Annotated in this window: 49 protein-coding genes and 1 pseudogene (2 of these 50 only partly in view); 15 read left to right on the top strand and 35 right to left on the bottom strand. The window is 74.0% G+C overall.

Going from position 1 to position 56,424, the window contains the following annotated elements:
* Both ACK2IS_RS04835 and ACK2IS_RS04830 read right to left on the bottom strand, forming a co-directional pair.
* On the bottom strand, positions 1-345 hold the 5' portion of the coding sequence (locus ACK2IS_RS04835; protein ID WP_409485017.1) for a prepilin peptidase. The gene continues 318 nt to the left of window position 1, outside the view; the window shows 345 of its 663 coding nt (coding positions 1-345); its start codon is at positions 343-345; its stop codon lies beyond the left edge, outside the window.
* Between the two features lie 168 nt (positions 346-513).
* The gene (locus ACK2IS_RS04830) at positions 514-1,707 is read right to left on the bottom strand and encodes a PucR family transcriptional regulator (RefSeq protein WP_409485016.1); all 1,194 of its coding nucleotides are present in this window, start codon (positions 1,705-1,707) and stop codon (positions 514-516) included.
* A gap of 93 nt (positions 1,708-1,800) precedes the next feature.
* On the opposite strand from ACK2IS_RS04830, the gene ACK2IS_RS04825 reads away from it, so the two are divergent.
* Positions 1,801-2,925, top strand: coding sequence for a ferredoxin reductase (locus ACK2IS_RS04825; protein WP_409485015.1), 1,125 nt, complete (start codon positions 1,801-1,803; stop codon positions 2,923-2,925).
* An 8-nt stretch (positions 2,926-2,933) separates the two neighbouring features.
* A complete protein-coding gene (locus tag ACK2IS_RS04820; protein ID WP_409485014.1) occupies positions 2,934-4,121 on the top strand; it encodes a fatty acid desaturase family protein in 1,188 nt (395 codons plus the stop codon).
* Positions 4,122-4,205: 84 nt separating this feature from the next.
* Here the strand turns inward: ACK2IS_RS04820 and ACK2IS_RS04815 are convergent, their stop codons facing one another.
* Both ACK2IS_RS04815 and ACK2IS_RS04810 read right to left on the bottom strand, forming a co-directional pair.
* The gene (locus ACK2IS_RS04815; protein ID WP_409485013.1) at positions 4,206-4,883 is read right to left on the bottom strand and encodes a LuxR C-terminal-related transcriptional regulator; all 678 of its coding nucleotides are present in this window, start codon (positions 4,881-4,883) and stop codon (positions 4,206-4,208) included.
* Positions 4,880-6,202, bottom strand: a complete 1,323-nt coding sequence (locus ACK2IS_RS04810) for a PspC domain-containing protein (RefSeq protein ID WP_409485012.1) — start codon at positions 6,200-6,202, stop codon at positions 4,880-4,882. Before ACK2IS_RS04810 ends, ACK2IS_RS04815 begins: the two co-directional genes overlap by 4 nt.
* Before the next feature lie 124 nt (positions 6,203-6,326).
* Between ACK2IS_RS04810 and ACK2IS_RS04805 the strand changes: the two genes are divergently transcribed.
* Together ACK2IS_RS04805 and ACK2IS_RS04800 are read left to right on the top strand one after the other, a co-directional pair.
* Complete coding sequence (locus tag ACK2IS_RS04805) at positions 6,327-7,667, top strand: PspC domain-containing protein (RefSeq protein ID WP_409485011.1); 1,341 nt, start codon at positions 6,327-6,329, stop codon at positions 7,665-7,667.
* A complete protein-coding gene (locus ACK2IS_RS04800) occupies positions 7,664-7,882 on the top strand; it encodes a hypothetical protein (RefSeq protein WP_409485010.1) in 219 nt (72 codons plus the stop codon). The genes ACK2IS_RS04805 and ACK2IS_RS04800 overlap by 4 nt, the downstream gene beginning before the upstream one ends.
* Here ACK2IS_RS04800 and ACK2IS_RS04795 read toward each other — a convergent pair.
* Together ACK2IS_RS04795 and ACK2IS_RS04790 are read right to left on the bottom strand one after the other, a co-directional pair.
* On the bottom strand, positions 7,879-8,652 hold the full coding sequence (locus ACK2IS_RS04795) for an NUDIX hydrolase (RefSeq protein ID WP_409485009.1): 774 nt from the start codon (positions 8,650-8,652) through the stop codon (positions 7,879-7,881). The two genes, ACK2IS_RS04800 and ACK2IS_RS04795, sit on opposite strands and share 4 nt — an antisense overlap.
* Positions 8,649-9,815 carry a glycosyltransferase family 4 protein gene (locus tag ACK2IS_RS04790; protein WP_409485008.1) on the bottom strand — a complete coding sequence of 389 codons (1,167 nt, stop codon included), beginning with the start codon at positions 9,813-9,815 and terminating at the stop codon, positions 8,649-8,651. The genes ACK2IS_RS04795 and ACK2IS_RS04790 overlap by 4 nt, the downstream gene beginning before the upstream one ends.
* A 33-nt stretch (positions 9,816-9,848) precedes the next feature.
* On the opposite strand from ACK2IS_RS04790, the gene ACK2IS_RS04785 reads away from it, so the two are divergent.
* Together ACK2IS_RS04785 and ACK2IS_RS04780 are read left to right on the top strand one after the other, a co-directional pair.
* Positions 9,849-10,673 carry a PIG-L deacetylase family protein gene (locus ACK2IS_RS04785; protein ID WP_409485007.1) on the top strand — a complete coding sequence of 275 codons (825 nt, stop codon included), beginning with the start codon at positions 9,849-9,851 and terminating at the stop codon, positions 10,671-10,673.
* 8 nt (positions 10,674-10,681) lie between these two features.
* A complete protein-coding gene (locus tag ACK2IS_RS04780; RefSeq protein WP_409485006.1) occupies positions 10,682-11,752 on the top strand; it encodes a lysylphosphatidylglycerol synthase domain-containing protein in 1,071 nt (356 codons plus the stop codon).
* 18 nt (positions 11,753-11,770) lie between these two features.
* Here ACK2IS_RS04780 and ACK2IS_RS04775 read toward each other — a convergent pair whose 3' ends face one another.
* Both ACK2IS_RS04775 and ACK2IS_RS04770 read right to left on the bottom strand, forming a co-directional pair.
* Entirely contained in the window at positions 11,771-12,511 is a 741-nt protein-coding gene (locus ACK2IS_RS04775) for a type 1 glutamine amidotransferase (RefSeq protein WP_409485005.1), read from the bottom strand.
* Positions 12,511-13,827 carry a MurT ligase domain-containing protein gene (locus ACK2IS_RS04770; RefSeq protein WP_409485004.1) on the bottom strand — a complete coding sequence of 439 codons (1,317 nt, stop codon included), beginning with the start codon at positions 13,825-13,827 and terminating at the stop codon, positions 12,511-12,513. The genes ACK2IS_RS04775 and ACK2IS_RS04770 overlap by 1 nt, the downstream gene beginning before the upstream one ends.
* Before the next feature lie 230 nt (positions 13,828-14,057).
* Between ACK2IS_RS04770 and ACK2IS_RS04765 the strand changes: the two genes are divergently transcribed.
* A complete protein-coding gene (locus ACK2IS_RS04765) occupies positions 14,058-16,835 on the top strand; it encodes an endonuclease/exonuclease/phosphatase family protein (protein WP_409485003.1) in 2,778 nt (925 codons plus the stop codon).
* Between the two features lie 75 nt (positions 16,836-16,910).
* Here the strand turns inward: ACK2IS_RS04765 and ACK2IS_RS04760 are convergent, their stop codons facing one another.
* Complete coding sequence (locus tag ACK2IS_RS04760; protein WP_409485002.1) at positions 16,911-17,861, bottom strand: hypothetical protein; 951 nt, start codon at positions 17,859-17,861, stop codon at positions 16,911-16,913.
* Between the two features lie 128 nt (positions 17,862-17,989).
* Here ACK2IS_RS04760 and hemG point away from each other — a divergent pair, with 128 nt between their 5' ends.
* From hemG to ACK2IS_RS04745, 3 genes are all read left to right on the top strand, one after another.
* Positions 17,990-19,393, top strand: coding sequence for a protoporphyrinogen oxidase (hemG, locus tag ACK2IS_RS04755; protein WP_409485001.1), 1,404 nt, complete (start codon positions 17,990-17,992; stop codon positions 19,391-19,393).
* A complete protein-coding gene (locus ACK2IS_RS04750; protein WP_409485000.1) occupies positions 19,390-20,604 on the top strand; it encodes a TIGR04053 family radical SAM/SPASM domain-containing protein in 1,215 nt (404 codons plus the stop codon). Before hemG ends, ACK2IS_RS04750 begins: the two co-directional genes overlap by 4 nt.
* Before the next feature lie 165 nt (positions 20,605-20,769).
* Positions 20,770-21,771, top strand: a complete 1,002-nt coding sequence (locus ACK2IS_RS04745; protein ID WP_409484999.1) for a serine hydrolase — start codon at positions 20,770-20,772, stop codon at positions 21,769-21,771.
* 92 nt (positions 21,772-21,863) lie between these two features.
* Here the strand turns inward: ACK2IS_RS04745 and guaA are convergent, their stop codons facing one another.
* The 7 genes from guaA to ACK2IS_RS04710 all read right to left on the bottom strand — a co-directional run bounded on the left by guaA (position 21,864) and on the right by ACK2IS_RS04710 (position 29,821).
* Positions 21,864-23,456 carry a glutamine-hydrolyzing GMP synthase gene (guaA, locus tag ACK2IS_RS04740; RefSeq protein ID WP_409484998.1) on the bottom strand — a complete coding sequence of 531 codons (1,593 nt, stop codon included), beginning with the start codon at positions 23,454-23,456 and terminating at the stop codon, positions 21,864-21,866.
* The gene (locus tag ACK2IS_RS04735) at positions 23,453-23,797 is read right to left on the bottom strand and encodes a DUF3817 domain-containing protein (protein WP_409484997.1); all 345 of its coding nucleotides are present in this window, start codon (positions 23,795-23,797) and stop codon (positions 23,453-23,455) included. The genes guaA and ACK2IS_RS04735 overlap by 4 nt, the downstream gene beginning before the upstream one ends.
* Complete coding sequence (locus tag ACK2IS_RS04730) at positions 23,794-24,579, bottom strand: SURF1 family protein (RefSeq protein WP_409484996.1); 786 nt, start codon at positions 24,577-24,579, stop codon at positions 23,794-23,796. Before ACK2IS_RS04730 ends, ACK2IS_RS04735 begins: the two co-directional genes overlap by 4 nt.
* A gap of 42 nt (positions 24,580-24,621) precedes the next feature.
* A complete protein-coding gene (locus tag ACK2IS_RS04725; protein ID WP_409484995.1) occupies positions 24,622-25,944 on the bottom strand; it encodes a beta-propeller fold lactonase family protein in 1,323 nt (440 codons plus the stop codon).
* A gap of 192 nt (positions 25,945-26,136) precedes the next feature.
* On the bottom strand, positions 26,137-27,159 hold the full coding sequence (locus tag ACK2IS_RS04720; RefSeq protein WP_409484994.1) for a S66 peptidase family protein: 1,023 nt from the start codon (positions 27,157-27,159) through the stop codon (positions 26,137-26,139).
* A 100-nt stretch (positions 27,160-27,259) separates the two neighbouring features.
* Positions 27,260-28,141: a DUF3626 domain-containing protein gene (locus tag ACK2IS_RS04715; RefSeq protein WP_409484993.1), complete on the bottom strand. Its 882-nt coding sequence runs from the start codon at positions 28,139-28,141 to the stop codon at positions 27,260-27,262.
* A 75-nt stretch (positions 28,142-28,216) separates the two neighbouring features.
* Positions 28,217-29,821 (bottom strand): succinic semialdehyde dehydrogenase, encoded by a 1,605-nt coding sequence (locus ACK2IS_RS04710; protein ID WP_409484992.1) that lies wholly within the window; start codon positions 29,819-29,821, stop codon positions 28,217-28,219.
* 71 nt (positions 29,822-29,892) lie between these two features.
* Between ACK2IS_RS04710 and ACK2IS_RS04705 the strand changes: the two genes are divergently transcribed.
* On the top strand, positions 29,893-31,323 hold the full coding sequence (locus ACK2IS_RS04705; protein ID WP_409484991.1) for a glycosyltransferase 87 family protein: 1,431 nt from the start codon (positions 29,893-29,895) through the stop codon (positions 31,321-31,323).
* On the opposite strand, the gene ACK2IS_RS04700 is transcribed toward ACK2IS_RS04705, so the two are convergent.
* From ACK2IS_RS04700 to ACK2IS_RS04670, 7 genes are all read right to left on the bottom strand, one after another.
* Positions 31,271-32,548, bottom strand: a complete 1,278-nt coding sequence (locus ACK2IS_RS04700; protein ID WP_409484990.1) for an aminotransferase class I/II-fold pyridoxal phosphate-dependent enzyme — start codon at positions 32,546-32,548, stop codon at positions 31,271-31,273. The two genes, ACK2IS_RS04705 and ACK2IS_RS04700, sit on opposite strands and share 53 nt — an antisense overlap.
* A gap of 297 nt (positions 32,549-32,845) precedes the next feature.
* Positions 32,846-33,967 (bottom strand): GuaB3 family IMP dehydrogenase-related protein, encoded by a 1,122-nt coding sequence (locus tag ACK2IS_RS04695; protein ID WP_409484989.1) that lies wholly within the window; start codon positions 33,965-33,967, stop codon positions 32,846-32,848.
* A gap of 28 nt (positions 33,968-33,995) precedes the next feature.
* Complete coding sequence (gene guaB, locus ACK2IS_RS04690) at positions 33,996-35,516, bottom strand: IMP dehydrogenase (protein ID WP_409484988.1); 1,521 nt, start codon at positions 35,514-35,516, stop codon at positions 33,996-33,998.
* An 81-nt stretch (positions 35,517-35,597) separates the two neighbouring features.
* On the bottom strand, positions 35,598-36,746 hold the full coding sequence (locus ACK2IS_RS04685; protein WP_409484987.1) for a hypothetical protein: 1,149 nt from the start codon (positions 36,744-36,746) through the stop codon (positions 35,598-35,600).
* A complete protein-coding gene (gene shbA, locus ACK2IS_RS04680; protein ID WP_409484986.1) occupies positions 36,746-37,336 on the bottom strand; it encodes an RNA polymerase sigma factor ShbA in 591 nt (196 codons plus the stop codon). Before shbA ends, ACK2IS_RS04685 begins: the two co-directional genes overlap by 1 nt.
* 181 nt (positions 37,337-37,517) lie before the next feature.
* A complete protein-coding gene (locus ACK2IS_RS04675) occupies positions 37,518-38,120 on the bottom strand; it encodes a response regulator (RefSeq protein ID WP_241451203.1) in 603 nt (200 codons plus the stop codon).
* A 279-nt stretch (positions 38,121-38,399) separates the two neighbouring features.
* Entirely contained in the window at positions 38,400-39,368 is a 969-nt protein-coding gene (locus ACK2IS_RS04670) for a MerR family transcriptional regulator (protein ID WP_409484985.1), read from the bottom strand.
* A gap of 413 nt (positions 39,369-39,781) precedes the next feature.
* Between ACK2IS_RS04670 and ACK2IS_RS04665 the strand changes: the two genes are divergently transcribed.
* Positions 39,782-40,072, top strand: coding sequence for a WhiB family transcriptional regulator (locus ACK2IS_RS04665; protein WP_409484984.1), 291 nt, complete (start codon positions 39,782-39,784; stop codon positions 40,070-40,072).
* Positions 40,073-40,248: 176 nt separating this feature from the next.
* Here the strand turns inward: ACK2IS_RS04665 and groL are convergent, their stop codons facing one another.
* Both groL and groES read right to left on the bottom strand, forming a co-directional pair.
* A complete protein-coding gene (gene groL, locus ACK2IS_RS04660; protein WP_409484983.1) occupies positions 40,249-41,868 on the bottom strand; it encodes a chaperonin GroEL in 1,620 nt (539 codons plus the stop codon).
* A gap of 102 nt (positions 41,869-41,970) precedes the next feature.
* The gene (gene groES, locus ACK2IS_RS04655; RefSeq protein WP_409484982.1) at positions 41,971-42,264 is read right to left on the bottom strand and encodes a co-chaperone GroES; all 294 of its coding nucleotides are present in this window, start codon (positions 42,262-42,264) and stop codon (positions 41,971-41,973) included.
* Positions 42,265-42,477: 213 nt separating this feature from the next.
* On the opposite strand from groES, the gene ACK2IS_RS04650 reads away from it, so the two are divergent.
* Positions 42,478-43,734, top strand: a complete 1,257-nt coding sequence (locus tag ACK2IS_RS04650) for a THUMP-like domain-containing protein (RefSeq protein ID WP_409484981.1) — start codon at positions 42,478-42,480, stop codon at positions 43,732-43,734.
* Positions 43,735-43,744: 10 nt separating this feature from the next.
* Here the strand turns inward: ACK2IS_RS04650 and ACK2IS_RS04645 are convergent, their stop codons facing one another.
* The 4 genes and pseudogenes from ACK2IS_RS04645 to ACK2IS_RS04630 all read right to left on the bottom strand — a co-directional run bounded on the left by ACK2IS_RS04645 (position 43,745) and on the right by ACK2IS_RS04630 (position 45,671).
* Positions 43,745-44,038 carry a DUF664 domain-containing protein gene (locus ACK2IS_RS04645; protein WP_409485633.1) on the bottom strand — a complete coding sequence of 98 codons (294 nt, stop codon included), beginning with the start codon at positions 44,036-44,038 and terminating at the stop codon, positions 43,745-43,747.
* 85 nt (positions 44,039-44,123) lie between these two features.
* Positions 44,124-44,255, bottom strand: a pseudogene (locus ACK2IS_RS04640) (hypothetical protein); the annotation flags it as partial.
* Complete coding sequence (locus ACK2IS_RS04635; protein WP_409484980.1) at positions 44,255-44,779, bottom strand: tetratricopeptide repeat protein; 525 nt, start codon at positions 44,777-44,779, stop codon at positions 44,255-44,257. The pseudogene ACK2IS_RS04640 and the gene ACK2IS_RS04635, both read right to left, overlap by 1 nt.
* Positions 44,780-44,840: 61 nt before the next feature.
* Complete coding sequence (locus ACK2IS_RS04630) at positions 44,841-45,671, bottom strand: ribokinase (RefSeq protein ID WP_409484979.1); 831 nt, start codon at positions 45,669-45,671, stop codon at positions 44,841-44,843.
* Positions 45,672-45,733: 62 nt separating this feature from the next.
* Here ACK2IS_RS04630 and ACK2IS_RS04625 point away from each other — a divergent pair, with 62 nt between their 5' ends.
* On the top strand, positions 45,734-47,008 hold the full coding sequence (locus tag ACK2IS_RS04625) for a glycoside hydrolase family 3 N-terminal domain-containing protein (RefSeq protein ID WP_409484978.1): 1,275 nt from the start codon (positions 45,734-45,736) through the stop codon (positions 47,006-47,008).
* Positions 47,009-47,097: 89 nt separating this feature from the next.
* Here ACK2IS_RS04625 and tsaD read toward each other — a convergent pair whose 3' ends face one another.
* Genes tsaD through ACK2IS_RS04605 form a run of 4 tightly spaced genes read right to left on the bottom strand, consistent with a single transcriptional unit; the run spans position 47,098 to position 50,604 of the window.
* Positions 47,098-48,147, bottom strand: a complete 1,050-nt coding sequence (tsaD, locus tag ACK2IS_RS04620; RefSeq protein WP_409484977.1) for a tRNA (adenosine(37)-N6)-threonylcarbamoyltransferase complex transferase subunit TsaD — start codon at positions 48,145-48,147, stop codon at positions 47,098-47,100.
* A 1-nt stretch (position 48,148) separates the two neighbouring features.
* On the bottom strand, positions 48,149-48,679 hold the full coding sequence (gene rimI, locus ACK2IS_RS04615; RefSeq protein WP_409484976.1) for a ribosomal protein S18-alanine N-acetyltransferase: 531 nt from the start codon (positions 48,677-48,679) through the stop codon (positions 48,149-48,151).
* Positions 48,680-49,351: a tRNA (adenosine(37)-N6)-threonylcarbamoyltransferase complex dimerization subunit type 1 TsaB gene (gene tsaB, locus ACK2IS_RS04610; RefSeq protein WP_409484975.1), complete on the bottom strand. Its 672-nt coding sequence runs from the start codon at positions 49,349-49,351 to the stop codon at positions 48,680-48,682.
* Positions 49,352-49,374: 23 nt separating this feature from the next.
* A complete protein-coding gene (locus tag ACK2IS_RS04605; RefSeq protein WP_409484974.1) occupies positions 49,375-50,604 on the bottom strand; it encodes an MFS transporter in 1,230 nt (409 codons plus the stop codon).
* Between the two features lie 306 nt (positions 50,605-50,910).
* Here ACK2IS_RS04605 and ACK2IS_RS04600 point away from each other — a divergent pair, with 306 nt between their 5' ends.
* Complete coding sequence (locus tag ACK2IS_RS04600) at positions 50,911-54,048, top strand: MFS transporter (protein WP_409484973.1); 3,138 nt, start codon at positions 50,911-50,913, stop codon at positions 54,046-54,048.
* Here the strand turns inward: ACK2IS_RS04600 and ACK2IS_RS04595 are convergent.
* Together ACK2IS_RS04595 and ACK2IS_RS04590 are read right to left on the bottom strand one after the other, a co-directional pair.
* Complete coding sequence (locus ACK2IS_RS04595) at positions 53,987-54,805, bottom strand: DUF1684 domain-containing protein (RefSeq protein ID WP_409484972.1); 819 nt, start codon at positions 54,803-54,805, stop codon at positions 53,987-53,989. The genes ACK2IS_RS04600 and ACK2IS_RS04595 overlap by 62 nt on opposite strands.
* Positions 54,806-54,936: 131 nt before the next feature.
* Positions 54,937-56,424: the 3' portion of a thioredoxin domain-containing protein gene (locus ACK2IS_RS04590; RefSeq protein WP_409484971.1), read on the bottom strand. The gene runs 36 nt beyond the window's last position; only the last 1,488 of its 1,524 coding nucleotides appear in the window; the start codon falls outside the window, past its right edge; its stop codon occupies positions 54,937-54,939.

The raw sequence follows: 56,424 nt of genomic DNA, 5'->3' as shown, positions 1-56,424 counted from the left end.
GGCCAGCGCGGCGAGCAGCAGCGCGACCAGGGGGTAGGCCGGCAGCTGGAGCCGGTCGGGGAGGCGGTGGACGTCCAGGTCCACGACGGTCAGGGCGACCATCCCCCACACGAGGGGGCCGACGGCGAGGGCCAGACCGAGGTGCCCGCGGGTCGCGAGCGCCGTCGCCACGAGGGCGGGCAGCAGCACGCAGGCGGGGGTGACCCACCGCAGCGACCCGCCGCGGCGCGGCCGGTCGCCCGGCCGCAGGTACGCCCGCCGCTCGCCCCACCTGGTCACGCGACGCCCCGCGGGCAGACCGAGCCCGGCCAGGGCGAGGGGTGCGAGCAGGAGCGGGAGAGGCACCCGTCCAGGCTAGGAGCAGGGGACGCAGCGGTGCGTCAGGTCGTCCACAGGGGCGCCGGTGGGCGCGCGGAGAGCGCCTCGCCTGCCGTGGCCGGCGGACGGTCGGCGGCGGGCGGCGCTGGCCGTGGGCGGCGGGCGTCCGGGACGACCCCGCCCGGGGCCGGACCCTCAGTGGTGTCCGGCTCGCAGGACGAGGAGCAGCTCCAGCCGCACCTTGGGGTCGTCGAGCTGGGGGCCGTAGGCCTCGCGCAGCTGGGCCAGTCGGTAGCCCACCGTCTGCGGGTGCACCGACAGCGCCTCGGCCACCGGCTGGCGCTGCCCCCAGTGGAGCAGCCAGTGGTAGAGCGTCTGGGCGAGGCGGGCCCGCGTGGCGGGGGCGAAGCGGTCCAGGGGCGCCAGGCGCACCCGGGCGAGGTCGGTCATCAGGCCGGGCTCGGACGCCAGCGCCACGTCGACGCTGTGGTCCTGGACGTAGACCGGGTCGGGGCGGCGCATCCCCTGCGCCTCGGCCTCGTCCGCGCGGGCGAGCGTCAGCCGGGTGAGCCGCAGCGACTCGGGCACCTGGGCCGGGGGTCGCGGGGGCCCCACGGCCGCGCGGCGCCCCCGCAGGGCCCGCTCCAGGTCGTTGCGCGCCCGGGAGGTCGTGACTGCGGGCACGAGGGCCAGGGCATCGTCGTCGCGGTGCAGCACCAGGCTGGTGCGCCCGAGCGCGATCCGCAGTCCCGAGGCGTGCTCGCGGGGCACCACGACGACGGCGATCTCCTCGGGCAGGGGCCACCCCGCCGCCGCGGCGGCCTGGGGCAGGTGGCCCGGCTCGACGCGGCCGCGCAGCAGCAGCCCGGCCAGCTCGCCGCGGCGGCGTTCCAGCTCCCCCGCCTGCGCGTTCTGCTCGTCCGCATAGCCCTCCACGGAGGCGGCGGACAGCTCGTCGATGTAGGCGAAGATGGACTCCCCGAGCGGCACCAGCGCCTCGGCGGACTCCCCCCGTGACACCGCGATCCGGGCGACGCAGCGGTAGGTGACGCGCGCCCCGGAGCGGTAGGCACCCAGCAACGCCCCCAGCTGCCGTCCGGAGCGGTACTCCCCACGGCCCAGCTCGGCATACACCCGCCTGGAGTCGGGCCCCAGCGCCGGCTCGGTGGTGCCCGGCAGCTCCAGGAAGCGCTGCATCGCGACGGCGACCCCACGGTGCAGGCCCATCCCGAACCTGCCCTCCATGGGCCGGGCGTACTCGGGGACGTCGCGGGGGACCATGGTGATGATCTCGGTGACGATCTCGTCCAGGTGCGGGCGCAGCAGGTCCGACACTTCAGCCTTGAGAGACAACCAGGGTGGCGGCTCGGCGGGGGTGTCGGGGGTCATGGGGCCCGATCCTATCTCCGCGTGACAGGCACGCCGACGAATACGGTTGCCGGACGACGAGTAATCGGCGGCTCCACCGGGCAAGAATCAACCATGCCTTCCCTGCCTCCCCTGGACCGTGTCGCCAAGCCCCTGGCCGGGGTCCTCGGGCGCACGCTGGGCGCGGCCCTGTCCCACCCCGCCGTCGAGCCCCTCGTCACGCCGCTCACCACACCGCTGCGCCCCGCGGACTACCTCGGCCTGGTGGACCCCCTCGCCTCCTCGCGCACCCTGCGCGGCGTCGTCACCGCCGTGGTCCCCGAGACCGCCGACACCACGACCATCCACTTCCGCCCCGGCCGAGGGTGGGACGACCACCTCGCCGGCCAGTGGGCCCGGATCGGCGTCGAGGTCGACGGGGTGCGCCACTGGCGGTCCTACTCCATCTCCAGCGGCGCCGGCCAGGACCCCGCGATCACGGTGCACGTCGAGGGTCTGGTCTCCACCGCCCTGGCCCGCGGCACCACGGTCGGGGACGTGCTGCACCTGGACGTGCCCCAGGGCGACTTCGTCCTGCCCGAGCACCCACGGCCGCTGCTCATGCTCACCGCCGGCAGCGGGCTGACTCCCGTCATGTCCATGGTGCGCACCCTCGTCGCCCGCCGCGAGGACGCCGACATGGTCCTCGTCCACTCCTCCCGCAGCCGCGACGACGCGGTCTTCGCCGACGAGCTCGACGAGCTGGTCGCCCGGCACGGCGGGCTGCGGGTGGTCCAGTGGCACACCGGGGAGCGGGGCCGGATCGACCTCACCGACACCGCCGACCTCGACGAGGTCTGCCCGGACTGGCGCACCCGCGCGGCGTACGCCTGCGGGCCCGCCGCCTTCCTCGAGGCCGCGGCGCGGCTGTGGCAGGCCGAGTCCGGGGAGCAGCTCACCATCGAGCGGTTCACCCCCGTCGTGCTCGAGGGCCAGGGCGGCGAGGGCGGCCTCGTGACCTTCCTGCGCTCGGACAAGGAGATCGAGGTCGACGGCTCGACCACGCTCCTGGAGGCCGCCGAGCAGGCCGGGGTCATGATGCCGAGCGGCTGCCGCATGGGCATCTGCCACACCTGTCTCACCCCGCTGCGCGCGGGCAAGGTGCGCGACCTGCGCACCGGCGAGGTCCACGGCGACGAGGGCCAACCCATCCAGACCTGCGTCTCCGCACCCGCGGGACCCTGCCACCTCGAGATCTGAGGAGCACCATGACCACCCTTGCCCAGCGCCCGGTCGTCAACCCCGACGACGAGCAGCGTCCGGAGGACAGCGCCGCCGACGCCGTCCAGCCCCGCGTGCCCGGTCTCGCCGCCGACGGCGGACCCCGGCGGCGGCCCGAGCACGCCGCGCACCTCAGCGACGAGGAGGTGGCCACCCTCGGAGCCGAGCTCGACGCGCTGCGCGCGCGGATCGTCGCCAGCCGCGGCGCCGCCGACGCGGCATACATCCGCCGGGCCATCCGGCTGCACCGCACCATGGAGCTCGCCGGCCGGACCACGCTGGTGCTCGCCGGCCGCCACAAGGCCGCGTGGGTGCTCGGCACCGGCCTGATGGCGACCGCCAAGATCATCGAGAACATGGAGATCGGGCACAACGTCATCCACGGCCAGTGGGACTGGATGCGCGACCCGGACATCCACTCCTCCACCTGGGAGTGGGACTTCGTGGCGCCGGCCAAGGGCTGGAAGCACACCCACAACGACCTGCACCACACCTGGACCAACGTCATTGGCAAGGACTCCGACGTGGGCTACGACCTGCTGCGGGTCAGCCCGGACCAGCCGTGGAAGCCGCACAACCTGCTGAACCCGGTCTTCAACATGGTCCTGGCGCCGTTCTTCGAGTGGGGCATCGCGCTCTACGACATCGAGACGGTCAAGATGACGACCGGGGAGAAGTCCCGCGAGGAGTGGGCCGCCGACGTGCGGGCCCTCGGGGTCAAGGCGGGTCGGCAGTTCGCGAAGGACTACGTCGCGACCCCCCTGGTCGCCTCGCTGACCGGCTCCGGCAAGTCCGCCCTGGCCGGGACCTTCGCCGCCAACTCGATCCGCAACCTGTGGGCTCACACCGTGATCTTCTGCGGGCACTTCCCCGACGGCGTCGAGTTCTTCACCGAGGAGATGATCGAGGGCGAAACGCGCGGGGACTGGTACATCCGCCAGATGATCGGCTCGTGCAACATCTCCGGCGGGCGGCTCATGCACTTCATGACCGGCAACCTGTCCCACCAGATCGAGCACCACCTGTTCCCGGACCTGCCCAGCAACCGGTACGCCGAGATCGCCGTCGTCGTACGCGACCTGTGCGAGCGCTACCGGCTGCCCTACGTGGAGGGCCCGCTGCACCGGCAGATCGGTCAGACCTGGCGGACGATCTTCCGGCTCGCGCTGCCCTGACCGACCGGCTGGTATGCCGCCGGCAGCCGGTCACCTCCGTGGTCGAGGTGACCGGCTCTCGTCGCGCCCGGCAGTCGGTCTCGCCTACAGCAGGTGGCGGTTCATCGCCCACGCCGTGAGCTCGTGCCGGCTGGACAGCTGGAGCTTGCGCAGCACGCTGGACACGTGGGTCTCCACGGTCTTGACCGAGATGAACAGCTCCTTGGCGACCTCCTTGTACTGGTAGCCCCGGGCGATCAGACGCATCACCTCACGCTCGCGCGCCGAGAGCCGGTCCAGCTCCTCGTCGACCTCGGCGATCTCCCCGGCCGCGGCCCCGAAGGCGTCCAGCACGAAACCTGCGAGGCGGGGGCTGAACACCGCGTCCCCCTCGGCCACCCGGCGGATCGCGGCGACCAGGTCGTGGCCGCTGATGGTCTTGGTGACATAGCCCCGCGCGCCGGCCCGGATCACCGAGATCACGTCCTCGGCGGCGTCGGACACCGACAGGGCGAGGAAGCGCACCGGTGCCCCCGCCGCCGTGGTCAGCCCCATGCAGCCCAGCAGCACGTCGGTGCCGCCGCGACCGTCCCCGCCCGGCAGGTGGACGTCGAGCAGCACCACGTCCGGCCGCTCGGCCGTGATGACGGCGACCGCGGACTCGACGTCACCCGCCTCCCCCACCACCGGCAAGGTGTCGTCGAGCTCGGTGCGCACCCCGGCGCGGAACATCCGGTGGTCGTCGACCAGGACGAGGCGGATCGGGGCGGTGGGCGTGGTCATCGGTCCTCCGGAGGGTGGGTGGGATCAGCAGGGACGGGCCGGCGGTCGGCGTACGGCGGCAGGACGAGCTCGACCTCGGTGCCCGGCTCGCGGCGGCGGATCCGGGCGGCGCCGCCGTGCCGCTGCATCCGGCCCACGATCGAGCGACGCACCCCGAGCCGGTCGGCGGGGACCGCGTCCGGGTCGAATCCGGCCCCGTGGTCACGGACGAAGGCCTCGACCCCCAGCGGGCCCGCCTCGACGTACGCCGACACGGGCGGGGCGCCGTGGCGGGCGGCGTTGGTCAGCGCCTCGCCCAGCGCCCGCACCAGCGCGGCGACGTCGTCGTCGAGGTCCACGTCGCCCGTGACGACCAGGTCGACGGGCACCCCGAGCCGGTCCTCCACGTCGTGGACCACGCTCCGGGCCGCGGCCGCCAGGGTGGTCGGTGCGGCCTGGCCGCCGCCGTACAGCCAGGAGCGCAGCTCACGCTCCTGGGCCCGGGCGAGCCGCTGGACGGCCACCGGGTCCTCGGCCTGCCGCTGGATCAGCGCGAGGGTCTGCAGCACCGAGTCGTGCAGGTGGGCGGCGATGTCCGCACGCTCGGTGGCGCGCACGGCCGCGGCCTGCTCGGCGCGCAGCCGCTGCCACAGGCGCATCCCCCAGGGGGCCAGGATGACGACGAGCCCGACGAGGACGGCGGCGGCGGACAGGGCGGCGTCGCCGAGGCCGCCGATCCCCTGGGCGCGGGCGGCGAGCAGGACCACCCCGGCGGTGGTCATCAGCACCCCGGTCAGGACCCGCGCCAGACCGGCCCGGGACTGCGCGGCCGGCTGCTGCAGGAAGCGCTCGCGCTCGCTGCGGTCGAGCTGGGTCCAGACCACGATGGCGCCGCCGGCGACCAGGGCCAGCGGTGCCGTCACGCCGAGCCGCAGGTCGACACCGCCCTGGTGGAGGAGCACGGCTCCCCCGCACAGGACGAGCAGCAACCCCAGGAGCAGGGCGAGGACGGCCTCGTCGTCCAGCAGCCCGCCGCGGGGCGGCCGGGGCTCGCGCGGGGCCGTCGTCACCCGGCCGCCGACGGCCGGGGCTGCACGTCGCCCCTCGGCGGGGCCGAGCCGCTGCGGGGTGAGCGCCCACACCGCGAGGTAGACCAGGATCCCCAGACCCGCGCCGCCGACCGTGAGCAGCACCATCCCCACCCGGACCAGTGCGGCTCGCACCCCCAGGTGCTCGCCCAGACCCGCGCAGACGCCCGCGACCCAGCCCTCGTCGACCGGACGCAGCAGCTGCGGCGCGGGGGTGGCGGGCGACGTCGCCGGCTCGTAGGACTGGGGCACGCCTCCATCCTCACCCATCCCCGGACCCCGCGGCGCGGGCACCGGCGGGGGTGAGGGGTGGTTCAGGGCCGGGTCAGGGGTGACCCTCATGGCTCGGGGTCCCGACGTCGGCCACGCTGGCGGTATGACGCCGCACCAGTCCCCGGGCCCTCGGCCGACGGACGGCCTGGACCGGTTCTGCGAGCGGGTGCGCGCGACCGGGATCCGCCGCCGCCTGACCGACCGCTGGGTCGCCGGGGTGTGTGCGGGCGTCGCCGACGCCGTCGGCGTGGACCCGGTGGTGGTGCGCATCGCCTGGGGCCTGACGCTGCTCCTGGGGGGCGTCGGGGTGGCGGCGTACTTCCTGGCCTTCAGCCTGCTGGCCGACACCGCGGAGCAGATCCCGTTGGAGCGGGCCGTCCGCCGTGGTGACGGGGACTCGGTGGTCCTGCTCGTCTTCACCGGTCTCCTCGTGGCGGACCTCCTCGGGGACCTGGGCCGGGGGGTGCAGGGGAATACCCGTGGCCTGGGCCTGGCGCTCACCTGGAGCGCCGTGGCCGTGGCCGGGGTGTGGTGGTGGCTGCGGCGACGCCGGGCGGGGCGGGGTCTGGCGTCCGGCTCGGCGGAGCCGTCCGGCCCGCCGGGGCCGACCGGGACGGCGCCGGACGTGATGGCGCCGGCCGTCGACCGGGCGGCCCCCGCCCGCGGCCCGCAGCCGAGCACGACGGCGACAACGTCGGCCTGGGCAAGGGCGGCCCCCGCCCGCGGCCCGCAGCCCTGGGTCGACCTCTCCCGGGCTGACGCCGAACCGGTCGGGGCAGCTGCACCGGCCCGGTTCCGACGCCCCTCGCTGGGCTGGCCCGGCGCCCTCGCCACCCTCGGCCTGGCCGGGATCGGCGCCGGCGGGGTGCTCACCGCGCAGAGCCTGGGCCGGGTCCACCTGGAGCACCCGGCGCAGGTGGCGACGGCGGCGGCCCTCGGGCTGTGCGCGGCCTTCCTCGTCGTCATCGGCCTCGCCGGGCGCCGGGGTGGACTGACGACCGCAGTCGTCGTGCTTCTCTCGCTCGGGCTGGCGGCCGGCGCCGAGACCACCCGCAGCTCGGACGGCTGGTGGACCCGGGTCCACGTGGGCTCCGCGGCCCGCGACACGAGCTGGGCTCCCACCGAGCTGCGCGGCGGGGAGACGTATCAGGTCCGTGCCGGCGACGGCCTCCTGGACCTGACCCACCTTGATCCCGAGCTGGTGTCCGGCCGCAGCATCACCACCGACGTCGGCCTGGGCGACCTCGTGGTGCGGGTCCCGCAGGGGCTGACCGTGCGGGTGCGCGGCGACGTGGGGCTCGGCGACCGGAGGGTGCGCCGCGCCGACGGCGAGGTCACCGACGTCGGCAACGGCGAGGCGGTGGTCGGCGACGGCCGCCCGGTGCTGGACCTCGTGGCCCACGTGGGCCTCGGGGACCTGACGATCGAAGAGGTCGCGCGATGAGCAGCAGCAGGTATGGCGGGCAGCGCCCCCGGGGTCCTGACGTCCCCGCCCTCGTGGTGGGCCTGCTCGGGCTGGTCCTCGCGGCCGGGGTCCTCGTGGGTGAGCTGGCCCGGGTGCCGGTGGACGTGGGACGGTGGGGCCCCTGGGCCACCGTCGGCGTGGGGGTGGTGCTGCTCCTCGTCGGGGCGGTGGGGATCGCGCGCCGGACCCGCTAGACCGACCGGTGGGGGACGGTCCCGAGGTGATCGCGCACGCCGGCCCAGGCCGGGGCCAGGGGAATCGCGGGCAGACGCGCGGGCGTCACCCACTCCGCGGCCTCGGTGGTGCCGCCGGCGTCGTGCACCACGAGGTCCTGGGCGCGCTGCAGCTCGGCGCCATAAACGAGCCGTACCGCCTGGAAGTCCTCCAGGACTCCTTTGGGAGACATCCCGATCCAGTGCTGGCTGAGCACGGCGACCAGGCGGGGGCGGTAGATGTCCTGGCCGGTCTCCTCCCAGACCTCGCGAACCACGGCGGCCTCGGGGTCCTCCCCCGGCTCGATGCCCCCGCCCGGCAGTCCGTAGGTGCCCTGGGCGTTGGTGCGCTCGGAGTTGACGGTGAGCAGCACGCCGCGGGGGCCGTGGACGACGGCGTAGGCAGCGACGCGGGTGCGCACGAGCGGCGGGCGGGCGGGGTCGAGGACGATCCCCTCGTCCACGGCGACCCTCGGCGCGGGCAGCGGGATCGGGCCGTCCTCGCGCCGGTCCAGGACGTACGTCAGGACGATCCCGTGCGGGTCGCCCAGGTCCCGCTCGGCCGCGACGGGACGCACCGGGTCCCAGCCGTGGCTGCGCAGCAGGTCGTCCGGCGAGACGCCGTGCGGCAGGTCCTCCGCGACCTGGCGGCGCCCGTCGCGGTCGTAGCCGTCCACGTGGACGGGCGCGTCGAGCACCCGCCCGTTGCGGACCACCCGCCCGTAGGCGTCGGTCTGGAGCCGGTCGGTCATGAGGTCCCCCTGAGCATGCGGTGCAGCTCGCCGGCACGGGCGAGCTGCCTCTCCACCAGATCCAGGACCGAGGGCCACGCCTGAGCGGGCGGGGTCTCGGCGTTGTGCACTCGGATGGCTTGCCGCACAACGGGATCCGCCAGGATCGTAAGCATGTGGTCGGACAGCTGCACGTCGTCCGGAGCGATCAGCCCGGACCGCCCGTGGTCGACGAAGTCGGTGACCCCGCTGCCCTCGACGGCGAGGACGGGCAGCCCCGCGGTGCGGGCCTCCAGGGCCGCGATCCCGAAGGCCTCCAGCCGCGTGGGCGAGACGTAGGCTGCCGCCGAGCGATAGGCCGTGAGCAGCTCCTGACGGGAGACCCGGCCGCACAGCCGCACCCGGTGCGAGAGCCCCTCCCGGCGAACGTAGGCCTCGAGGAGCCGCCGCTGCGGGCCCTCGCCGTAGACGTCGAGCCGCCAGTCGACCACCGCCGACCGGCCCGCGCCGTCGTGCAGCCGCCGCTCGACCTCGCGCGCGGCACGCAGCAGCGGCAGGGGTCGCTTGCGGCGGGTCAGGCGCATCGCGGTGACCAGGGTGAGCGGCGTCCCCTCGGGCGTGGCCCGGCCCCCGGGCGGGGACCAGCGGGACACGTCGATCCCGTTGGGCAGCACCGCCACCGGCGCCCCGGCCGCGGCCCGGACGACCTGGGCGGCCGCCGTCCGGCTCACGGCCGACAGCGCCGCACCCTGGTCGGACCAGCGCCGCACCGTCCCGACACGCCGCAGCAGCGGGACCACGCCGTCGAGCAGGCAGTGCCAGGTGATAGCCGTGGGCAGCCCCACCGCGAGCGCCGCGTCGACCGCGGCCCGCCCGAAGGGGCTCACCACGCCCAGGTGGGCGTGGGCCACGTCGAAGCCGCCGTCGCGCAGCCGTTCCCGCAGCATGGACCCGGCGAGGGGGTTGACCGGCAGGTCGCCCGGCAGCCGCAGCGCCAGGTGGTGGACCGGCACCCCGTCGACGACCTCGACGGCCCCGTGCCGCTCCCCGTGCCGCCCCGGCGTCGCGGTGAGCACCGTCACCTCGTGCCCGCGCCGCACCAGCTGCTCGGCGAGGTCGTGGACCTGCACCTCGATCCCCCCCAGCCGGGGCAGGTAGCAGTCCGACAGCACGGCAACTCTCACCCTCCCAGCCTGACATGAGTCAGGATGGTCCCGATGCCTTTCACACTCTGCGCCTTCCACGCCCACCCCGACGACGAGGCCCTGCTCACCTCCGGCACGCTCGCCCGCGCGGCCGCCGAGGGGCACCGGGTGATCGTGGTCACCGCGACCGACGGTGACCTCGGCCTGACCTCGGCGGACTACCGCCGGCCCGACGCGCCGCCCCTCGGTCGCCACCGGCTGCAGGAGCTGCTGGAGTCCTGCCGCGCGCTGCGCGTGGCGCGGGTCGAGTGGCTCGGCTACGCCGACAGCGGCTCCGGTCCGCAGATCGCCCCGCCCGCAGCCGGGCTCGAGCGGTTCGCGGCCGCGGACGTCGACGAGGCGGCCGAGCGGCTCGCCCGGATCCTGCGCGAGGAGTCCGTGGACGTCCTGCTCACGTACGACGCCAACGGCGGCTACGGCCACCGCGACCACGTCCAGGTCCACCGTGTCGGCGCCCGGGCGGCCGAGCTGGCCGGTACACCGCGCGTGCTGCAGGCGACCGCCCCCCGCGACCTGCTGTGCCGGGCCCTGGACGTGGTGGCGACCTTCTACACCTTCCCGTCGTACTTCGACCGGGCGTCCTTCGACCGGGCCTACAGCGCGAGCGCCGACATCACCCACCGGATCTCGGTGCGGCCCTTCGTCGCGGCCAAGCGGGCGTCGATGCGGGCCCACGCCTCCCAGGCCGCCTCGGACGGCGCCGAGCGCACGCTGGCCGCCTTCCTGCGCATCCCGCGCCCGGTCTACGACTGGATCTTCGGGCACGAGTGGTACGTCGACCCGGCCCGGCCGGCCGGCACCCTCGTCGCCACCGACGTCTTCGAGGGGCTCACCTGAGCACGCCGGTGGGGCCGGCCCGGCGTGCCCCCTGGTGGCGGACCGCGCTGCAGGGTGTCGTCGGGGTCTGCCTCGCCGTCGTCCTGCTCACCTGGGGGCTGCCGCACTTCGCGCAGACCACCTGGGGCGACCTGTGGGCCCAGCTGCGGACGCTGAGCTGGGCCAACACGATCGGCTTGCTGGCCCTGATGCTGGCCGCGCTGTGGTCCTACACCTTCACCCTGACCGGGTCCCTCGCCGGCCTCACCCACGGTCAGGCGCTGATGGTCAACGTCGCCGGGTCGGCGGCGGGCAACCTGCTCCCGGGCGGAGGGGCGATGGGCGCGGCGACGACCTACGGCATGTACCGCTCCTGGGGCTTCGAGGGCCGGGCGATCTCCACCTCGCTGATCGTCACCGGGGTGTGGAACGTCGTGGGACGGATGGCCCTGCCCGTCGTCGGCATCCTGGTGCTGCTGCTCGGGGGCGAGCCGATGCCGCCCGGCGTCGCCCGGGGCGCCGCCGTCGGGGCCGGGGCCGGGCTCGGGCTGCTCGGGTGGTTCGTCGCCACCGTCGCCTCGGAGCGGGTGGCGCAGGCGACGGGCCGGGTCCTCGACGGTGTCGTCGGCCCGGTGGTGCGGCGCATCTCCGGTCGCCCGGCGACCGGGGTCGCCGGGCTGGTCCACGACCTGCGCTCGCGCATCGGTCGTGTCGTCGAGACGGGCTGGGTGCCGATGACGCTGGGGCTGCTGGGCTTCTTCGGCCTGCAGTACGCGCTCTTCGTGCTGTGCCTGCAGGCGACCTCCGTGCACCTGTCGCTCGCGCACCTGTTCGCGGCCTTCGCCGTGGGGCGGCTGCTGACCGCCGTCGGGGTCACGCCGGGCGGCGTCGGGGTCACCGAGGCGGGGACGGCCATCGCGCTGGTGGGCTTCGGCGCGCCGCACGCCGAGGCCGCTGCCGGGATCGTGCTGTTCACGATCTACACCCACCTGCTGGAGCTGCCGCTGGGGGCGCTGGGCGGGCTCGCCTGGTGGGCCTCGCGCGGGTACTACGAGCGCCGGCGCGCCCCGCTGGCCGGGGTCCCGACCGCCGGGAGCTGACCGCCGCGCCCGGCCGGCCTACCTGCGGGCGGCCGCGGCCCTGAGGCGTCGGGCCTGGCGGGTCCGCGCGTGCTCGGCATACGCGTCGTCGATCTCCTCCGGCTCGAAGTCCCGGCCGAGAGCCCGCTGCACGGCGGCCTCGATCAGGCTGTCGGCCACCGCCGGGTTGGCAGGCAGCAGCGGACCGTGCAGGTAGGTCCCGATGACGTTGCGGGTGCGCGCGCCCTCGGTGCCGTCCTCACCGTTGTTGCCGCGGCCCGCGAGGACCCGTCCGAAGGGCGCCTGCCCGGGGCCGAGGATCGTCGCGCCCGAGTGGTTCTCGAAGCCCACGACCTCACCCAGGTCGGTGTCCAGGACGATCCCGCCGATCATCCGGGTGTCCTTGCCGGTGGTGGTCACGTCCAGGATGCCGAGGCCGGGCAGCCGCTGGCCGTCGACGGTGACGAAGGCCTTGCCGAAGAGCTGGTACATCCCGCAGATGGCGAGCATCGGGCAGCCGTCGGCGGCGAGCGCGATGAGCGAGTCGCCGATCCGAGCCAGGTCGTCCTCGACCCGGGCCTGACCGGAGTCCTGCCCGCCACCCCCCATGACCAGGTGCACGTCGTCGCGCCAGGGATCGCCCGGGGCATGGCTCACGACCTCGGCCTCGTAGCCGTGCCAGCGCAGCCGGCTCGCGAGCGCCCGGGTGTTGCCGAGATCGCCGTAGATGCTCATCTCGCGGGGGTAGAGGTGGACCAGCGTGATCCGTCCCTTGGACATCAGGCCGTGGCCTCCTCGCCGAAGTCGGGCAGGTCGTAGCGCTGGGCCAGCATCCGGCGCAGCGTCATCATCGCGGTGTAGGTGCAGAAGATCCGCTTGGGCTCGTCCGCGTGGTCGGCGAGGAACACGTCCAGGGCGCGCGCCAGGTCGGGCTCGACGGAGTCGACGAGGACGTCGTCGTACCGCAGCCGCAGGGCCATGTCGTAGGCCCGGACGCCGCTGGTGACCGCGACGCCGTGGTCGCGCAGCGACTCGAAGCTCACGTCGTAGAGCCAGGAGACGTCCTGGCCGTCGGCGTAGTTGTCGTTGATGGCGATCATCGAGGCGACCGGGGTCGTGCCGTAGGTGCCGAGCGCGACGGTGAATCCGGCGGGGTTCTTGACGAGCACCAGCTCGAGCGGCTGCCCGTCGACGTCGACGACCTCGCCGCGGCCGAACGGCGGGGTGACCTCGGCGAGCGCCTCCGCGGCGACGGTATGCCGGAAGTCGTCACCCAGGACCAGGCGTACCATCGAGGTCGCGGCGGTCGCGTTGATCATGGCGGCCAGCCCCCGCTGGCGCAGGCTGACCGGTCCCACGTCGTGCCCGTCCCCGAAGACGACCGTGAAGTGGTGGTCGTCGATCGGCTTGAGCAACCCGTCGGAGGGGCCGGCGGGCGGCACCTCGTCGGCCTCCTCGAAGCGGACGTCGGCCTCCTGCAGCTCGGGGAGCCGGTCGGCGATCGAGGGGTCGACGCCGAACCACCGGACCGTCACGTCCGCGCCGACGTGCTCGTCGATGCGGGAGATGAAGGAGTCGTCGCGGTTGAGGACCACCCCGGCGGTCGTCTGCTCGGCCAGGCGCGTGAGCAGGCGCGCGGTGTGGTCGATCTCGGCGAACCGGTCGAGCTGGTCGCGGGCGACGTTGAGGAGCAGGGCGTGGGTGGGGGCGACCACCTCGGCGAACTTCAGCGAGTGCGCCTCGTCGAGCTCCACGACCGCGATGTCGGCCTGGATCCGGCCGGTCAGCGGGATCTGGGGCAGCATCGAGGAGATGACGCCGCGGGTGAAGTTGGAGCCCGTCGGGTTGGTGATGACGGTGAGCCCGTGGGCGCGCAGCAGGGCGACCACCATCTTGGTGGTGGTGGTCTTGCCGTTGGTGCCGCTCACCACCACCACCCCGCGGGGCAGGTCCCCGAGCGTCGACCGCAGGAAGCCCGGGTCGATCCGCTCCGCGACCAGCCCCGGGAGCGCCGAGCCACCGCTGCCACCGCCGCGCAGCCGACTGGCGGTCCGCGCGAGCTTGCCTGCCGCGATCGCGGCCGTCGTCCTCCACACGGCGGACACCCTACCCGCGCGCGGGGGCTGGGCCATGCAGGTGGAGATACCGCTGCGTAGCGCTACCGGACGATCCCGAATCGTCACCCAGGAGTCATACGAGCGTCATACGCCCGTCTCCCCTCAAAAGTGACGGATCGCTAACGTCGATGATCGCTGCGCGACCAGCCCAGCGGCGAGCCGCTGACCCCACCGCCCGGACCCGTCCCTCCCCGCCCCAGGAGACCCCCATGCGCATCCCGCTGCGCGCCGTTCCCCGGCTGAGCGCCGTCGCCCTCCTCGCGAGCGCCGGTCTGGCCGTCCCCACCGTCGCCGACGCCGTCGAGGAGTCCAGCCCCGTCGTCATCTCCGAGGTCTTCGGCGGGGGCGGCAGCTCCGGCTCCCCCTACCGGAACGACTACGTCGAGCTCCACAACTCCTTCGACGCGCCGGTGAGCCTGGACGGCTGGTCGGTCCAGTACGCCTCCTCGGCCGGCACCACCTGGCAGCGCACCGCCCTCACCGGCACCATCGCGCCGCACGGCACCTTCGTCGTGGCGCAGGCCGCGGGCTCCGGCACCGCCGCCCCGCTGCCGCGCACCGACGTCCAGGGCAGCATCGCGATGTCCGCCACCACCGGCCGGGTCGCCCTGGTCCGCACCGCCACCACGCTGACCTGCGGCGCCGACTGCGACGGGGCGCCCGGCGTCGTGGACTACGTGGGCTGGGGCGCGGCGACCGACTATGTCGTCGCGCCCGCCCCCGCGACCACCAGCAGCACCGCGATCCACCGCGCCCTGCCGGCGCCGGCCACCGGCTGGGACAACGCCCAGGACTACACCGTCGGCGCCCCGACGCCGGGCGAGGTGAGCACCCGGCCGACCCCGACGCCGACCTCGACGGGCACGCCCACCGCGACGCCGACGGCCGCGCCGACCGAGACCCCCACGGCCACGCCCACGGTCACCCCCACCCCGACGCCCACCCGGCCGCAGCCGGGCCCGCTGACCATCCAGGACGTCCAGGGCACCGGATTCCTGTCCCCGGTCAAGGGCCGGTCGGTCACCGACGTCCCGGGCGTCGTCACCGCGATCCGCACCACGGGCCGGACCAAGGGCTTCTGGATCCAGCAGCCGGCCAAGGACCCGGCCCGCGCCGACGCCTCGTCCGGCATCTTCGTCTACACCGCCGCGGCACCGATCACCGCGAAGGTGGGCGACTCGGTGCTGGTCAGCGGCGTGGTCTCGGACCACTACGCGCTGCGCGCCGGCGAGACGGTGGCCACCACGTCCAGCCTGTCGACGACCGAGATCACCAAGCCGGTCGTCACCGTGCTGTCCAGCGGCAACCCGGTGCCCGCGGCCCTGACCCTGCCCGCCGACCTGCCCGACACCCATGCCCCCAAGCCCGCGAGCGGCAACGTCGAGGAGATCCCGTCCGTCGACGTGCACCGCTCCGCGCTGGAGTGGTACGAGGCCCACGAGGGCGAGCTGGTCACCGTGGCCGACGCCCGCGTCGTGGGCCCCGGCAAGCCGCAGTACGGCGAGATCTACGTCCAGACCAAGCCGAACGAGCTGCGTACCCCGCGCGGTGGCACCTACGTCGCGGACGACGACCGCACGCCGACCGGCCGCGTGCTCGTGATGCCCGTCGACGGGAAGGTCCCCGCGGCGAACGTCGGCGACGTCTTGCAGGGCGAGACCACCGGCCCGGTCGACTGGAGCACGTATGGCGGCTGCACCATCGCCGCCACCCGCCTCGGCAGCCACGTCGACAACCACCTGCAGCGCACGGTCGTCGCCGGCTCCAACGCCGACCGGCTCACCGTCGCGACGTACAACGTGGAGAACCTCGCCCCCACCGACCCGCAGGCGAAGTACGACGCCCTCGCCGCCGGCGTGGTCACCCACCTGCGCTCCCCCGACGTGATCACCGTCGAGGAGATCCAGGACAGCTCGGGGGCCGCCGACGACGGCACGGTCGACTCCTCGCAGACGGTGGCCACGCTCCTCGCCGCGATCAAGGCGGCCGGCGGCCCGGCCTACCAGGCCGCCTGGATCAACCCCGAGGACGGCAAGGACGGCGGCCAGCCCGGCGGCAACATCCGGGTGGCGCTGTTCTACAACCCCGCCCGGGTGAGGTTCGTGTCCCGCCCCGGCGGCACGGCCACCACCCCCACCACGGTCACCAGGGACACCGCCCCCGGCCTCGAGGACACCCCGGCGCTGTCCGTCTCCCCCGGCCGGGTCGACCCGGCCAACCCGGCGTGGGCGTCCAGCCGCAAGCCGCTGGCGGGCGAGTTCGTCTTCCGGGGCCGCAAGGTCGTCGTCGTGGCCAACCACTTCAACTCCAAGGGCGGCGACGATCTGGCGGACGGCCGCTTCCAGCCGCCGAAGCGGTCCTCGGAGGTGCAGCGCACCCAGCAGGCGCGGTCGCTGCGCGCGTTCGTCGAGCAGGTCAAGGCCGTGGACCCGCAGGCCAACGTGATCCTCGGGGGCGACTTCAACGACTACCAGTTCTCGGCGCCGATCAGGGCACTGACCGGTGACGGCACCGTGGTCCACGACACGATGTGGTCGCTGCCCGAGAACGAGCGCTACTCCTACGTCTACAACGGCATCAGCCAGACGCTGGACCACCTCGTGGTGACGCCGAACCTCACGGCGGACACCCGCCTGCAGGTCGCGCACCTCAACGCGGAGTTCGCCGTGCAGACCTCCGACCACGACCCGCAGGTCGTCGACACGGTCCCGGTGCTGCACCGCTACGCCCCCGGCAAGATGGCCCTGGACGTCGCGGTCCGCAAGCCCGGCCAGAAGGTCACCGTGACCCTCTCCGGCTGGAAGCCCGGGGACATCGTCACGCTCTCCTGGGACGGCCGCCCCGTCGGCCTGGTGCAGGTCGGTGCCTACGGCACCGCGACCACCAAGGTGACGGTGCCCGTCACGGCTCCTACCGGCGCCCACACGCTGTCCGCGACGGGTCGGCAGACCACCGCGGCGAGCACCACGGTGACCGTCCGCCGCTGACGATCCTGCTGCACCGGCGAGGCCTGGTCCCCCGGGAGTCGGGGTGACCGGGCCTCGCGTCCTGCGGCTCGGGGCTCAGCGCAGGTACTTCTCCACGGCCCGGGAGGTGGCGCCCACCAGGAGCCCGGCGAAGGAACCGACCAGAGCGAGGGTGCCCAGGCCGAGAGGCAGCCCGACGGGGGTGGCCTCGACCCCGACACCCCAGCTCACGAGCAGCACACCCATCACCACGACCGCGGACAGACCCGCCAGCAGCAGCAGCGTCAGGCCGTATGGCGCACCGGCCACCCCGTGCTCGCGGGCGTGCTGACGGACGAAGCCACGCACCTGTCGGCGGAAGGCCACGAGGGCGCGCCGCTGGCGGGGTCGCCCGGCGAGGACGGCCGCGACGGCCAGGCCGACGCCCGCCCAGCCGGTGACCACGGCCAGCGCGGCGACGACGTCGCCCGGCCGGTTGCCCATGCGGGACACGATGACACCGAGGGACACCCAGGTCGCCCACAGGCTGGCGACGAAGGTGGCCACGAACCGGACGGTCATGGGGGTGACCAGGACGATGGCCACGGCCAGCGAGGCCGCGGCCGTCGCGTGCCCGCTGGGCGCGGAGTTGACGTCGCCGAGCTGCCAGACGCCGTGGTCGGGCCGGTGCACCAGGTGGGTGCGCAGGACGTACTGGGTGACGTTGGCACCCAGCACGACGACGAGGGCGGCGACCCCGAGGTCGAGCCGTCGTCGCACCACGGCTACCAGGAAGCACAGCCCGAAGGCCAGCCCCAGGACGTTGGTGTCCACGACGGCCAGGACCGTGTCCAGGTGCTGCCAGCGGAAGCCGTCGGTGGTGGCGATGGCGGAGTAGGCGCGCTGGTCCAGCCGCTGTCCCCAGGGGGTCAGGATGTTCCAGACGATCGTGAGCGCCGTCAGGAGCAGACCGACGCCCGTGGCCGCCGCCGCCCAGTGGCGGGCGTGCCCGTGCAGCTCGACGACCGGCACCTGGGTGGGGAGGGCTGGACTGTCCGTCATCGCCATGCACCCAGTGTGCAGCACGGGGACGTACCGGGACCGAGCGGACATCCAGGACAGCCCGGACGGAGCAGCACCCGGCGACGGGCGGTCGCGGGGCCCCGGGCGACGGTCGCTCTCGGTAGGCTGGGGCCATGCCTGATGCCCCTGCCACGTCCATCGTCATCGGCGGGGGGGTCACCGGTCTGCTCGCCGCCCGGCGCCTCGCACAGGCCGGGTCCACGGTCACCGTCCTGGAGGCGGGCGGCCGGCTCGGCGGTCAGGTGTGCACGATCGACCTCGCGGGGCGCCGCGTGGAGCTGGGGGCCGAGGCCGTCCACCTCGCCTCCCCCCCCGTGGTCGCCCTGGTGCGTGAGCTGGGCCTCGAGGACTCGATGATCCGGTCCAACCCCGGGGCCACCTGGCTGGCCACCCGCCGAGGCCTGCGGCGGCTCCCGCAGGGGGTCGGACCGACCGGTCCCACCCAGCTGATGCCGGTGGTGCGCAGCGGGATCATCTCGGTCCCCGGCCTGGCCCGGGCCGCCCTGGAGCCCCTGGTCGCCCGCCGGCACCGCGTCGAGGGTGACCTCTCGGTGGGGCGTTTCGTGCGCGAGCGCTTCGGGCGCGAGATCGCCGAGGCGTTCGTCGATCCCATGCTCGGCGGGCTGCACTCGGGCGACATCGACCGGCTCTCCCTGCGGTCCGCCTCGCCGATGCTCGCCCGGGTCGCCGAGTCCGGCCGCTCCCTCACCCTGTCCGTGCGCACCCGCAGGACGGGCCCGAGCGTGGCCCCCTCGATGTTCGCCACCTGGCCGGGCGGTCTCGACACCCTCGTCGACGCCCTGCTCGCCGGCACGGACGTGCAGGTGCGGTGCGGGCAGAGCGTGCGGTCCGTCATGCCGGAGCCGGACGGGGCTCGCGCCGTGACCCTGGCGAGCGGGCAGGTGCACCGGGCCGACGCGGTCGTGCTCGCCGTCAACGCCGCGGTCGCCGCCCGGCTGCTGGAGCCGGCCTGCCCGGACGCCGCGGCCGCACTGGCCCAGGTGCGCTCGGCCACCCTGGCGACGGCGCTGGTCGCCGTGCCGCGGGCCGACGCACAGGCCTGCGACGCCGTCCGCACCGGCACCGGCGTGATGATCCCCAGCACCCTGGGGCTGAGGCTCAAGGCGGCGACCTTCCTGTCCTCGAAGTGGCCTCAGCACGCCCCCACCCCGGAGCACGACACCGTGCTGCTGCGCCTGTCCGCGGGCCGGGCCGGGTCGAGCCTGGTCGACGACCACACCGACGACGAGCTGCTCACCATGATGCTCACCGACCTGGCGACGCTCACCGGGCTGCGCACCACCCCGGTGACCACCCTCGTGCACCGGTGGCCCGGCACCGCCCCGCAGCTCGAGGTGGGCCACGGCGAGCGGCTCGGCGCCGCCCGCGCCGCCCTGGCGCGCGACCTGCCGGGCGTGGCCTTGGCGGGCGCATCCATCGACGGCAGCGGGATCTCCGGCTGCGTCACCTCCGCCGAGCAGGCCGCCCGGCACCTCCTCAGGGGAGCCTGCGCATGAGTTCGCACCATCTGTCCGCCGAGGCCCGCGCGGTCCGGCACCAGCGGCACGACGTCGGGGACAAGCCCTTCATCACCATCTGGGAGGTCACCCGGGCCTGCCGGCTGGCGTGCCGGCACTGCCGCGCGGACGCCATCACGCGGCGGGACCCGCTGGAGCTCTCCCTCGACGAGGGCAAGGCGCTGCTGGACCAGATCGCGTCGTTCCCCAAGCCCTGTCCCCTGGTGGTGCTCACCGGCGGCGACCCCTTCGAGCGACCGGACCTGGCCGAGCTCACGGCCCACGGCAGCGCCCTCGGGCTGTCGATGGCGTTGTCACCGTCGGCCACCCCCAGCCTGACGCCGGACCGGCTGGCCGAGCTGCGGGAGGCGGGGGGCAAGGCCGTCTCCCTCTCGCTGGACGGGGCCCGCGCCGCCACCCACGACGCCTTCCGCGGCTTCGAGGGGACCTTCGAGCGGACGCTGGAGGCTGCCCGGATGGTGGCCGACGCCGGTTTCCGGCTGCAGATCAACTCCACGGTCACCCGCGCGACCGTGCTGGAGCTGCCGGACCTGCTCGTGACGGTGCTCGACCTGGGCGCCAAGCTGTGGAGCGTGTTCTTCCTCGTGCCCACGGGCCGCGGGCAGCAGCTGCAGACCCTCTCCCCGGACGAGGTGGAGGACGTGCTGCACTGGCTGGCCGACGTGTCCCGCCACATCGCGATCAAGACCACCGAGGCCCCGCACTACCGTCGCGTGGTCCTGCAGCGGCTGCGGTCCGGGCACGACGTCGGCGAGCGCGGTGAGCTGTACGCCGCGCTGACGGCCCGCACCGCCGAGCTCCTCGGCCACCGTGAGGTGCCGCAGCGCCAGGCCCGGGCGCCGATCGACGTGAACTCCGGTCGCGGTTTCGTCTTCATCGACCACCAGGGCTGGGTCTATCCCTCGGGCTTCCTGCCCCACCGGGCCGGCAACGTGCGGGACACCCCGCTGCCGGAGGTCTATCGCGACTCGCCGGTGATGCGCGCCCTGCGGACGCCGGAGCAGTTCGTCGGCAAGTGCGGGGTGTGCGAGTTCCGCGAGGTCTGCGGTGGCTCACGCTCCCACGCGTATGCCGTCACGGGCGACCCGCTGGCCTCGGACCCGACGTGCGCCTACGTCCCGGTCGCCACCCGAGGGAGCGAGGTCGCGGACTCCACCCCTGCCGTCGTCGCGCGCCCGCACACCCACTGATTGTCACCTTGAGTAGTTGTTTCTCACCGGTCACCTGACGTCAGGTATGCAGTGTGGGACTCGGGGTGCTGACCAGGGCCTTTCGGGACAAATGGGGTAGTGCTTCGTCGCGACACGCCGGGCCCGGCGTCGCCGCCGACCCACGCTGATGTGACCATGGGTCACATGTTCCCCACGTCGTCGCGGCGCCGACTCGCACCGGTGCTGACGGCAGCTCTCCTGCTCGGACCGACCGCCTGCGGCGACGTGGGCTCCCGCGGTGCCCAGCCCGCGGTGACGATGACCGCTCCGTCGGTCACCCACACCCGGCTGCCCGACGGCACGGTCCTCGGGCCCGGCGGCAGGCCCGTCGGCCCCCCGGCCACGACGCCACCCGGTCCCGCCGCGCCGAGCGCCACCACGACACCGACCGCCACGACGACCACCGCCGCCCGGACCCCCTCCCCGCCGGCGGTCACCCGCGCGACCTTCGACCAGGTGGCCTATGCCTACCTGCAGGGCCGCAAGGGCGTCTACGGCTTCGTGGCGAGCGACCTGACCACCGGCCAGACCGTGGAGCACCACCCCGAGCAGCGGTGCCAGACGGCTTCGCTCGTCAAGCTCGACGTCCTGCTGACCCTGCTGCTGAAGCGCCAGGACGACGGTGGCCCCAGCAGCAGCGAGCGGGCCCTCGCCCGCCGCATGATCGTCAGCTCGGACAACGAGGCCACCACCAAGCTGTGGGGCATCGTCGGTGCCGATGCCGGGGTGCGTCGGGCCAACAAGACCTTCGGCCTCACCGAGACCGAGCCGGGCGCCCGCTGGACGTGGGGCATGACCACCACGACGGCCCCGGACCAGATCCGACTGCTGCGCAACCTGGTCAAGGACGACGGGCCGCTCACCCGCGAGAGCCGTGACTACGCCCTGGGGTTGATGAGCGACGTCGAGGACTACCAGGCCTGGGGCATCTCCGCCGCCAACCCGCGGCACGAGGCCGCCCTCAAGAACGGCTGGCTGCCCATCGACGAGGGCTGGGTCGTCACCTCCGCCGGACGGGTCCGCACCGCGGGCGGCCACGACGTGCTCATGGCAGCGGTGTCCTGCCAAGGGCGCTCCCAGGAGCACGGCGTGGAGTCCATCGAGCACCTGGCGTCCCTGGCCGCCGTGGCCCTCGACCAGAAGTAGCCCGCCCGCAGCCCGTCAGGCCACGGACGAGAGCCCCGGACCGTTCCCGGTCCGGGGCTCTCGTCGACCCGGTTGTCCCGCGAGGGCCGCCGTCACTCCCACTCGATGGTGCCCGGCGGCTTGCTGGTCACGTCCAGCACCACCCGGTTGACCTCGCGGACCTCGTTGGTGATCCGGTTGCTGATCTGCGCCAAGGTTTCGTAGGGCACGCGCGACCAGTCGGCCGTCATCGCGTCCTCGCTGGACACCGGCCGCAGCACGATCGGGTGGCCGTAGGTGCGCCCGTCGCCCTGCACCCCGACCGAGCGCACGTCGGCGAGCAGGACCACCGGGCACTGCCAGATCTCGCGGTCCAGGCCCGCCTTGGTCAGCTCCTCGCGGGCGATGGCGTCCGCCCGGCGCAGGACGTCCAGACGCTCCGCGGTGACCTCGCCGATGATCCGGATGCCGAGCCCGGGGCCTGGGAAGGGCTGACGCCAGACGATGGCCTCGGGGACGCCCAGCTCGAGGCCGACCTGGCGGACCTCGTCCTTGAACAGGGTGCGCAGCGGCTCGACGAGCGAGAACTGCAGGTCGTCGGGGAGCCCGCCGACGTTGTGGTGGGACTTGATGTTGGCCGCACCCTCGCCGCCACCGGACTCGACCACGTCGGGATAGAGCGTGCCCTGGACGAGCCACTTGACGGGGTGCTCCTCGTCGCCGCGGTCCTGCACGACGTCCCGGGCCGCCTGCTCGAAGCTGCGGATGAACTCCCGGCCGATGATCTTGCGCTTGGTCTCCGGGTCGGTGACCCCGGCCAGGGCGTCGAGGAACTGCTCGGTGGCGTCCTGGACGACCAGGTCGACGCCGGTCGCCGCCACGAAGTCGTCCTCGACCTGCTGGCGCTCTCCCGCGCGCAGCAGCCCGTGGTCGACGTGGACGCAGGTGAGCTGGTCGCCGACGGCGCGCTGCACGATGGCGGCGGCCACGGCGGAGTCGACCCCGCCGGACAGGGCGCACAGGACGCGGTCCTCGCCCACCTGCTGCCGGACCCGCTCGACGAGCTCCTCGGCGACGTTGCCGGGCGTCCAGTCGGCGGCGAGGCCGGCGCCCTTGGTCAGGAAGTTCTCCAGCACCCGCTGGCCGAAGGTCGAGTGCATCACCTCGGGGTGCCACTGCACGCCGTAGATGCGACGCTCGTCGTCCTCGAAGGCCGCGACCGGCGTCCCCGAGGTCGAGGCGGTCACCTGCATCCCGGCAGGCGCCTCGGTCACCGAGTCGCCGTGGCTCATCCACACCGACTGGTCGGCGGGCTGCCCGTTGAACAGCGTCGAGGTCGGATCCAGCACCTGCGCCTGGGTCGCGCCGTACTCGCTCAGACCGGTGTGGGCGACGGTGCCGCCGAGCGCCTGCGCGATGGACTGGAAGCCGTAGCACATGCCGAAGACCGGCACCCCGGCCTCGAGCAGCGCCGGGTCCAGGCGGGGGGCGCCGTCCTGGTAGACCGAGGAGGGGCCGCCGGACAGGATGATCGCGGCCGGGTCCTTGGCCAGGATCTGCTCGGCCGGCCAGCTGTGCGGCACGACCTCGGAGTAGACCTTGGCCTCGCGGACGCGGCGGGCGATGAGCTGGGCGTACTGCGCGCCGAAGTCGACGACGAGGACCGGTCTGGCCTGCAGGGACTCGCTGGTGGGGGGCTGGCTCACGCGGCCAGCCTACCCTTGACCTCGCGGGCCACCCTCCGCTCGACCACGAACGACAGGAAGGGCACCACGCCCGCCAGCATGACGCCGACCATCTTGCCCAGCGGCCACCTGGCGGCGAAGCCCAGGTTGGCGGTGCAGGCGAGGTAGATCATGTAGAGGAAGCCGTGCGGCATCGCCCACCACGCGAGGGCGTCGTTCTTCCACGGGCCGTACTTCAGCACCATCTCCAGGACGAGCAGCAGCAGCCCCACGCCGACCACGAAGGCCATGATCTCGAAGGGCTTGAGCGCCTTGCGCACGGTCTCCGGGTGGTCGTAGCCCCCGGCGGGGTGGGTCGTCATGACGCGTCTCCTGGCAGGTCGGTCGGCTGGGCGGGATCAGGATCAGGTATGCCGGACGGCGCCCGCCGCGCCTCGCGGTGGGTGTCGCGCACGGTCCGCCACCACAGGTAGACCGCGAACGCCGCGAAGATCCACCACTGGACGGCGTAGGCCGCGTTGCGCAGGTTGAACGAGGACTCCGGCTGGGGCGGGGGGATCCGGCGCAGCGCCGCCGGCGCGGTGTCGGGCTGCTCGCCCTGGGCCACGACGAAGCCGTTGTAGAGCTCCTGCGGCCAGTGGTTGACGAGCTCGGCCAGGTCGATGCTGCCGCGCTGCCCGGCGGGCAGGGTGCCTGCGGTCGAGGGCGACTCCCCCGGTGCGAGGGTGCCGCGCACCATGACCTGGGCGGTCGGGGGCGCGGGGGTGTCGGCCGGGCTCGTGACGAACCCGCGGACCACGGCGACGCGGGCCCGGGTGCCGGCCTCGTCGAGCGGCGTCACCACCCAGTAGCCCCGCCGCCCCTCCAGGAGCCGGTCGGGGACCAGGAACTGCCCGGAGGCGTCGTACCGCCCGGTGACCAGCACCTTGCGGTTGGACATCACGCCACGGAAGGCCGCGTGGGGCGTGAGGACCTGGTGCAGCGGGGCGGCGGGCTGGGCCTGCTGGTGCGCGAGGGCGTCCTTGGCCGCGGTGTCGCGCGAGACGTCCAGCTGCCACATCCCGAGCCGGCCGAAGCCGACGACCACCAGCACCACGGCCGCGAGCAGGGCGAGCAGGCGCGGCTGGAGGGCGGTGCGGATCACCCCACCACCCTAGTCCGCGAGGCGGGTCCGGTCGCTCTCGGCTCAGTCGCGGCCACCGCTGGGGGACGTGGACCCCGAGCCGGCGTCGGTGGGCGGGCTCGTGCCGGTCCTCGTGCCGGTCGGCCGCGGTCCGGTCGGCTCGGGCGCCGGCGAGCCGGTGGGCCGCTCGTCGAGGATCTGGATCGAGCCGCTGTAGTTCGCGACCCACACGGCGTTGCGGGTGGACTCGTAGGCCACGCCGATCGGGCTCTGGCGGGTGGCGACCGACTGCACGACGGCCAGGTCAAAGGTGCGCACCTTGGTGAGCGTGGCGGCGCCGTAGCTGGTGACGTAGAGCGCCCGCCCGTCCTTGCTCATCACCATCGACCGAGGCTGGTCGGGCAGGTCCACCCGCCGGTCCACCACGCCCTTGGCGACGTCGATCCGGACCAGGGTGTCGCTGTCGTTGTCGGTGACGTAGAGATGGCGCCCGTCCGCGGACGTGACCAGGGCGCGCGGGCCCTTGCCGGGACTCACCAACGGCTTGGCGGTGCGGGTGGCCAGGTCCACGGCATACACCGTCTCCCCGCCCATCTCGGCGACGTAGGCCGTGCGGCTGTCGGGGCTGACCGCGATCCCGCGCGGGTGCTCGCCGATCTTGACGGCCGCCACCTCCTTGGCCTGGGCCAGGTCGACGACGGACAGGGTGCCGGAGCACCAGTTCGTCGTCAGCACCGTGCGCTGGTCGGGGGTGATCACCACGACCTTGGGGACGGCGCCCACCTGGATGACCTGGTCGACCTTGAGGGTCGCGGCGTCGAGGCGGTAGAGGTACGAGCGGTCGACGGTGGTCGTGGTGGTGCAGTCGTCGAAGCCGTTGTGCTCGAAGCCGGGGCCGTACATCGAGTAGTTCGAGACGTAGGCCTTGGCGCCGTCCGCCGTCCACGCGGCCTCGACCGGCGCCCCCTTGACCGGGCCCTGGCTGCCCGCCACGCCGAACCTTCCCAGGTCGACCGTGTCTGGGATCGTCGCCCGCAGCGCTCCGTCCGGGCCGTATGCCGTGATCGTGTGCCGGTACATCATGTTCTGCGCCAGGACGAGCCCGCCGGGACCCGCGGCCAGCGACTTCGGGGTGATCCCGCCGGTGACCGTGTCCCGCAGGACCAGGCGGGTGCGGCTGACGTCGTGGGCCGCGGCCTGCGCCCTGACGCCGGCGGCCGCCGCGGGGGCCGGGCCGGGCGCCTGCTTGCCGGCGGTCAGGGAGCGGATCGCCCCCACCGCCTGGACCACCCCGAGGCCGAGCGCCAGCAGAAGCAGGAGCGAGAGGGCGAGCGCGACGCGCCTGCGACGCACGTGGACGGGGTCTCGCAGGACGACGAGCTTCACGACTTGCCTCCGACGGTCGGGTGGCCGGTGTCCGCCTGGGACGTGGGCCCAAACTAGTCGCCGGATCGGCCGCACCCCGGAAGGCTCGCTCGCCGTCATAAAAGTTGACACCTAGTGACGTCTTGCCGCACCAGAGTGACAAGCTGGCCCGGGACCGGCGGGCCGACGACGCGTGCCGGTCCGGTGGGCCGGTCAGTCGAAGGTCTGGGTGACGCGGGAGCCCGAGTCGTCGTGCCGGACCTGGCAGCGCGCCCCGTTGACGAGCGGCAGGTAGGGCGCCCAGTGGCCGCAGTCCACCCCGTCGAGGATCGGGATCCCGAGGGGGCCGAGCGCGTCCAGCACAGCCTCCCGCTGGGTGAGGGTCGGCGCGTCCGGGGCATAGGTGCGCCCGACCAGGACGGCGGCCGCGTCGTCGAAGAATCCGGCCAGCCGCATGCCGTGCAGGTTGCGGCAGATGGCCGGGGCGTCGTCGCCCGCGGCCTCGACGTAGACCAGCAGCGGATCACCGAGGGCGGCCAGCGGCCGGGGATCCAGATAGCGGGTGCCCGCGAGGTTGACCAGGGTCTCGATGCAGCCGCCGATCAGGCGGCCGCGCACGTCGAGGTCCCGCCCGGCACCGTCGATGCGGGCCCACCGGCCGGGGACGTCGAGGACGTGGTCGGCCACCTCGGGATGCTCGACGTAGTCCACGAAGCCGCGGCGGTGGGCGCCCGGGGAGGTCTGGGTGAAAGACGCGCCCGGGGGCATCCGGACGATCTGCAGCCAGTCGGTGAGGCCGGCAGGCGTGCGGTATGGCGTGTCCATGAGGTTCTGGCCGTGGATCGTCGCCCACCCGGTCAGCAGGGTGAGCGGCGTGATGAGGGTGGCGATGTCGGAGAACCCGACGACCCACGTCGGCTCGGCCGCGGAGATGGCCTCCCAGTCCAGCAGCCCGATCAGGTCGATCGCGGTCTCCCCGCCCCAGGGCGGCACGATCGCCCGCACCTCGGGATCCAGGAGCAGGTCCTGCAGCTCGGCCGCACGCTCGGCGGCCGGCGCGCTCACGTGGCGCTCGCCGTCCATGCACCGACCGACCCGCACCTCGAGCCCGGCCGCCGCCACCGTCCGCACCGCCACGTCGAGCCGAGCCTGCAACGGCCCGGACGCACCCGACGAGGGACTGGTGACGCCGACGACGTCGCCGGCGGTCAGCGGGGCGGGATAGCGCAGCTCCATGCGCCTGACCCTAGCCCGACCCGGCGCCGCGCTCCCTGACCAATTCGCCCACGCCGCAGTGCCGCCCGCCCCGGCGAGAGGGGCGGCAACCTGGGCCCTGCTAGCTGCGTGCACCCAGCGCTGGGCGGCCCCACTGGGCGGTGAGGTGCCACAGCTGCTTGAGGGGCTGCACGTCATACCGACCGGTGCGGACGGCGTCGCCGATGAGCCGAGCGTCCACCACGCCGTCCTGGGCGATCTCGTGGCCGATCCGCACCGGCTCAGGACCGCGATAGTCGACCTTGGCGTCGAGGGTGGGCAGGTCCAGGACGCGCCCCTCGTGCCACTCCAGCGGGAGGCCGAGGCGGGCGGCGCGATCCGCCACGTCGGTGCCGCGGTAGCACGGGTCCAGCACCAGGGCCTCGACGTCGTCCCGGAGGGACAGACGCCCGTGGACCTGGGCCTCGACATACCCGTCGAGCGGGTCGTGGTCCTCGTCGTCCGGGTCCTGCGCCACGGCGCGGTCGTGGGCCTCGGCCAGGGGCAGGAGGTCGAAGTGGCGGGAGGTCGCGAAGCGGGTCGGGGCGTATGCCGAGTCGGGGAAGCAGAAGGTGGCCCGGTCGAGCATGTGCTCGCGAAGGCGCAGGTGAGCCGAACCGAACCGGGGCGCCCCGCCCAGAGGACGTCGCCGGTGGTCGAGCGCGCCGTACTTGGGTCGCTCGGTGGCCGGGGCGTCGTCATACGCCCCACCGAACAGGTCTCGCTCCCACAGCCATCGGGCACCACCCGGATGCGCCGTCAACCCGCCGTTGCTGGTGCCGGTCTCGAACTGGGAGCGATACCGGCCGCCCGCCGCCAGGGCGTCCAGGATGTCGACCCCGCCGGCAGACCGGTCGGGGTGGAAGTTCACGGTGATCCGCAGCGCGCGATCCAGGGGCTCGCCCTCGCAGCGGGCGTCGACGTGGGCGACGGCCCGCCGGGCCCAGACGCTCTGCTGGCTCATACCGCTCCACCTCCTTGTCGAGGACTGTCACGTGCGAGGGTCGGCAGTGGCCGCGCTGTCAGACGCGGGCGCGGGTCAGCGCCAGCCCATCCCCCGCAGCACCCGCAGCCCGGTCGTCAGCGCGCCGGTCCACCGCGCCTGGTCCACGTCCGCCGGCCCCTGGATGGGCAGGAGCCGCTGGACCGCGACGTTCTGCTCCTCGGTGTACTTGCGGATGCCCTCGGCCCCGTGACGGCGCCCCAGCCCGGACTGCTTCATCCCGCCCATCGGGGCACCCGTCGCCGACCAGGCCGCGGCATACCCGTCGTTGACCCCGACGGTGCCCGCCTCGATGCGGCGGGCGAGGGCCTTGCCCCGGCGCACGTCGCGCGTCCACACCGAGGCGTTGAGCCCGAGGTCGGTGTCGTTGCACATCGCGATCGCCTCCCGCTCGTCCCGGGCGACGTAGACCGACACGACCGGGCCGAAGGTCTCGCCCCGGCCGCACAGCATCTCCTCGGTGACGCCGGTCAGGATCGTCGGCTCGTAGACATAGGGCCCGATCTCGGGACGGGCCCGCCCGCCGGTGAGGACCGTCGCGCCCTTGGCCCGGGCGTCGTCGACGTGCTTCACCACGGTGCGCAGCTGCTGCTCCCCCGCCAGCGAGCCCATGTCCCCGCCGTACGCGAGGTCGACCGACAGGCGCACCTGCCGGGTGAGCGCCACGAACCGGCGCAGGAACTCGTCGGCCACGGCCTGGTGCACGATGATCCGCTCCACCGAGATGCACAGCTGCCCGGCGCTGGCGAACGCCGCCTGCACCGCTCCCCGGGCCGCCCGCTCGACGTCGGCGTCGGCCGCGACGTACATCGGGTTCTTGCCGCCGAGCTCCAGCGAGCAGCCGACGAGCCGCTCGGCGCAGGTGCGCGCCACGGTCCGGCCGGTCGGGGTGGAGCCGGTGAAGCAGACGTAGTCCGTGGACTCCACCACGGCCTGCCCGGTCGTCGGCCCGTCCCCGAGCACCACCAGCAGCACGCCCTCGGGCAGCCCCGCCTCCTCGAGCAGCTGCACCGCGCGCAGGCAGGTCAGTGCGGCGCGGTTGTCGGGGCGCAGCACCACGGCGTTGCCGGCGAGCAGGGCCGGTATGGCGTCGGTGATCGACATCGACAGCGGGTAGTTCCAGGGGGCGACGACGCCCACGACGCCCTTGGGCCGACGGGCGGCCCGGGCCGTGGTCAGCACCGGCAGCCCGCCCTGCGCAGAGGTGCCGGCGAGGTAGCCGGCCGCGCGTCGCGCGTAGTGCCGGGACACCATCGCCACGTCGGCCAGCTCCTCGAAGGCGTGGAAACGGGTCTTGCCCGACTCCAGCTGCACCAGGTCCAGCAGCTCGCTCTGGTGGTCGAGCACCAGGTCGTGGAAGCGCAGGAAGATCCGGGCCCGCTCGCCGAGGCGGGTGCGCGCCCAGCGGCCCTGCGCGAGGTGGGCCGCGCGGACGGCGGCCTGCACGTCGGCGGGCGACGACTGCGGGACCCAGCCGAGGACCTCACCGGTGAGCGGCGTCGAGACGGGGTGGGCGGGCAGCGTCCCGTCGGTGACGACCGCCCGGGTCAGCCGGTCGATGGTGTGCTGGGTGACCGCGTGCCGGGGCGCGCCGCCCACGACCGGGTTGCCGGTGTCGCGCGTCGTCGTGTCCGTCGTCATGGGGGCGACCCTACCCGCGCGCCCGGTGAGCGGTGCCGGGACGGCGCGACCCGCGCCGGTAGGGTCGGCCCGTGACACGAGTGCTGCAGGCCACGGCCGTGATGACGGTGACCTACGCCGCCCTGCTCGCCCTCGGCGACACCGACTCGCGGCGGTGGCTCTACACCCTCGTCTCGCTGACGGCGTGGCTGGTCTTCGGCCTCGTCGCGCGGTGGTTCTGGCGGCGTTCTCGGCATACGCCTGACCGTCCGGCCCGTCCGCTGGCCCTCGTCGCCCTGGCCGCCACCGTCGTGCAGCTCCCCGGGATGGTCGCGGCCCCCGTCGCCTCCACCGACCTCAACCGCTACGTCTGGGACGGGCGGGTGCAGGCCAGCGGCGTCGACCCCTACCGCTATGTCCCCTTCGACGACCGCCTCGCTCACCTGCGCGACCCGATCCTGTTCCCCGGGCTGCGACCGGACGAGCCCTCGGGCATCACCACCGAGCCGCTGCCGGACGACCGCGAGGGGGTCCTGCGCGCCGCGCGCAACGACCCCCGCTCGCCGATCAGCCGGCCCCGCTTCCTGACGCCCTATCCCCCGGTCGCCGAGGCCTACTACACCGCCGTCTCGGCCGTGACGCCGTGGTCGTGGGGGTCCAAGGGCTTCCAGCTGGCGGGGGCCTGGCTGGCCGTGGCGACCGCCGTGCTGATCGCCCGCCACCTGCGCCGGGTCGGCCGGGACCCGCTGGAGGCGCTGGTCTGGGCCTGGTCGCCGATCGTGGTCCTCGAGGCGGGCAACGGCGGCCACGTCGACGTGCTCGTCGCCCTGCTCGTGGTGCTCGCCGTGGGGGCGGCGACCTCGCGGCGCCATCCCCTGCTCGTCGGGGCGCTGACGGGCCTGGCCGCCGGGGTCAAGCTCACCCCCTTCGCGATGCTCCCGGCCTTCACCCCCTGGCGGCGCACGGCCGTGGACGGGCAGGAGGTGCGAGGCGTATGGCGCGCCGTCCGACGCAGCCTCGTGGTCGGCCTCACCGCGATCGGCCTGGTGGCGCTCAGCTACCTGCCGCACTACCTCGTCGTGGGTCCGGCCATCACGGGCAGCCTGGACGGCTACCTCGCCGAGGAGGGCGGGGAGAACCGCGCCTCCCTGCTCACGCTCGTGCTCCCGCTGCCCGTGGCCAACGTCGTCGCCGTGCTGATCTGCCTCGGGGTCGCCGCCTGGGCGGTGCTCGGCCGCGGCGGCCGCGAGGACGAGCCGGCGCTGCCCGCACTGCACCTCTTCGGGGCGCTGTTGCTGACCACCACGCCCGTGCTCGCGTGGTATGCCCTGCCACTCGTCGCGCTCGCGGTGCTCACCGCCCGCTGGGAGTGGCTGGCGCTCGCGGTCGCGGGGGCTTGCGCGTACGGGGGTCACGGGGCGTACCCCGCGACCCCCGTCGCGTATGCCGCTGCGCTGCTGGTGATCTACTTCAGCTCGCGACGCCGAGCTTCTCGGCCGCAGCCAGCACCACGCACGCCGTGAGCACCCGCATCGCGCGGTCCAGCTCGTCGGTCGTGGGCATGGACGGTGCGATCCGGATGTTCTGGTCCTCGGGGTCCTTGCCGTAGGGGAAGGTCGCCCCCGCCGGGGTCAGCGCGACGCCCGCCTCCTTGGCCAGCGCGACCACGCGGGCGGCGGTGCCGGGCAGCACGTCCAGGCTCACGAAGTAGCCACCGGCCGGGTCCGTCCACGAGGCGATCCCCAGGCCACCGAGATCCTGCTCGAGCTGCCGGCGGACCGCGTCGAACTTGGGCTCGAGGATCTCCCGGTGCCGCTGCATGTGGGCGACGACGCCGTCGGTGGTCTTGAAGAAGCGCAGGTGCTGCAGCTGGCTGAGCTTGTTGGGCCCGATCGAGCGGAAGCCGTCACGCTCGACATACCACCGCACGTTGGCGGGGCTGGCCGCGAAGAAGGAGATGCCCGCCCCCGCGAAGGTCACCTTGGAGGTCGAGGCGAAGACGAAGGCCCGGTCCGCGTGGCCGGCAGCCGCGCAGGCGTCGAGGACCGAGTCCAGCCGGGCCTCCTCGGCGCGCAGGTGGTGGATGGCATAGGCGTTGTCCCAGTAGATCCGGAAGTCCGGTGCGGCCGTAGGCATCTCGGCGAGGCGGCGGACGGTCTGCGGGGAGTAGGTGACGCCCGTGGGGTTGGAGTACTTCGGCACGCACCAGATGCCCTTGATCGTCGCGTCCTCGGCCACGAGCCGCTCCACGACGTCCATGTCCGGGCCCTCGTCGGTCATCGGGACGGGCACCAGCTCGACCCCCAGCTCGCTCGCCACCGTGAAGTGCCGGTCGTAGCCGGGCACCGGCGCGAGGAAGCGCACGGTCTGCCCCAGCCAGGTCCCCTCGCCGCCGGGCGGGGTGTGGAAGAACGACGCGGCCAGGCACTGGTGCATCAGCGCCAGCGAGGAGTTGTCACGCACCACGAGCTGGTCGACCGGCACGTCGAGCAACGGCGCGAAGATCTCCCGCAGCTCCACGAGACCGATCGTCGGGCTGTAGTTGCGCAGGTCGCCCTCCGCCTCGGTCTTGTGGTCACCGGCCTTGAGGATGTCGAGCATCGACTCGGACAGGTCCAGCTGGGCCGCGCACGGCTTGCCGCGGGTGATGTCGAGCTTGGCGCCCGACTCCGTGGCCTCCTGGTGCACCCGCCGAGCCCCGTCCAGGGCCTCGCGGAGCTTCTGCTGGTCGACGGTCTGGGTGGTCACGGGGCACCTCCGGGGCGCAGGGGACGGTCGGCCTCTCGAGCCTAGCCGTCACGGCGCGTATGTCGGGCACCCCGCTCAGGGGATGACCGGCCGGCGTCCACCACCTGCCCTTGCTGCGCTCGCAGCTCACTGGGTGCACGTTCCCCGCCCCAGAACGTGCCTCGAGCGAGCTGCGAGCGCACGACGCGCAGGCGCGCGGAGTGCCCGCGCCCGGCGCGGGCGCACCAGGGGGTATGCCGGCGCGCCCCGCCCAGGTCTGACCTGGGCGGGGCGCGCCGGGTGCGGGGATCGGGCGGCTCAGCCCACGGCGTAGGGGCTGACCACGACCTCCACCCGCTGCAGCTCCTTGAGGTCGCTGTAGCCGGTGGTCGCCATGGCCCGGCGCAGCGCCCCGATGAGGTTGGTGGTGCCGTCCGCGGTGCGGGCGGGCCCGAAGAGCACCTCGGCCAGCGGGGCGTCCCCGCCGACCCGGACGCGCTCGCCACGCGGCAGCTCGCCGTGCCAGGCCTCGGCGCCCCAGTGGTAACCACCCCCGGGGGCGTCGGTCGCCCGGGCGAGCGCCGCCCCGATCATCACCGCGTCGGCGCCGCACGCCACGGCCTTGACGATGTCGCCGCTGCGCCCGACCGAGCCGTCGGCGATGACGTGGACATACCGCCCGCCGGACTCGTCGAGGTAGTCCCGGCGCGCCGCGGCCACGTCCGCCACCGCGGTCGCCATGGGCGCGTGGATGCCCAGGGCCTTGCGCGTGGTGCTGGCCGCGCCGCCGCCGAAGCCCACGAGCACGCCCGCGGCGCCGGTGCGCATCAGGTGCAGCGCCGCGGTGTAGGTCGCCGCCCCGCCCACGATGACGGGCACGTCGAGCTCGTAGATGAACCGCTTGAGGTTGAGCGGCTCCTGGCGGCCGGACACGTGCTCGGCGGACACCGTGGTGCCCCGGATGACGAAGAGGTCGCAGCCCGCTTCGACGACGGTGCGCCAGTGCTCCTGGGTGCGCTGCGGCGACAGTGCGCCGGCCACGGTGACGCCGGCGTCGCGGACCTGCTGGAGCCGGTCGCGGATCAGCTCGGGCTTGATGGGCTCGGCGTAGATCTCCTGCAGCCGCCGGGTCGCGTCGCCGCCCTCCAGCCGGAGGATCTCCGTGAGCTGGGGCCGCGGGTCGTCGTACCGGGTCCACAGACCCTCCAGGTCGAGCACCCCGAGTCCCCCGAGGCGGCCGAAGGCGATGGCCGACTCCGGCGACATCACGGAGTCCATCGGGGCGGCGACCACGGGGTGCTCGAAGTGGTAGGCGTCGATCTGCCAGGTCACCGACACCTCCTCGGGGTCACGGGTGCGCCGCGAGGGGACGATCGCGATGTCGTCGAAGGTGTAGGCCTGGCGGGCGCGCTTGCCGCGTCCGATCTCGATCTCGGTCACTGGGTTTCCTGGTGTGGGTGGGTGCCGCTCAGCGGCCGAAGTAGTTGGGGGCCTCGGCGGTCATCTGCACGTCGTGGGGGTGGGACTCCTTGAGCCCCGCCGCCGTGATGCGGACGAACCGCCCGCGCTGCTGGAGCTCGGGGACGGTGCGGGCGCCGACGTAGAACATCGACTGGCCGAGGCCACCGACGAGCTGGTGGACCACGGAGGAGACCGGCCCGCGATAGACCACCTGGCCCTCGATGCCCTCGGGGATGATCTTGTCGTCGCTGGTGACGTCGGCCTGGAAGTAGCGGTCCTTGGAGAAGGACTTCTTGCCGCGCGAGGCCATCGCCCCCAGGGACCCCATGCCGCGGTACTGCTTGAACTGCTTGCCGTTGACGAAGATCGTCTCGCCCGGGGACTCCTCGCACCCGGCGAGCAGCGACCCGACCATCACGGTGTCGGCGCCGGCGACGAGCGCCTTGGCGATGTCGCCGGAGTACTGCAGGCCGCCGTCGGCGATGACCGGGACACCGGCGGGCCGGCAGGCCTTGGCGGCCTCGTTGACCGCGGTGATCTGCGGGACGCCGACGCCGGCCACGACGCGCGTGGTGCAGATCGAGCCGGGTCCGACGCCCACCTTGACGGCGTCGGCACCCGCGTCGACGAGGGCCTGGGCACCGGAGCGGGTGGCCACGTTGCCCCCGATGACCTGGACGTGCCGGGTCGCGGGGTCGGACTTGAGCCGCGCGATCATCTCGAGCATCAGCCGGGCGTGGCCGTTGGCGACGTCGGGGACGAGCACGTCGACCCCGGCCTCGACCAGGGCCGTCGCCCGCTCCCAGGCATCACCGAAGTAGCCGATGGCACCCGCGACGAGGAGCCGGCCCTGGGCGTCCTTGCTCGCCATCGGGAACTGCTCGCCCTTGACGAAGTCCTTGACGGTGATCAGGCCCTTGAGCCGGCCCTGGTCGTCGACGAGTGGCAGTCGCTCGCGCTTGTGCTGGCGCAGCAGCAGGGTCGCGTCCTCGCGGGAGATGCCCTCGGGCGCGGTGATCAGCGGCATCGGCGTCATGACGTCGCGCACGAGGGTGCGCGACCACTCGGCGACGGGCGTGAAGCGCAGGTCGCGGTTGGTGCAGATGCCGAGCAGGTGGCCACCGTCGTCGACGACCGGCAGGCCGGACACGCGGTACTGCCCGCACACGCTGTCCAGGTCCTCCAGGGACGCGTCCGGGCCGATGGTCACGGGGTTGGTGATCGTACCGGTCTGCGTGCGCTTGACCAGGTCCACCTGGTAGGCCTGGTCCCGGATCGACAGGTTGCGGTGCAGCACGCCGATGCCGCCCTGACGCGCCATCGCGATGGCCATGCGCGACTCGGTGACGGTGTCCATCGCCGCGGAGATCAGCGGGATGCGCAGCTCGATCTCGCGGGTGAGGCGGGTGGTGGTGTCGACCTCGCTGGGGATCACGTCCGTCTCCCCGGGCAGGAGGAGCACGTCGTCGTAGGTCAGGCCGAGGGGGGCAAGCAGGTCCGGCACGGCGGGGGCGTCCTGGAGGCTCATTGCGCCAGTCTACCGAGCCGTCGAGGGCTTCCGGCCCGCTCCCGTGCCGTCCCCGGTCGTGCTGGACGAGGGGTATGCCGGTCAGCGAGCCGCAGCTCCGGGCGCCGACGCGGTGCGGGCGCCCACCGTCTGCCCGACGGCCGACCTGGTCGGCGCGCCCGGGGTCGGAGCTGCGGTCGTCGAGGGGCGCACGGGGCCGGTGGTGGGATGCCCGGTCGGGGACGGTCGGCCCGGATTGGTCGGCCGTGAGGTGGTCGGGCCGGTCGTGGGCGCAGGTGGCGCCGGGACGCTGGTCGGGTCCGTGGGGTGCGGGGTGGCCGTGGGCCGGTCGTGCCCGCGGTCGGTCGGCCGGGCCGACGGCCTGCTCGGGTTCGCGCCGTGGCTCGTCCCGGTGCCGGGCGCCGCCGGCGCGGCGGGGCGGGGCGCTGCGGCACCGGACGGCTGGACGCCGGTGTCCTGGGATCCACGGGGTGGTGCCAGGACGGCGGCGGACCGGTCGTCCTGGCTCGCCCCCGACGCACCACGGGCCGGGGAGGGTCCCCGGTCGGGACCCTCCCCGGGGTCGCCCTCGGAGGTGGGGGCGGGCAGCGCCCCGACGGCGGGTCCGTCGCCGGCGGTCACCGCGCGGCGGACCGCCGCCAGCAGGGCCCGGTCGGCGTCGTCGAGCAGGTCGGGGTCCTGGCCCACCTGGGCGTCGACCAGGGCCAGGACCGCCGCGGCACCGTCCTGGTCCCCGGCGAGGACGCGCTGCTGGGCGAGCACGAGTGCGCGTCGCACCGCGTGGCCGTCCCCGAGCGAGGAGGTGGGCAGGTCGGCGGTCGCGAGGACGGCGGGGTCGACCGGTCGCGGGGCGGCGATGCCCTGCTCGACGGCGCGGTGGGCCTTGGACATGAACCCGCCCAGCCCGCCCCCGGTGGCCGCGGCGGCGACCGCTCCGCCGCCGAGCACGACGGCGGCCACGCCGGCGGCGATCCCGGCGCGCGACACCAGCACCGTGCGCCGCGAGGGGGAGTAGACCTCCTCCGGGCGCAGGTCCGGCGGCAGGTCCTGGTCGAGCTCGTCCACCCACTCGCCCAGGAGCCGGGTCACGGGGTCGGCGGGCAGGGTGTCGTCCGACGCCCGCGCACCCAGGGCGTCGAGCAGCTCGTCGTCGGCCTGTATGGCGGACAGGTCCGGGTCGCCCGGCACGAGCGAGAGCGCGGGTCGGGGGCCCGTCGGCGGCACGGACATCAGGCGCCGCCCTCGGCGCGGGAGGAGCTCGCCCCCGCGAGGGCGCGCAGGCGGGCGAGGGCGCGGTGCTGGGCGACCCGCACGGCTCCGGCGGACATCCCCATGGCGGCGCCCACCTCGTCGGCGGTCATCCCCACCGCGACGCGCAAGGTGAGGATCTCCCGCTGGCTGGGGGTCAGCCGGTCGAGCAGCGCGGTGACGTGGGTGGAGCGCTCCGCCGCCAGGACCCCCGCCAGGGGATCGGCCTGCTCGTCGGGCCGGTCGGGCAGCTCGTCGGTCAGGACCGGGCCGCCGAGGGTGCCGCGCATGGTGTCGGCCACCTTGCGGGAGGCGATGCCGTAGACGAAGGCCTCGAAGGGAAGACCACGGTCCTCGTAGCGGGGCAGCGAGCGCAGCACGGCGACACACACCTCCTGTGCGGCGTCGTCGGCGGCCTGGATCCCTCCGGGCAGGCCGCCGAGGCGGGCACGGCAGTAGCGGAAGGCGATGCGTCGCACGTCGGTCAGCACCGCCTGCAGGGCGGCGGGCTCACCACCGGCCGCCGCCGACACCAGCTCGGCGGAGCGCAGGGTGCCACCCGAGGGTGACATCGGTGCCTGCTCGTCAGGCGTTACAGCCTCGGGCATCTCGTCCCCCCTCCCTGCCTCGGCAGCGCGACGCTGGCGGCGCATCGGTGCGCTCCGTTCCAGCGTAGTGGCAGCAGGCGGGGCCGACCATGCGTCCGCGTGAAGAGGTGCGGATCACCGTGTCGGCGCCGCTGGTCGGGGCGCGTCAGCTGATCAGGCCCGAGCGGTAGGCGATGGCGACGGCATGGGCGCGGTCGGAGGCGTCGAGCTTGCGGAACAGGCGCCGGGCGTGCGTCTTGATGGTGTCCTCGGTGAGATAGAGCTCGGCGCCGATCTCGGCGTTGCTCTGACCCTGGCTCATGCCCCGAAGGACCTCGAGCTCGCGGGCGGTCAGGGTGGCGGGGGCTCCGGCCAGGGGTCCACCGCGGTGCGCTCGCGGCATGGCCTCGCCGATGAACGGCGCGAGCGCCACGGCGAGTTCCTCCCTGGTGGAGTCCTTCATCACGTAGCCCTTGGCGCCATAGCTCAGCGCCCGGGCGACCCCGTCGATGTCCTCGGCCAGGGTCATCATCATGACCTGCGCGTTGGGACGCAGCGCCAGGAGGCGCTTGACGGCGTCGAGCCCACCCATGCCCGGCATGCGCAGGTCCGTCAGGGTCAGGGTGGGCTGCTCGGTCGCGTACTTCGCCAGCAGCTCCTCCCCCGAGGAGGCACCACACACCCGGGTGACCCCGGGCAGCGAGCCGATGCGCCGCATCATGACCTCACGAGTGAGCGGCGCGTCGTCGCACACCATGACGACTGTCATCTACTGCCTCCGGTTGGGTTAACGTCAACTACCAAGAGTTATCTTGGCTTACCGCTGCGTCAAATTCAGCCATTTCCGGATGATGACGCACCTCCCCCCCGAGGGTGAGGTTACCCGCAGGTCTGAGTGGCGTCCGCCATATGGCACATCTGGGCCCAAACCGCCCACCGGTGACACGTTATGGCACGGAGTGTGACCAGAAACACCGCGAACGGCGGGGCGACCTGCCTGGCGGCCCGCCCCGCCGCGATCCGCCGACCGCGCCCGCCCGGACCGGTCTCAGGGCTGCTCGGGGGGCGGACAGCTCGCCGCCTCGATCGCGCGGACCAGGTCCGTCATGCCGCCGGAGTGCCCGGCCCACCGGACCCAGCCCTCGCCCCAGTGCAGCTGCTCGCCGACGCCGGCCACCTGACGCAGCCGACCAGCGAGCTGCGCCGCGACCTGGTCGTCGGGGACCTGGAGCACCAGGACCCCCGCCGGTGCCCCCGAGACCGCACGGACCGCCGTGGCGGCGCCGGAACCCAGCCCCAGCACGGAGGCGTGGATCGACCGCTCGGCCAGGGCGGCCAGGAGCAGCGCCTCCGCCGCCGGGTCCTGATGACCCGGGAGCGAGCAGAGATAGACCGGGACGAGGTTGCGCGGGGCGCGGCCGAGGCGGACGTCACCCACGGCGCCCACGACCGCCGTGCACAGGAGGGCGTCGCCGCGCGCCTGCGCCTCGCGATGCAGTCGCCACAGCGCGGCCCGCGCCGGCAGTACCCGCTCGTCCCACGTGCGCGCCGCGCCGAGGTCGCGCAGGGCGATCCGGAGCAGGGAGATGGTGCCGCGGGCGTCGGCGTTGCCCAGGGTCCCGAGCAGGGTCTTGACGACCGGGGCCACGTCACCGACGCAGGCGCGCTCCTGCGTCGGCCGCCGGTCCGAGCGCAGGGCTGCAGCAGGGCTCAGCTCCACGACGGGGTGGCCGATGCCAGGGGTGGCCGCCAGCTCGTCGAGGGTCGCGGTCATGGCCCGGGTCGCGGCGTCCCGGGACGTCATGCCGGACTGGGTGAGGGAGCGCATGTACCGCAGGCGCGCGACATCGGTCTCGGAGTACCGCCGATGCAGACCCGAGCGGTGACCGGACGGCTCGAGCCCGTAGCGGCGGGCCCACGTGCGCAGGGTCGACGGCGCCACCCCGACGAGCCGGGCCACCACCGCCACCGTCAGGCTTCCTGCCCCCCCAGGCCGCTGGGGCCCCTCACTGGTCACACCCATCGCCTCCCGCGTCCCGTTCCCGACCGGACCGGAGCCGGTCGTCCCCCGAGCAAAGCGCCCCGACGCGATTCGCGCCAGCGGTAGCCCCCAGGACCACTCGGACGCTCATAATGTCACTGTGCGACATCACATTTGACATGGCGTAGCGATTTTTATGCATGGAAGGTGCCCAAGAGGTAAACGCCAGGAGATCTGTTCCACAACCCCTTGTCTACGACCACTCACGCTGGGTACGGTCATCGCGACAGACCGACACGCCGATGCCGATGTCACGTCAGCAGCTCATCGGGGAGCAGTGTGCCCGTGAGTATGCCCGGGCACTCATCCATATGCGATCGATGATCGCTGGGTGACTGGCCGGGCGCCAGCCGTGACTCCACCGGCCGACCTCTGACGAGGAGCTCTCGATGGCCGAGATCAGCCGACTGCCCGGACCCGTCGCAGACCAGTGGGACTGGCAGCTGCAGGGCTCCTGCCGCCGGGAGAACCCGGACGTGTTCTTCCACCCCGAGGGGGAGCGCGGTCCCGCGCGCCGCAACCGGGACGGCGCCGCCAAGGCGGTCTGCATCGCCTGTCCGGTCCTGGAGCAGTGCCGTGAGCACGCCCTGCGGGTGCGCGAGCCGTACGGCGTGTGGGGCGGGATGACCGAGGACGAGCGCGAGTCGTACTACGCCAGCAGCACCAGCGCCATCGCCTGACGGCCCGTGCGGGGCGGTCCTGGCGCCGTGGCCGCAGGACCGCCCCGCTCGCGGCAGCCCACCCATCAGGGCTGCCCGGCGCGAGGCGCAACAGCGCGCCAGGAGGCGCCCACCCCCGCGGGGGTGGGCGCCTCCTTCCGTCCAACGTCCTGGTGCTCAGGACCGGCGGGACAGGCTCAGTGGCCGTGCCCGTGACCGTGACCGCCGGCGGGGGCCGGGGCCTCCTCCTCGGGCTTCTCCACGACCAGGGTGTCGGTCGTCAGCACCATGGAGGCGATGGACGCGGCGTTGCGCAGGGCGGAGCGGGTCACCTTGACCGGGTCGATGACGCCGGCCGCGACGAGGTCGACGTACTCCCCCGTGGCGGCGTCCAGGCCCGTTCCCGGCTCCAGGTCGCCGACCTTGGAGACGGCGACATAGCCCTCGAGCCCGGCGTTCTCGGCGATCCAGCGCAGCGGCTCGGCCGCGGCCTTGCGCACGATGGCGGCGCCGGTGGCCTCGTCGCCCTCGAGCTGCAGCTCGTCGAGCACCCGCACGGCGTGGACGAGGGCGGACCCGCCGCCGGCGACGATGCCCTCCTCGATGGCCGCGCGGGTCGCGGAGATCGCGTCCTCGATGCGGTGCTTCTTCTCCTTGAGCTCGACCTCGGTGTGCGCACCCACCTTGATCACGCAGACGCCGCCGGCGAGCTTGGCGAGACGCTCCTGGAGCTTCTCACGGTCCCAGTCGGAGTCGGTGCGGCCGATCTCGGCCTTGATCTCGGCGACGCGACCCTCGACCGCGCTCTGGTCGCCGGAGCCGTCGATGATCGTGGTGTCGTCCTTGGAGACGACGACGCGGCGGGCCTGGCCCAGGACGTCCAGCCCGACCTGGTCGAGCTTGAGACCGACCTCCTCGGCCACGACCTGGCCGCCGGTGAGGATGGCGATGTCGGCGAGCATGGCCTTGCGGCGGTCGCCGAAGCCGGGAGCCTTGACGGCCACGACGTTGAAGGTGCCGCGGATCTTGTTGACCACCAGGGTCGACAGCGCCTCGCCGTCGACGTCCTCGGCGATGATCAGCAGCGGCTTGCCGGCCTGGACGACCTTCTCCAGGAGGGGCAGCACGTCCGCGATCGCCGAGATCTTGCCCTGGTTGACCAGGACGTAGGCGTCCTCGAGGACGGCCTCCATGCGCTCCGGGTCGGACACGAAGTACGGCGAGATGTAGCCCTTGTCGAACTGCATGCCCTCGGTGAACTCCAGCTCGGTGCTGGCGGTCGAGGACTCCTCGACCGTGATGACGCCGTCCTTGCCGACCTTGTCGAAGGCCTCGGCGATGAGCTCGCCGATCTCCTGGGACTGGGCGGACAGGGAGGCGACGGCCGCGACCTCGTCCTTGCCGGAGACCTCGCGGGCGTTGGCGAGCAGGCGCTCGGACACGGCGTCGACGGCCTTGTCCATGCCACGCTTCACGCCGGCCGGAGCCGCACCCGCGGCGACGTTGCGCAGACCCTCCTTGACCATGGCCTGCGCCAGGACGGTCGCGGTGGTGGTGCCGTCACCGGCGATGTCGTTGGTCTTGGTGGCGACCTCCTTGGCGAGCTGGGCGCCGAGGTTCTCGTAGGGGTCCTCCAGCTCGACCTCACGGGCGATGGTGACACCGTCGTTGGTGATCGTGGGGGCGCCCCACTTCTTGTCGATGACGACGTTGCGGCCCTTGGGACCGAGCGTCACCTTGACGGCGTTGGCGAGGGCGTCGACGCCACGCTCCAGGGACTTGCGGGCGGCGTCGTTGAACTCGAGCGTCTTGGCCATGAGATTCCTTCTGTCTGGTCACGGGTATGACGTGTGCCCCGGCCGGGCCCCGAGGGGCGCGCAGCCGGGGCACACGTGAGAAGTGCTGGTGCGGGAGGACGTTCAGCCGACGACCGCGAGGACGTCGCGGGCGCTCAGGATGAGGTACTCCTGGCCGCCGAGCTTGATCTCGGTGCCGCCGTACTTGGAGTAGATGACCTTGTCGCCGACGTTGACGTCCATCGGGACGCGGTTGCCCTTGTCGTCGATGCGGCCCGGACCGATCGCCAGGACCTCGCCCTCCTGGGGCTTCTCCTTGGCGGTGTCCGGGATGACCAGACCGGACGCGGTGGTCTGCTCGGCCTCGACGGACTTGACGACGATGCGGTCCTCGAGCGGCTTGATGGAAACCGACACTGTGGTGACCTCCCCTTCGTGGGAATGTCGAACGTGGACAGATGGTGGACCCCGGCCGTGCGCCACCGGGCTGGCACCGCCGTCGCGGGGGTCGGCACCTGGGCTCGCTGGTTAGCACTTGATGGTCGAGAGTGCTAACACTCAATCTAGGAAGCCCCTGGCACTCGGTCAAGTCGAGTGCCAGCGCGTCCCGCGGTGCGTCAGGATGAGGGCATGGACCTGGAGACCGCCCACCTGCTCGTGACCCCCGAGGCCACCGAGCTGCTGCGCAGCCTGCCGGGGTATGACGACCGCCAGGCCCTCGCCCTGGCCACCCGGCTGCGGGCGGCCGGGCACTCCCCCGGGCTGACCGCCGCGGTGCTGCACCAGTCCGCCCTGCGCGCCCGCGGCCGTGCCAAGCTCGGCGACGCGGTGGACTCGCTGCTGCTCACCGCCGACGGGCTGGAGCAGGCGACCCGCCCGCAGGTGGCCCGCCACCACGCGCAGCGCCTGGGCTCCGCAGGAGTCACCCTGGTCCACGACCTGGGCTGCGGACTCGGTCTGGACGCCCGCGCCCTGGTCGAGGCCGGGCTGGTGGTCCGGGCGATCGACACCGACCCGGCGACGGCGGTGCTCGCGGCCCACAACCTTGCGGCCGTCCCCCGCCCCGGCGACCAGGCCCCGCCGGAGGTGGCCTGCGCCCGGGCGGAGGACGTGCACCTGACCGGCGACGTCGCCGGGACGGTGCGGCCGGGCTCCCGCGACGCACGGCATACGGCCGTGTGGCTCGACCCGGCCCGCCGCACCCCCGGGGTCGCCGACGTCACCGGACGGACCCGCCGGACCTGGCGGCTCGACGACCTCGCGCCCTCCTGGGAGCTCGTGCGGTCCCTGGCCGGGCAGGTGGCCGCGGCGGGGGCCAAGCTGTCGCCGGCCCTCCCGCACGCCGCGATCCCGGACGGCGCCGAGGCGCAGTGGGTCTCGTGGCGCGGCGAGGTCGTCGAGTGCTGCCTGTGGTGGGGCGACGCGGTGGCGCACGCGGGCCGGACGGCTCTGGTCCTGTCCGAGGGCGGGGCCTGCCTGCTCACCGAGGACGACGCCGACCCCGCCTGGGCTGCGGGCGATCTCGCGGAGTGGGTCTACGAGCCGGACCGGGCCGTCATCCGCGCGGGCCTGGTGGGGGCGCTCGAGCGGGCCGTCGCGGGCCCCGAGCTCGACCCCGGTGTCGGCTACGTCACCTCGTCCGTCGAGCGAGACCTGCCGTGGGCCAGGAGATTTCGGGTGATGGAGTCACTTCCGCTGCAGGAGAAGGTGATCCGTGCCCACCTGCGTGAGATCGGCTGCGGGGCGGTGACGCTCAAGAAGCGCGGCGTCGACGTCGACCCGGACCGGCTGCGAAGGTCGCTGCGGCTCAAGGGGTCCGGAAGCGCCACCCTGATCCTGACGCGGCACGCGGGACGCCCGGTGGCGCTGCACGTCGAGCCCTCCTGAGACCCGCCGCTCATCCCTGCTCGCCGGTCGCGCCGTCGCCCAGCTCCCGCACGATGTCCAGGTGCCCGGCGTGCCGGGCGTACTCCTGCAGCACGTGCAGCAGGATCCAGTGCAGCTGAGGACACTCCTGCGCCGTGGCGAATCGCCCGCCCACACGTGCCCGCTCGGCCAAGGAGTGGGCCTGCACGATCGCGCGGGAGCGCGCCCCCACCCGGTCCAGCCGCTCCAGCAGGACCCCCGGCTCCGCCTCGGGGGTGACCCAGCCCTCCCCCGCCCGGTCGCCCCAGGGGTTCCGGGAGCGCAGCGCCCAGGAAGCCCCACTCCAGCCAGCGGCGCTCCATGAAGGTCAGGTGGACGACCAGGCCCGCGGGGGTCCACCCCGAAGGCAGCCGCGAGCTGCGCAGGGTGGCCCCGTCCAGGTCCGCGACCTTCGCCCGGACCACCCCTCGGTAGACGTCGAGGTAGTCGAGCAGCAGACCCCGCAGGTCGTCGGACGGCCCCGGCTCGCAGACGCCGGTCATCACAGGTCTCCGGTCGCGGGGGCCGGGTCGCGCTGCACGGCGTATGCCGTCAGGGCGCGCCGGTAGTCCCGCATCTCGGGGGTGTCGACCGTGTCGCAGGCCAGCTGCACGAGCAGCGCCACCGCCTCGGGCGCGCGTCCCGCATCGGTGAGCGCCAGTGCGAGGAAGCACCGGGCGGCGGCGCTGTCCGGATGCCGACGCACCGCCTCCTGGAGCACCGCCACCGACTGCTCGGCCCTCCCGAGGACGCGCAGGGTGCTGCCGAGCCGGATCCGGGCGGCCCGCTCGCGCACCGGGTCCAGGCCCCCGGCCAGCGCCTGCTCGTAGAGCCCCCGCGCCGCGCCCTCCCGGCCCGCCCAGTCGTAGGTGCTCGCGAGCTCGTAGGCCGGGCCCGGGTCCTCGGGCGTCGTGCCGTACAGCGCCTCGACGCGGGCGACCGGGGGCCCGGGGTCGGCGGGGTCGCTGTCCCGCCATACCTGCAGCAGGATCTCGGCCGACCGGTCGGGCTCGGGGGTCGCAGTCACGTCGCCACGGTGGCACAGCGCTCCCGGCACCGTAGCCCGGGCGCCGACGCAGTGCGGACCCTCAGAGCAGGGCGTCGCGCTGGGCGCCGGCGTGCTGCACGGCGTCGGCCCCGGCCTGCAGCGCGGCGGCGACGGCGTCCTCGTGCGTGTCCCCCAGTGCCAGCCGCGCCGCCAGGGCCCCGCAGAAGGCGTCACCGGCGCCGGTGGTGTCCACGACCCGCTCGGCGGGCACCGGCACGGCCGGGTGCTCGGTGCCGTTCCAGGCGCACCCGGCGGCGCCGAAGGTGACGAGCAGGGACGCCGGGAAGGCCCCGTCGTCGGCCAGCTCCAGGGCCTCGTGCTCGTTGACGACCAGCGGATCGGCCACCTCGACCACGTGGTGCGGCAGGTGGGCGTAGGGGGCGGCGTTGAGGACCACCCGGACGTCCCGTGACGCGATCCGGCGGACGGCCTCGGCCACGGTCTCGATCGGCACCTCCAGGCTCACGAGCAGCACGTCGCCCGCCGCCATGGTGTCCAGGACCGCCGTGTGGTGCGGCGCCAGCTCGGCGTTGGCCCCGGGAGCCACGACGATCTGGTTGGCCCCGGCCTCGTCCACCGTGACGAAGGCCTGCCCGGTCGCCTCGCCCGCGACGACCCTCAGGTGACTCACGTCGATCCCCTTGTCGTGCAACCGGTCCCGGTATGCCACACCCGGCTCGTCGGAACCGATGGCACCCACCATGACCACCTCGGCGCCCTGCCCCGCGGCGGCGACCGCCTGGTTGCCGCCCTTGCCGCCCGCCGTCCGGCGCAGGGTGCCCCCGACGACCGTCTCCCCCGACCGGGGCAGCCGGTCGACCGGGACGGTGAGATCGACGTTGAGGGACCCGAGGACGTAGACGCGGCTCATGGGGCCATCCTCCCCCGCCCGGGCAGATGTGGTGGGCGCACGACTCGGGTACGGTCTGCTCGATGTCCGACCGCACCCGCACCGCCCGCCTGATCGTCCTCCTCACGTCGCTCGGGTCGCTGGCGACCGCCTGCGGCGGGCCGCCGCCGGGCGGTGCGGGCGTGCGTCCCCCGACCACGACGACGTCGGTGGCCCCCGCCACCACCGGGGAGCGGCACGCCACCGCGACGGGCGCCGCCCCGTCCCCTCGGCCGACCACTCCCACCTCGCCCCCCGCGCCCGCCACCCCGGCCACCTGCGCGGCGACCCTGGTGGACCGGCTCACCCCGGCCCAGCGGGTCGGCCAGCTCGTGATGATCGGGATCAGCGCGGACGCCCGGCCCGAGGCCGAGCGGGCCGTCTCCGAGCACGCGGTGGGCAATGCCTTCTTCATCGGCGGGTGGCGGGACGTCGACGCGGTGCGCCCGATCTCCGACGCCATGCAGGAGGCCGCCCGCCGGTCCGGCACGGGGCTGGGGCTGCTCGTGGCCGCCGACCAGGAGGGCGGCAAGGTGCAGCAGCTCAAGGGCGAGGGCTTCCCGCCCGTGCCGAGCGCCGTGCGGCAGGCCCGGCTCGCCCCCGAGGAGCTGCGGTCCCTGGCGACCAGGCTGGGCCGCACCCTGACCGCGGCGGGTGTCAACCTGGACCTGGCGCCGGTCGCCGACACCGTCGACCCCCGGCTCGGCCGGGCCAACGAGCCGATCGGCCGCTGGGACCGGCAGTACGCCACCGATCCCCAGCAGGTCGGGCCGCCCGTCAGCGCCTTCATCACCGGGCTGCACGCCGCCGGGGTGGGCGCGACCATCAAGCACTTCCCGGGCATCGGGCGGGTGCGGGCCAACACCGACTTCTCGGCCACCGGCATCGACGACCCGGTGATGACGGTCAGGGACGCCTACCTCGAGCCCTTCGCCGACGGGATCGCCGCCGGCGCCGACGTGGTCATGGTGGCCACGGCCCGCTATCCGCGCATCGACCCGACCACGCACGCGGCCTTCTCCCGCCCGATCGTCACCGAGCTGCTGCGCGGGCGCCTCGGCTACCAGGGCGTGGTCGCGACGGACGACCTCGGCGTCGCCGCGTCGGTGCGGTCGGTGCCGACCGGGCAACGAGCCGTGCGGTTCGTCCGCGCGGGGGGCGACCTCGCGCTCACCGGCATCGCCACGGACGGGCCCCGGATGACGGCGGCGCTGCTGGCCGAGGCGGGCAGGGACCCGGCCTTCGCCGCCCAGGTGCGGGCCGCCGCGATCAGGGTCGTCGCCCTCAAGGTGCGGCGCGGCCTGGCTCGCTGCGGCTGAGACCCGCTGCGGGGGCCGGCACGTCAGGTCCGGTCGACCGGGCGGCCCGCCGGTGTCCTGCGGCCTCCCGTCTGTAGCGGCCGGGTGGCTCAGGCCGAGACCACCGTGACCGGCATCGAGGAGTCCGCCGGCAGACCGAGGTCGGAGGGCGTGCGCCCCCGCGCGACCATCTGGGCGCCGAGCGCCGCGACCATCGCGCCGTTGTCGGTGCACAGCCCCGGCCGCGGGACGCGCAGCCGGACCCCGGCCTGATCGCACCGCTCCTGGGCCATCTCCCGCAGCCGTGAGTTGGCCGCCACCCCACCCCCGATGACCAGGTCGGTGGCCCCCATCTCCCGACAGGCCAGCAGCGCCTTGCGGGTGAGCACGTCGGTGACGGCCTCCTGGAAGCTCGCGGCCACGTCGGCCACCGGCACCGGCTCCCCGGCCTCCTGACGCGCGCGTACCCACCGGGTCACCGCGGTCTTGAGCCCGGAGAAGGAGTAGTCGTAGCGGTGCCGCTCCATGTCCTTGCCCGCGGTGAGCCCGCGGGGGAAGTCGATGACGATCTGCCCCTCGCGCGCGGAGCGGTCGATGATCGGTCCGCCCGGGAAGCCCAGGCCCAGCACCCGCGCGACCTTGTCGAAGGCCTCTCCGGCGGCGTCGTCGATGGTCTGCCCGACGTGCTGGACGTCGCCGGTGATGTCCGGGACGAAGAGCAGGTTGGAGTGGCCCCCCGAGACGAGCAGCGCCATCGTCGGCTCGGGCAGCGGCCCGTGCTGCACCATGTCCACGGCCACGTGGGAGGCGAGGTGGTTGACGCCGTAGATCGGCTTGTCCAGCGCCACGGCGAGCGCCTTGGCCGCGGCGACGCCGACCAGGAGCGCCCCGGCCAGGCCGGGCCCGGAGGTGACGGCGACGGCGTCCAGGTCCTGCAGGGTGACCCCGGCCTCGGCGCAGGCGCGGCGGATCGTGGGGATCATCGCCTCCAGGTGGGCGCGCGAGGCCACCTCGGGCACCACGCCGCCGAAGCGCGCGTGCTCGTCGACGCTGCTCGCGATGGCGTCGACGAGCAGCGTGTGGCCGCGGACGATCCCGACGCCGGTCTCGTCGCAGGAGGTCTCGATGCCGAGGACGAGCGGCTCGTCGGTGCGGGTCATGTCAGGTGTCTTTCTGGGTGGGCTGCGGATCAGGTCGTATGCCGGAGGCGGCGCCGGTCGCCCCGCGGCCCTGGGCGGGCTCGCCCGGGGCCAGGTGGCGGCGCATCACGAGCGCGTCGCCGTCGCCGGGCTGGTAGTAGCGGCGCCGCACCGAGATGGTCTCGAAGCCGTGGCTCTCGTAGAGCGCCCGGGCCGGGGCGTTGTCGGCGCGGACCTCCAGGAGCAGGGCGCTCGCTCCCCCGGCCGTCGCCCGGGCGACCAGCTCGTGCAGCAGGCGCCGTCCGAGGCCCAGGCCGCGGGCGACGGGGGTGACGGCGATGGTCATCACGTCGGCGACGTCCCCGCCGTGGTCGAGCCCGGCGTAGCCGACGACGCCGCCGCGCTCCGGGTCGTCCCAGACGACGTACTCCCGCCGGGGACGTCCGGCGAGCTCGGACCACCAGGTGGGCTCGCTCCACGCGTCCTGGGCGAAGGCCTCACGCTCCAGCTCGGCGAGCCGCGGCAGGTCGCCCCAGGCCAGCTCGCGCAGCACTCAGACCACCGTGACGGGGGCGACGGAGGGGACGGCGTCGGGGCGGCGCAGGTAGCGGGGGGTGGTGTCGGACAGGTCCTCGCCCGCGGCGAGGCGGCGGACGGCCAGGTCGGCGAGCCAGCCCGCACAGACGTCGCGGGGGCTGCTGGGCACGACGGCGCCGAGCTCGGGATACAGGTGCGGTCCGCGGCCGACGACGGGCCGTCCGCCCAGCCGCGGGGCGAGGTCGGCGGGGCGGCACACGGCTGGCTCCCCCTCGCGCACGGGCAGCTCCCCGGACAGGTCGTAGCCCGCCCAGTAGACCTCCTTGCGGCGGGCGTCGGTCGCCACCACGAGCCGCCGCGGGCCGTCGACGGCGGCCTGCCGGGCCTCGTGGGCGAGGGCGTCCAGGGAGCACAGCCCGTGGACCGGCAGGTCCAGGGCCAGGGCGAAGGTGCGGGCGCTGACGATGCCGACCCGCAGCCCGGTGAACGGGCCCGGCCCGGTGCCCACCACCACCGCGTCGACGTCGGCCGGTCGCAGCCCGGCCTGCCGCAGGACGGTCACGATGCCGGGGGCGACGAGCTCGCCGTGGGCCCGCGCGTCGAGCACGCCGTGCTCGGCGACGACCCGGTCGCCGTCGTGCAGGGCGACGCCGATGGCGCTGGTGGAGGTGTCGATGGCGAGCAGCACGCGCGGCAGTCTATCGCCGCTGCTCAGCCCGCCTGGTTGGTCACCCTTTCCCTGGCGACGGGCAGGGCCCGGGCCAGCAGCGGCGTGACCCCGATCCCGACGGCCGCCGACGCGGCGAGGGCCAGCCAGACCGACGCGTCACCGCGGCCCAGGAGCCAGGTGAAGGCCGCCGGGGCGATGATGCCGGCGACGTTCCAGGACAGCTGGTAGGCCGACAGGTAGGTCCCCCGCAGCTCGGCCGGCCGAGAGTCCACCGCCACCGCGGAGAGCACCGGGCCGCCGAGGAGCTCGCCCAGGGTGTAGACCCCCACCGCGACGAGGACGACCGCGGTGGCCGGCCCGGCGCCGGCACGGCCGGCCACCGCCAGGAGGAGGAAGCCCACCACGAAGGCCACCCCCGCCAGCGCGAGCACCCGGTGCCGACGGTGGCCGGTCATCGCACGCACCACCAGGCCCTGGCCGAGGCCGACCAGCACCGTGTTGAGGGTGTAGATCCCCCCGGTCACCCACCCGGGCAGGTGGAGCCGGTCGGCGGCATACACCGGCATCGCGTTGTTGAGCGCCAGCCCGCACAGGGCGTAGCCGAGGGTGGCGACGAGCAGCACGGCGTAGGGGGCGTCACGCAGCACGACGCCGATGCCGGCGAGCGGGTGCCGCCCCGGGGTGCGCTTGGGCGCCGGCACGGGAACGCCCGCGAGCAGGACGAGCGCGAGGACGAAGGACACGGCGTTGGCGAGGACCACGCCGTGGTAGGCCGTGAGCGTCCCCACGGAGATCACCAGGCCCGCCACCAGCCCGCCCACCGCGAAGCCGAGGTTGCGCAGGGCCCCGACGAAGCCGTACCACAGCTCCCGCTCGCCCTCGTGGGTGATGGCGGCCAGCATCGGCCCGAAGGAGCCCCAGAAGCAGGCCTGCCCCAGGGCTGCCAGGATGGTGACGGTCTGCATGCCGGCCGCGTCGTGAACGAGCAGGAAGCCGGCATACGCCGCCGCCTGGATCGCGTTGGCCGCCAGCAGCATCGGGCGCGGCCCCAGCCGGTCGACGAGCTGCCCCACGAGCAGGACGACCGGGAGCGCCACGGCGGCGGCGATCGACAGGGCGGCCCCGACCTGCTCGAGCCGGACGTCGGTGGTGCGCAGGAAGTACAGCATCGACAGGGGCATGAAGACCCCGGAGCCGATCGCGTCGACCGTGATGGCGACGACGAACCGGCGATGGTCGCCGACGGGTGGGAAGCCGAGATGGCGCAGCATGTGCCCAGTCTGCCCGCCACCTCGGTGCCAGGGTCGAGCGGAGCGGGGACACCGAGACGACGGCGCGGGTCGGGCGCGGCGGAGGGTGGTCGGGGCACGAGGTGCCCGTCGCCCGACGTCAGGAGATCGCCGCCCCGAGGGTGTGATCAGACATACGAATAGTCACAGACCCTCACGTTGCCCACTACGCATCGCACCAGGTGGGCGCGGAGAGTCAAAAACTGTCCTCCCGCCGGGGGGATGACCATTGCGCCCACGGACACGGCGGGTGACGATCGACCGACACCCCCAACACGAGGAGGCGCCGTGGAGCCAGCCGCGACCCGCAACACGCACCGCGGCAGGCCTCGCGAGGGGCGGGAGGGCCGGGACGGACGGGATCGGCGCGAGCCTCGCGATCCCCGCATCGACCCCGCCGGATCCACCGTCGCCTACGGCGCCACGCGCAGCTACCGCACCACCTCCGTCCCGCTCGACGAGGACTCCCGACGGTCGGTGCACGACACCATGTCGAAGTACCTGCCGCCCGTGGACGAGGACTACTACCTGGCAGGCTCCCCCGACGAGCCACGCACCGAGCTGATCCCCGTCTACCGCGACCCGGTGCGGCCGACCGCCTCCTCCCGCACGGAGCAGCCAGCCGGGTCCGGGTGGCCCTACGACGACCGGGACGCGAGCCCGCCCGGCGGCCCGGCTCGCACCGAGCTCATCCGGCCGGTGCCCGACGGCGGGTCCAGGCCCGGCGGGGCGACGGCCTACACCTCTGCGGGCTCCTCCGGCCCGGGCACCTCCTCGCCCTCCTCGTACCCCTCGGCACCCAGCTACACCCCCGACCTCTACGCCACGCCGGCGGCGCACCGTCAGACCAGCGGGACCTACGAGTCCCCCACCACCTACGAGTCCCCCACCACCTACGAGCCTCCCACCACCTACGAGCCTCCCACCACCTACGAGCCTCCCAGGACCTACCAGCCCTCCGAGAGCTACCAGCCGTTCGCGCGGCCCGCGTCCTCTCCGGGGACCTACGACGCGCCCACCGGCTACGACAGCCTCGGCGACGCGCCCACCTCGTACGACTCCGCGACGTCGTACACCTCCCGGCACGCGAGCCCGGAGCCCCCCACGTCGTACGAGACCCGCGCGCCCTACGAGCCCCCGGCCTCCTACGAGCCCCCGGCGTCCTACGAGCCCTGGAGGACGTACGAGTCCCCTGCGCCGCCGGAGTCCCGCCTGACGCCCGGGTCACCCACGGCCTTCACGTCACCCACGGGTCCTCCCTCCTCGTGGTCGGAGGGCTACCAACCACCGACGTCCCTCGACGCCCCTCCCTACGCCTCCCACTCTTACGGCGCCTCCTCCTACGGCTCCTCCGTGGTCGACCGGACGTTCACTCCCACCCCTGACGACGAGCCACCGTTCGAGGACCGCTACCCCGGCGCTCGCACCGAGCTGTTCGCCCCCGTCCGCGACCGCCCCGGGTATGACGAGGAGCACGACCGCCACCCCGCGGACGCCGCGTCCTACGACGAGGACGACCGCTACGACCGGGACGAGCTGGAGGACGAGGACGACGGATACCCGCCGGAGCTGGGCACCGACCCGCTCGACCGCAGCGCCTCGTGGGACCGAGGGACGCCCGGCAGCACGGTCCCGCACGACCCTCTCGCCGCATGGGCCTCTGACCGGGGCTACCCCGGGCACGAGGCGGCGGCAGGAACCGAGCCCCGCACCGAGGTCTTCCGCCCGGTCCTGGACGACCCCGAGGACCTCGACGACGAGGACGAGGACTACCGCTTCGACGTCCGTGACCCGGCACCCCGCACCGAGGTCTTCCGCCCGGTCCTGGACGACCCCGAGGACCTCGACGACGAGGACGAGGACTACCGCTTCGACGTCCGTGACCCGGCACCCCGCACCGAGGTCTTCCGCCCGGTCCTGGCCGACCCCGAGGACCTCGACGACGAGGACGGCGGACCGCGCACCGCGACGTTCACCCCGGTCTTCGACGACGGGGACGACGAGCTCGACGCCCAGTCCCGCTCACGGCTAGGTCGGCGCGACGGGTCGGGCACACCCGATCCCCAGCCGACCCGGGCCCTCACCCGCTCGCAGATGCGGCGTGGCGTGGAGACCACCGGCCCGACGAGCCGCGCAGTTCGCGGGGAGCAGGAGCACACCGGCCCGCTGACGCGGGCCGAGACCCGGCGCAGCACGGGGTCGCACACCCGGGTGGCCCCACGCGACGAGGGCGGATACGTCCCCCGCGAGAAGCCCCCCGCCGGTCAGCTGCTGCTCATGGCCGCGGCCGGATTCATCACCATGATGACCGAGGCCCTCCCCGTGGCCGTCACCCCGTCCATGCGGGCCGGGCTCGGCTGGTCGGACGGGATCATCGGCCAGCTGGTCACGGCCTATGCCGTGGGGTGCGGGCTGGCCGCCATACCCATGACCGCGCTCACCAGGTCCGTCAACCGCAAGCCGCTGCTGCTCACCACCCTGCTCGCCTTCGTGGTCACCAACAGCGTGCCCCTCCTGACGTCCGAGCTGATGGTCCTCACCGTCGCGCGGTTCGCCGCGGGTGCCTGCGCCGGCCTGCTGTGGGCGATGCTGGCCGGTTACGCCACCCGGCTGGTGGTCCCGGAGATCGCGGGCCGGGCCATGGCCATCGCCATGGCCGGCACGCCCATGGCGCTCGCGCTGGGGATCCCCTTCGGCAGCCTCCTCGGCAGCCTGCTCGGCTGGCGGCTCTCCTTCGCCGCCGTGTCCGCGCTCGCGGCCGCGGTCCTGCTCCTCGCCCTCGTCAGCCTGCCCCGCATCCCCGGAGAACCCCGGGGCGGAGACCGACCCGGGCTGTTCAGCGTGATCCGGCTGCCCGGACTCGGCCGGGTGCTCGCGGTGACCGCGTTCTACTCCACCGCCCACAACGTGGTCTACACCTTCTTGCCGGCCCTGGCCCAGGGGCGCCGGGACCTGCGACTGGACGTGCTGCTCCTCGCCTTCGGGCTGGTCGCCGTCGTCGGGCTGGCCCTGGTCGGCAGGAACGTGGACCGCCACCTGCAGCTGCTCGCCACCCTCGTCTGCGCGGGACTGATGGGCTCCCTCGCCGCCTGCTTCCTGGTGCCCACCGGGCCGCTCTTCACGGTGCTCGGGGTCGTCGCGGTGTGGGGCCTGGCCTTCGGCGGTGCCCCGACGATCTTCCAGACCGCCTCGGCTCGCATCTGCGGGCAGTCCCAGGAGATCGGTCAGGCCCTGGTGGTGACCACCTGGAACCTCTGCGTCGCGGTGGCCGGCGCCCTCGGCGGGGTGCTCGTGGACGCCGGCCAGACCCGGACGCTGCCCTGGGCGGGCACGGCACTGGCGCTCGTGGCCACCCTGGGCTCGGTCAGGCTTGCTGCTGCTCGCGCCAGATCACACGCCGCTCCCCGCCACGGACGGGGACACTGAGCCGGTTTCCGGCGGGCGGCAGCGGGCAGGAGTAGAAGTCCGAGAACCCGCAGGGCGGCACGAAGGCGCGGTTGAGGTCGAGCTCGAGCTCACCGTCCTGCGGGATGTCGAGCTTGAGGAAGCGGCCGGGGGCGTAGGACTCACGGCCCGTGGTCTCGTCGGCGAAGACGACGACCAGCACGCGGCCGTCCAGGAACCCCGCCAGCCGGTGCTCCTCACCGCCCAGGGTGAACTGCACGCTGCCGGGCACCTGCTTCAGCGAGCCGCTGTCGCTGCCGCGGCTGAACTCCCACGGCACGGCCTGCACCTCGGCGTCGCGGACGAAACGAGCCGGGACCACCAGCTGCGGGTCGTAGTCGTAGCAGTCGATGCGCTCGAACTCGACCCGGCGCGGGGCGGAGGGGTCGTAGACGCGGACCTCGAACGCGGAGCCGTCCAACGAGAACGCGTCGGCGGCGAGCCCCTGCCAGGTCAGGAGCGGGGTGCCGTCGGGGCGCAGCCGGGCCCAGGCACGATCGCCGTCCACGAGCTCCCCGTCGAGGCGGACCTCGTCCGCGGCGTCGGCGGTGACCATGATCTCGTCGGCGTCGCCGACGCGCCATACCGTCGCCGGGATCTGGTCCAGCTGCTCCGGCTGCTCGGTGACCTGCAGGAAGCCCACGAGGGCGAGGTTGCCGTGCGGGCCGGTGACGGCGGAGTGGCGGGCCTCGCGCCAGCGCTGGTGCTCGGCAGCGGGAGTGCTGGTCTCGGTGGTCATGATGCTCTCCTCAAGGGTGGTGATGGCGATGCCAGGGCTCTGGCGGTGGGGGTATGACGGGTCCGGCCGGGGCGCGACGAGAGCCGCGCCCCGGCCGGACCGAGGGTGGTGCTGGATGATCAGCCCGCGGCTCAGGCCGGCGGGTAGTGGGTGCTCAGCATGACGTTGACCCACTCGCGGATCTTGGCCTCGTCGGCGGGGCCGTTCAGCGGGGTGAGCTGGACCTTGCCGTTGTAGAAGACGAACATCTGCGGGACCGTGGTCACGCGGATGCCCTTGCGGGCCAGGATGGAGGCGCCGGGTCCGGCCATGTCGACGTTGACCAGGGTCCACTTGCCGCCGTCGCCGTTGACGATCTTCTTGGCGGCCTCACCGTTGCGCTTGGAGCCGTTGAAGTAGCCGTCCAGGTGGGCGCGGATGGCCACCGGGTGACGCTTGGACATGGCGACGACGGTGTTCCAGTCCTGCTCGGACTTCAGGTCCATGACCAGCGGATCGGTCGCGGGAGCCTTGCCCTCGGCGACGGAGTCGATCCAGGCCTTGACGGCCTCGGCGTCGCCCTCGTAGCCCGTGCGGCGCGAGATCTCCTTGCCGTCACGCATGGCGACGAGCGTCGGGAACCACGGGTTGTCGAACTTCTTCCACAGCTCGGGGAAGGCCGTCCCATCCAGACGCGTGTACTGCCACTTGCCGCCGTCGGCGCGGTACTTCGCGTCCAGCACCGGCGCGATGGCCAGGCAGGGCTCGCACTTGTCCTTCGAGAAGTCGATGATCACGGTCCGCTTGGCGGACTCCTTGATCACGGCCTCGTCGAAGTTCTTGTCCGTGAGCTGCACGGCGCCCGGGGGCAGCTCGGGCAGGGTGCCGTCGCCGGGGGTCGGGGCGGGAGCGGGCGTGGTCGGAGCCGGCGCGGTCGTGGTCGGAGCCGGCGCCGTGGAGGTGGGCACCGGGATCGGGGCGGTGCTGGTGGGCACCGGGCCGGGAACGGTGCCGGTCGGGGCCGGCAGGGTCGGGGTCTGGGTGGGGCGCGGCTTGGTGGGCAGCGGCGTCGGAGACGTCTGGGTGGGCCGCGGCGTTTCGGTCGGACGCGGCGTCTGGGTGGGGCGCGGCGCCGGAGTGGTGGTCGGCGCGGGGGTGGTGGTCGGCGCGGGGGTGTTGGTCGGGCCGTACTCCTTGAGCATGGCGTCGAGCCACTCGCGGGTGCCGGACTCGCCCGCCCAGCCCTCCATGCGACCGGTGCCCTTCATCTCACCGTTCTTGCCCCACGGGATCATGGTGGGGTAGCCGTCGGCGCCGAACTCCTTCTCGGCGCCACCCGCCTTGTCCACGTCGATGATCGCGAGGACCCACTTGCCCGCGTCGTCGGCGTTGAACTTGCGGATCACCGGGTCCAGCTTCTTGCAGTAACCGCACCAGGCCGGGGCGGTGACCAGGATGACGACCGGGCGGTCCTTGCTCATGGCCTTGACCTCGGCCAGGTTCGACATGTTGACGTCGATGATCGTGCCGCCGGCGGCGACGGTGGCGGCACGGACGGAGGCGGTCGTGGGGGCGGCGACCGCGGCAGAGGCCAGGCTGGGGGCCATCGACGAGGCGACCCCGGCTGCGAGCACGCCCGC

Origin of the sequence: Arsenicicoccus dermatophilus (assembly GCF_046267915.1) — a bacterium.
In the GTDB taxonomy this organism is placed as follows: domain Bacteria; phylum Actinomycetota; class Actinomycetes; order Actinomycetales; family Dermatophilaceae; genus Arsenicicoccus; species Arsenicicoccus dermatophilus_A.
This window is presented reverse-complemented; position numbering and strand designations above follow the sequence as displayed.

What these genes read in the sequence shown, in the direction of transcription:
- ACK2IS_RS04830 (WP_409485016.1), bottom strand. Translation starts at nt 1,707, where the DNA reads ATGACCCCCGACACCCCCGCCGAGCCGCCACCCTGGTTGTCTCTCAAG.
- ACK2IS_RS04825 (WP_409485015.1), top strand. Translation starts at nt 1,801, where the DNA reads ATGCCTTCCCTGCCTCCCCTGGACCGTGTCGCCAAGCCCCTGGCCGGG.
- ACK2IS_RS04820 (WP_409485014.1), top strand. Translation starts at nt 2,934, where the DNA reads ATGACCACCCTTGCCCAGCGCCCGGTCGTCAACCCCGACGACGAGCAG.
- ACK2IS_RS04815 (WP_409485013.1), bottom strand. Translation starts at nt 4,883, where the DNA reads ATGACCACGCCCACCGCCCCGATCCGCCTCGTCCTGGTCGACGACCAC.
- ACK2IS_RS04805 (WP_409485011.1), top strand. Translation starts at nt 6,327, where the DNA reads ATGACGCCGCACCAGTCCCCGGGCCCTCGGCCGACGGACGGCCTGGAC.
- ACK2IS_RS04800 (WP_409485010.1), top strand. Translation starts at nt 7,664, where the DNA reads ATGAGCAGCAGCAGGTATGGCGGGCAGCGCCCCCGGGGTCCTGACGTC.
- ACK2IS_RS04795 (WP_409485009.1), bottom strand. Translation starts at nt 8,652, where the DNA reads ATGACCGACCGGCTCCAGACCGACGCCTACGGGCGGGTGGTCCGCAAC.
- ACK2IS_RS04785 (WP_409485007.1), top strand. Translation starts at nt 9,849, where the DNA reads ATGCCTTTCACACTCTGCGCCTTCCACGCCCACCCCGACGACGAGGCC.
- ACK2IS_RS04775 (WP_409485005.1), bottom strand. Translation starts at nt 12,511, where the DNA reads ATGTCCAAGGGACGGATCACGCTGGTCCACCTCTACCCCCGCGAGATG.
- ACK2IS_RS04765 (WP_409485003.1), top strand. Translation starts at nt 14,058, where the DNA reads ATGCGCATCCCGCTGCGCGCCGTTCCCCGGCTGAGCGCCGTCGCCCTC.
- ACK2IS_RS04760 (WP_409485002.1), bottom strand. Translation starts at nt 17,861, where the DNA reads ATGGCGATGACGGACAGTCCAGCCCTCCCCACCCAGGTGCCGGTCGTC.
- hemG (WP_409485001.1), top strand. Translation starts at nt 17,990, where the DNA reads ATGCCTGATGCCCCTGCCACGTCCATCGTCATCGGCGGGGGGGTCACC.
- ACK2IS_RS04750 (WP_409485000.1), top strand. Translation starts at nt 19,390, where the DNA reads ATGAGTTCGCACCATCTGTCCGCCGAGGCCCGCGCGGTCCGGCACCAG.
- ACK2IS_RS04745 (WP_409484999.1), top strand. Translation starts at nt 20,770, where the DNA reads ATGTTCCCCACGTCGTCGCGGCGCCGACTCGCACCGGTGCTGACGGCA.
- ACK2IS_RS04735 (WP_409484997.1), bottom strand. Translation starts at nt 23,797, where the DNA reads ATGACGACCCACCCCGCCGGGGGCTACGACCACCCGGAGACCGTGCGC.
- ACK2IS_RS04720 (WP_409484994.1), bottom strand. Translation starts at nt 27,159, where the DNA reads ATGGAGCTGCGCTATCCCGCCCCGCTGACCGCCGGCGACGTCGTCGGC.
- ACK2IS_RS04715 (WP_409484993.1), bottom strand. Translation starts at nt 28,141, where the DNA reads ATGAGCCAGCAGAGCGTCTGGGCCCGGCGGGCCGTCGCCCACGTCGAC.
- ACK2IS_RS04710 (WP_409484992.1), bottom strand. Translation starts at nt 29,821, where the DNA reads ATGACGACGGACACGACGACGCGCGACACCGGCAACCCGGTCGTGGGC.
- guaB (WP_409484988.1), bottom strand. Translation starts at nt 35,516, where the DNA reads ATGAGCCTCCAGGACGCCCCCGCCGTGCCGGACCTGCTTGCCCCCCTC.
- ACK2IS_RS04685 (WP_409484987.1), bottom strand. Translation starts at nt 36,746, where the DNA reads ATGTCCGTGCCGCCGACGGGCCCCCGACCCGCGCTCTCGCTCGTGCCG.
- shbA (WP_409484986.1), bottom strand. Translation starts at nt 37,336, where the DNA reads ATGTCACCCTCGGGTGGCACCCTGCGCTCCGCCGAGCTGGTGTCGGCG.
- ACK2IS_RS04675 (WP_241451203.1), bottom strand. Translation starts at nt 38,120, where the DNA reads ATGACAGTCGTCATGGTGTGCGACGACGCGCCGCTCACTCGTGAGGTC.
- ACK2IS_RS04665 (WP_409484984.1), top strand. Translation starts at nt 39,782, where the DNA reads ATGGCCGAGATCAGCCGACTGCCCGGACCCGTCGCAGACCAGTGGGAC.
- groL (WP_409484983.1), bottom strand. Translation starts at nt 41,868, where the DNA reads ATGGCCAAGACGCTCGAGTTCAACGACGCCGCCCGCAAGTCCCTGGAG.
- ACK2IS_RS04650 (WP_409484981.1), top strand. Translation starts at nt 42,478, where the DNA reads ATGGACCTGGAGACCGCCCACCTGCTCGTGACCCCCGAGGCCACCGAG.
- ACK2IS_RS04630 (WP_409484979.1), bottom strand. Translation starts at nt 45,671, where the DNA reads ATGAGCCGCGTCTACGTCCTCGGGTCCCTCAACGTCGATCTCACCGTC.
- ACK2IS_RS04625 (WP_409484978.1), top strand. Translation starts at nt 45,734, where the DNA reads ATGTCCGACCGCACCCGCACCGCCCGCCTGATCGTCCTCCTCACGTCG.
- tsaD (WP_409484977.1), bottom strand. Translation starts at nt 48,147, where the DNA reads ATGACCCGCACCGACGAGCCGCTCGTCCTCGGCATCGAGACCTCCTGC.
- ACK2IS_RS04605 (WP_409484974.1), bottom strand. Translation starts at nt 50,604, where the DNA reads ATGCTGCGCCATCTCGGCTTCCCACCCGTCGGCGACCATCGCCGGTTC.
- ACK2IS_RS04595 (WP_409484972.1), bottom strand. Translation starts at nt 54,805, where the DNA reads ATGACCACCGAGACCAGCACTCCCGCTGCCGAGCACCAGCGCTGGCGC.